Source organism: Paenibacillus sp. F024, from assembly GCF_057814255.1.
Genome location: NZ_JBVASZ010000018.1, coordinates 1 through 57,671 on the forward strand (window position 1 = coordinate 1; position 57,671 = coordinate 57,671).

At 50.0% G+C, this 57,671-nt stretch carries 52 protein-coding genes and 2 pseudogenes; 48 read left to right on the top strand and 6 right to left on the bottom strand.

The window, feature by feature from the left end:
• Window positions 1–116 precede the first annotated feature (116 nt).
• From ACZYR9_RS17835 to ACZYR9_RS17885, 11 genes and pseudogenes are all read left to right on the top strand, one after another.
• On the top strand, window positions 117–332 hold the full coding sequence (locus ACZYR9_RS17835; protein WP_488979847.1) for a hypothetical protein: 216 nt from the start codon (window positions 117–119) through the stop codon (window positions 330–332).
• A pseudogene (locus ACZYR9_RS17840) lies at window positions 332–436 on the top strand (integrase); the annotation flags it as partial. The gene ACZYR9_RS17835 and the pseudogene ACZYR9_RS17840, both read left to right, overlap by 1 nt.
• 175 nt (window positions 437–611) lie before the next feature.
• A complete protein-coding gene (locus ACZYR9_RS17845) occupies window positions 612–1,262 on the top strand; it encodes a hypothetical protein (RefSeq protein WP_488979848.1) in 651 nt (216 codons plus the stop codon).
• Window positions 1,263–1,455: 193 nt separating this feature from the next.
• Window positions 1,456–2,151 (top strand): DUF4085 family protein, encoded by a 696-nt coding sequence (locus tag ACZYR9_RS17850; protein WP_488979849.1) that lies wholly within the window; start codon window positions 1,456–1,458, stop codon window positions 2,149–2,151.
• A 199-nt stretch (window positions 2,152–2,350) separates the two neighbouring features.
• Window positions 2,351–3,322: a sigma-70 family RNA polymerase sigma factor gene (locus ACZYR9_RS17855; RefSeq protein WP_488979850.1), complete on the top strand. Its 972-nt coding sequence runs from the start codon at window positions 2,351–2,353 to the stop codon at window positions 3,320–3,322.
• A 63-nt stretch (window positions 3,323–3,385) separates the two neighbouring features.
• Entirely contained in the window at window positions 3,386–3,814 is a 429-nt protein-coding gene (locus ACZYR9_RS17860; protein WP_488979851.1) for an SRPBCC family protein, read from the top strand.
• Between the two features lie 456 nt (window positions 3,815–4,270).
• Window positions 4,271–4,825, top strand: a complete 555-nt coding sequence (locus ACZYR9_RS17865) for an SDR family NAD(P)-dependent oxidoreductase (RefSeq protein ID WP_488979852.1) — start codon at window positions 4,271–4,273, stop codon at window positions 4,823–4,825.
• A 17-nt stretch (window positions 4,826–4,842) separates the two neighbouring features.
• Window positions 4,843–5,055 carry a hypothetical protein gene (locus ACZYR9_RS17870; protein WP_488979853.1) on the top strand — a complete coding sequence of 71 codons (213 nt, stop codon included), beginning with the start codon at window positions 4,843–4,845 and terminating at the stop codon, window positions 5,053–5,055.
• A 1,114-nt stretch (window positions 5,056–6,169) separates the two neighbouring features.
• Window positions 6,170–7,066 (top strand): sulfite exporter TauE/SafE family protein, encoded by an 897-nt coding sequence (locus ACZYR9_RS17875; RefSeq protein WP_488979854.1) that lies wholly within the window; start codon window positions 6,170–6,172, stop codon window positions 7,064–7,066.
• A gap of 378 nt (window positions 7,067–7,444) precedes the next feature.
• Window positions 7,445–7,666: a DUF1540 domain-containing protein gene (locus ACZYR9_RS17880; protein ID WP_488979855.1), complete on the top strand. Its 222-nt coding sequence runs from the start codon at window positions 7,445–7,447 to the stop codon at window positions 7,664–7,666.
• Window positions 7,667–7,898: 232 nt separating this feature from the next.
• Window positions 7,899–9,149: a copper amine oxidase N-terminal domain-containing protein gene (locus ACZYR9_RS17885; RefSeq protein WP_488979856.1), complete on the top strand. Its 1,251-nt coding sequence runs from the start codon at window positions 7,899–7,901 to the stop codon at window positions 9,147–9,149.
• Between the two features lie 169 nt (window positions 9,150–9,318).
• Here the strand turns inward: ACZYR9_RS17885 and ACZYR9_RS17890 are convergent, their stop codons facing one another.
• Complete coding sequence (locus tag ACZYR9_RS17890) at window positions 9,319–9,717, bottom strand: VOC family protein (protein ID WP_488979857.1); 399 nt, start codon at window positions 9,715–9,717, stop codon at window positions 9,319–9,321.
• 1,160 nt (window positions 9,718–10,877) lie between these two features.
• Between ACZYR9_RS17890 and ahpC the strand changes: the two genes are divergently transcribed.
• The 4 genes from ahpC (at window position 10,878) to ACZYR9_RS17910 (ending at window position 15,609) form a co-directional block, all read left to right on the top strand.
• Window positions 10,878–11,441, top strand: coding sequence for an alkyl hydroperoxide reductase subunit C (ahpC, locus tag ACZYR9_RS17895; RefSeq protein WP_488979858.1), 564 nt, complete (start codon window positions 10,878–10,880; stop codon window positions 11,439–11,441).
• A gap of 13 nt (window positions 11,442–11,454) precedes the next feature.
• A complete protein-coding gene (gene ahpF / locus ACZYR9_RS17900) occupies window positions 11,455–12,984 on the top strand; it encodes an alkyl hydroperoxide reductase subunit F (RefSeq protein WP_488979859.1) in 1,530 nt (509 codons plus the stop codon).
• Window positions 12,985–13,339: 355 nt separating this feature from the next.
• Complete coding sequence (locus ACZYR9_RS17905) at window positions 13,340–14,413, top strand: CocE/NonD family hydrolase (protein ID WP_488979860.1); 1,074 nt, start codon at window positions 13,340–13,342, stop codon at window positions 14,411–14,413.
• Window positions 14,341–15,609 (top strand): CocE/NonD family hydrolase, encoded by a 1,269-nt coding sequence (locus ACZYR9_RS17910; protein WP_488979861.1) that lies wholly within the window; start codon window positions 14,341–14,343, stop codon window positions 15,607–15,609. The genes ACZYR9_RS17905 and ACZYR9_RS17910 overlap by 73 nt, the downstream gene beginning before the upstream one ends.
• Window positions 15,610–15,759: 150 nt before the next feature.
• Here the strand turns inward: ACZYR9_RS17910 and ACZYR9_RS17915 are convergent.
• The 3 genes and pseudogenes from ACZYR9_RS17915 to ACZYR9_RS17925 form a co-directional block, all read right to left on the bottom strand.
• Window positions 15,760–16,075: pseudogene (locus ACZYR9_RS17915) on the bottom strand (cupin domain-containing protein); the annotation flags it as partial.
• 120 nt (window positions 16,076–16,195) lie between these two features.
• Window positions 16,196–17,080: a nitrilase-related carbon-nitrogen hydrolase gene (locus ACZYR9_RS17920; RefSeq protein ID WP_488979862.1), complete on the bottom strand. Its 885-nt coding sequence runs from the start codon at window positions 17,078–17,080 to the stop codon at window positions 16,196–16,198.
• A gap of 23 nt (window positions 17,081–17,103) precedes the next feature.
• On the bottom strand, window positions 17,104–17,952 hold the full coding sequence (locus ACZYR9_RS17925) for a polysaccharide deacetylase family protein (RefSeq protein ID WP_488979863.1): 849 nt from the start codon (window positions 17,950–17,952) through the stop codon (window positions 17,104–17,106).
• 241 nt (window positions 17,953–18,193) lie between these two features.
• On the opposite strand from ACZYR9_RS17925, the gene ACZYR9_RS17930 reads away from it, so the two are divergent.
• From ACZYR9_RS17930 to ACZYR9_RS17940, 3 genes are read left to right on the top strand one after another with little or no spacing between them, the layout of a single operon-like run.
• Window positions 18,194–19,561, top strand: coding sequence for a sensor histidine kinase (locus ACZYR9_RS17930; RefSeq protein ID WP_488979864.1), 1,368 nt, complete (start codon window positions 18,194–18,196; stop codon window positions 19,559–19,561).
• 6 nt (window positions 19,562–19,567) lie between these two features.
• On the top strand, window positions 19,568–21,007 hold the full coding sequence (locus ACZYR9_RS17935) for a response regulator transcription factor (RefSeq protein WP_488979865.1): 1,440 nt from the start codon (window positions 19,568–19,570) through the stop codon (window positions 21,005–21,007).
• A gap of 25 nt (window positions 21,008–21,032) precedes the next feature.
• Window positions 21,033–22,331: an MFS transporter gene (locus ACZYR9_RS17940; RefSeq protein WP_488979866.1), complete on the top strand. Its 1,299-nt coding sequence runs from the start codon at window positions 21,033–21,035 to the stop codon at window positions 22,329–22,331.
• Between the two features lie 202 nt (window positions 22,332–22,533).
• On the opposite strand, the gene ACZYR9_RS17945 is transcribed toward ACZYR9_RS17940, so the two are convergent.
• Window positions 22,534–24,624 carry a response regulator transcription factor gene (locus ACZYR9_RS17945; RefSeq protein WP_488979867.1) on the bottom strand — a complete coding sequence of 697 codons (2,091 nt, stop codon included), beginning with the start codon at window positions 24,622–24,624 and terminating at the stop codon, window positions 22,534–22,536.
• Window positions 24,625–24,878: 254 nt separating this feature from the next.
• Here ACZYR9_RS17945 and cynS point away from each other — a divergent pair, with 254 nt between their 5' ends.
• The 29 genes from cynS to ACZYR9_RS18090 all read left to right on the top strand — a co-directional run bounded on the left by cynS (window position 24,879) and on the right by ACZYR9_RS18090 (window position 55,862).
• On the top strand, window positions 24,879–25,322 hold the full coding sequence (gene cynS / locus ACZYR9_RS17950; protein WP_488979868.1) for a cyanase: 444 nt from the start codon (window positions 24,879–24,881) through the stop codon (window positions 25,320–25,322).
• Window positions 25,323–25,389: 67 nt separating this feature from the next.
• Window positions 25,390–25,566 carry a twin-arginine translocase TatA/TatE family subunit gene (locus tag ACZYR9_RS17955; protein ID WP_488979869.1) on the top strand — a complete coding sequence of 59 codons (177 nt, stop codon included), beginning with the start codon at window positions 25,390–25,392 and terminating at the stop codon, window positions 25,564–25,566.
• A gap of 18 nt (window positions 25,567–25,584) precedes the next feature.
• Window positions 25,585–26,928 carry an ABC transporter substrate-binding protein gene (locus ACZYR9_RS17960; RefSeq protein WP_488979870.1) on the top strand — a complete coding sequence of 448 codons (1,344 nt, stop codon included), beginning with the start codon at window positions 25,585–25,587 and terminating at the stop codon, window positions 26,926–26,928.
• A gap of 23 nt (window positions 26,929–26,951) precedes the next feature.
• Window positions 26,952–27,800 carry a nitrate ABC transporter permease gene (gene ntrB / locus ACZYR9_RS17965; protein ID WP_488979871.1) on the top strand — a complete coding sequence of 283 codons (849 nt, stop codon included), beginning with the start codon at window positions 26,952–26,954 and terminating at the stop codon, window positions 27,798–27,800.
• The gene (locus tag ACZYR9_RS17970; RefSeq protein ID WP_488979872.1) at window positions 27,790–28,557 is read left to right on the top strand and encodes an ABC transporter ATP-binding protein; all 768 of its coding nucleotides are present in this window, start codon (window positions 27,790–27,792) and stop codon (window positions 28,555–28,557) included. The genes ntrB and ACZYR9_RS17970 overlap by 11 nt, the downstream gene beginning before the upstream one ends.
• Before the next feature lie 115 nt (window positions 28,558–28,672).
• On the top strand, window positions 28,673–30,160 hold the full coding sequence (locus ACZYR9_RS17975) for a methyl-accepting chemotaxis protein (RefSeq protein WP_488979873.1): 1,488 nt from the start codon (window positions 28,673–28,675) through the stop codon (window positions 30,158–30,160).
• A 213-nt stretch (window positions 30,161–30,373) separates the two neighbouring features.
• A complete protein-coding gene (locus ACZYR9_RS17980; RefSeq protein ID WP_488979874.1) occupies window positions 30,374–30,733 on the top strand; it encodes a Lin0512 family protein in 360 nt (119 codons plus the stop codon).
• Between the two features lie 965 nt (window positions 30,734–31,698).
• A complete protein-coding gene (gene rlmD / locus ACZYR9_RS17985) occupies window positions 31,699–33,267 on the top strand; it encodes a 23S rRNA (uracil(1939)-C(5))-methyltransferase RlmD (RefSeq protein WP_488979875.1) in 1,569 nt (522 codons plus the stop codon).
• 554 nt (window positions 33,268–33,821) lie between these two features.
• The gene (locus tag ACZYR9_RS17990; protein ID WP_488979876.1) at window positions 33,822–35,282 is read left to right on the top strand and encodes a hypothetical protein; all 1,461 of its coding nucleotides are present in this window, start codon (window positions 33,822–33,824) and stop codon (window positions 35,280–35,282) included.
• 283 nt (window positions 35,283–35,565) lie between these two features.
• Window positions 35,566–36,393 (top strand): ParA family protein, encoded by an 828-nt coding sequence (locus ACZYR9_RS17995; RefSeq protein ID WP_488979877.1) that lies wholly within the window; start codon window positions 35,566–35,568, stop codon window positions 36,391–36,393.
• Entirely contained in the window at window positions 36,341–37,285 is a 945-nt protein-coding gene (locus tag ACZYR9_RS18000; RefSeq protein ID WP_488979878.1) for a ParB/RepB/Spo0J family partition protein, read from the top strand. Before ACZYR9_RS17995 ends, ACZYR9_RS18000 begins: the two co-directional genes overlap by 53 nt.
• Window positions 37,286–37,373: 88 nt before the next feature.
• The gene (locus ACZYR9_RS18005; protein WP_144028046.1) at window positions 37,374–37,586 is read left to right on the top strand and encodes a hypothetical protein; all 213 of its coding nucleotides are present in this window, start codon (window positions 37,374–37,376) and stop codon (window positions 37,584–37,586) included.
• The gene (locus ACZYR9_RS18010) at window positions 37,574–38,182 is read left to right on the top strand and encodes a hypothetical protein (protein ID WP_079913972.1); all 609 of its coding nucleotides are present in this window, start codon (window positions 37,574–37,576) and stop codon (window positions 38,180–38,182) included. The genes ACZYR9_RS18005 and ACZYR9_RS18010 overlap by 13 nt, the downstream gene beginning before the upstream one ends.
• A gap of 47 nt (window positions 38,183–38,229) precedes the next feature.
• Window positions 38,230–39,351: an SAF domain-containing protein gene (locus tag ACZYR9_RS18015; protein ID WP_488979879.1), complete on the top strand. Its 1,122-nt coding sequence runs from the start codon at window positions 38,230–38,232 to the stop codon at window positions 39,349–39,351.
• Window positions 39,352–39,362: 11 nt separating this feature from the next.
• Entirely contained in the window at window positions 39,363–40,070 is a 708-nt protein-coding gene (locus ACZYR9_RS18020; protein ID WP_488979880.1) for a hypothetical protein, read from the top strand.
• Between the two features lie 34 nt (window positions 40,071–40,104).
• The gene (locus tag ACZYR9_RS18025) at window positions 40,105–40,950 is read left to right on the top strand and encodes a hypothetical protein (protein ID WP_488979881.1); all 846 of its coding nucleotides are present in this window, start codon (window positions 40,105–40,107) and stop codon (window positions 40,948–40,950) included.
• The gene (locus ACZYR9_RS18030; RefSeq protein WP_488979882.1) at window positions 40,947–42,818 is read left to right on the top strand and encodes a pilus assembly protein CpaF; all 1,872 of its coding nucleotides are present in this window, start codon (window positions 40,947–40,949) and stop codon (window positions 42,816–42,818) included. The genes ACZYR9_RS18025 and ACZYR9_RS18030 overlap by 4 nt, the downstream gene beginning before the upstream one ends.
• Window positions 42,808–44,877, top strand: a complete 2,070-nt coding sequence (locus tag ACZYR9_RS18035; RefSeq protein ID WP_488979883.1) for a hypothetical protein — start codon at window positions 42,808–42,810, stop codon at window positions 44,875–44,877. Before ACZYR9_RS18030 ends, ACZYR9_RS18035 begins: the two co-directional genes overlap by 11 nt.
• A gap of 77 nt (window positions 44,878–44,954) precedes the next feature.
• Window positions 44,955–45,434 (top strand): ABC transporter permease, encoded by a 480-nt coding sequence (locus ACZYR9_RS18040; protein WP_488979884.1) that lies wholly within the window; start codon window positions 44,955–44,957, stop codon window positions 45,432–45,434.
• Between the two features lie 82 nt (window positions 45,435–45,516).
• Window positions 45,517–45,906 carry a hypothetical protein gene (locus tag ACZYR9_RS18045; protein WP_488979885.1) on the top strand — a complete coding sequence of 130 codons (390 nt, stop codon included), beginning with the start codon at window positions 45,517–45,519 and terminating at the stop codon, window positions 45,904–45,906.
• Between the two features lie 10 nt (window positions 45,907–45,916).
• Entirely contained in the window at window positions 45,917–46,465 is a 549-nt protein-coding gene (locus ACZYR9_RS18050; protein ID WP_488979886.1) for a hypothetical protein, read from the top strand.
• Entirely contained in the window at window positions 46,452–47,435 is a 984-nt protein-coding gene (locus ACZYR9_RS18055; RefSeq protein ID WP_488979887.1) for a hypothetical protein, read from the top strand. Before ACZYR9_RS18050 ends, ACZYR9_RS18055 begins: the two co-directional genes overlap by 14 nt.
• Before the next feature lie 114 nt (window positions 47,436–47,549).
• Window positions 47,550–48,662, top strand: a complete 1,113-nt coding sequence (locus tag ACZYR9_RS18060; RefSeq protein WP_488979888.1) for a copper amine oxidase N-terminal domain-containing protein — start codon at window positions 47,550–47,552, stop codon at window positions 48,660–48,662.
• A complete protein-coding gene (locus ACZYR9_RS18065) occupies window positions 48,663–52,487 on the top strand; it encodes a DUF5704 domain-containing protein (RefSeq protein ID WP_488979889.1) in 3,825 nt (1,274 codons plus the stop codon). It begins immediately after the preceding gene.
• 24 nt (window positions 52,488–52,511) lie between these two features.
• Window positions 52,512–52,997: a hypothetical protein gene (locus ACZYR9_RS18070; protein WP_062410483.1), complete on the top strand. Its 486-nt coding sequence runs from the start codon at window positions 52,512–52,514 to the stop codon at window positions 52,995–52,997.
• A gap of 9 nt (window positions 52,998–53,006) precedes the next feature.
• Window positions 53,007–53,183 carry a hypothetical protein gene (locus ACZYR9_RS18075; RefSeq protein WP_186311127.1) on the top strand — a complete coding sequence of 59 codons (177 nt, stop codon included), beginning with the start codon at window positions 53,007–53,009 and terminating at the stop codon, window positions 53,181–53,183.
• A 611-nt stretch (window positions 53,184–53,794) separates the two neighbouring features.
• Window positions 53,795–55,087: a group II intron reverse transcriptase/maturase gene (ltrA, locus tag ACZYR9_RS18080; RefSeq protein WP_488979890.1), complete on the top strand. Its 1,293-nt coding sequence runs from the start codon at window positions 53,795–53,797 to the stop codon at window positions 55,085–55,087.
• 79 nt (window positions 55,088–55,166) lie between these two features.
• Window positions 55,167–55,574, top strand: a complete 408-nt coding sequence (locus ACZYR9_RS18085) for a hypothetical protein (RefSeq protein WP_488979891.1) — start codon at window positions 55,167–55,169, stop codon at window positions 55,572–55,574.
• A gap of 21 nt (window positions 55,575–55,595) precedes the next feature.
• Complete coding sequence (locus ACZYR9_RS18090) at window positions 55,596–55,862, top strand: helix-turn-helix domain-containing protein (RefSeq protein ID WP_080835131.1); 267 nt, start codon at window positions 55,596–55,598, stop codon at window positions 55,860–55,862.
• On the opposite strand, the gene ACZYR9_RS18095 is transcribed toward ACZYR9_RS18090, so the two are convergent.
• On the bottom strand, window positions 55,849–56,412 hold the full coding sequence (locus ACZYR9_RS18095) for a hypothetical protein (protein ID WP_488979892.1): 564 nt from the start codon (window positions 56,410–56,412) through the stop codon (window positions 55,849–55,851). The genes ACZYR9_RS18090 and ACZYR9_RS18095 overlap by 14 nt on opposite strands.
• A gap of 319 nt (window positions 56,413–56,731) precedes the next feature.
• On the opposite strand from ACZYR9_RS18095, the gene ACZYR9_RS18100 reads away from it, so the two are divergent.
• Window positions 56,732–57,073 carry a TnpV protein gene (locus ACZYR9_RS18100; protein ID WP_488979910.1) on the top strand — a complete coding sequence of 114 codons (342 nt, stop codon included), beginning with the start codon at window positions 56,732–56,734 and terminating at the stop codon, window positions 57,071–57,073.
• Window positions 57,074–57,671 lie beyond the last annotated feature (598 nt).

Consider the following 57,671-nt stretch of genomic DNA (forward strand, 5'->3'; position numbering starts at 1 on the left):
GCCCAGGCATTAGAACCCTTTATGCCGTGGTCACCGTCACTTCCGGACTCTTGCCGCGTCACGTAATCTTCATCCATCATACACTTGCTCCCATCTGACTGCTAGGTGGGGGCTATTTGACGCTCACGCTGAAAAAGTATTTGGCGATCCGTGAGGACTCCTGCAAAGCACTATTCGTTACGGATACACACCCTACGCGGCGTATGGCCATCCCAACAATCAGGTGGGCTCTGAAACGTCTCGCCGATCGGGGAGAAATTGAAGTAAACGTGTACCGCATCGGTTTCGGCATACTTACGCCTGTCAGTTACTTGATAATGGTGCTCCTTTAGATTTTATTCAAGGTATGTTGGGACATGAGAAAGCATCAACTACTCAAATTTATGCCCAACTCCGGGGAGAACGACGACGAGAACTATACCGCCGTTATTTCTAAGTGTTGATGGGTTAAAGAACCGTACTCAACTAAAGGGCAGTTATGCGGAATAAGTGAGTGAGTTGTCTTGCACTTTGTTCCACTTTAAAATAATCCTATATTGGGTGAAACTTTAATCTTTGTATTGTCGTCTTTAGTATTAGAAATCCTGGTGAAATAAGGATGGTGATGATTTTTGACTAAGCTTCCTGTTGTATTTCTTATCGCCTTTATTTTCTTAGCTGGCTGTACGAATAAAGAAGAAGTCAAATCTCAATTTCAACCCACTCAAGCCACTCTGAATCCAGTTACAACAAGTCAACCAACAAAAACGCCCAATGAAAGTAGTAGTTCGAGAAGTGAATTAGAGCCGTCTACATCTCCAATTGTAACACCGAGTCCGACCCAAACGACGTCATCTTCGTCCGCCGATTCTAACTCCATCGTGTATATGAATACACAATACGGTTTTCAGTTTTCTTTACCCGAAAGGTGGAAAGGGTATTCGATTATAAACAGTAAATGGGAGGGCCTTGCTATGGACGGAGAATCCGGTGAAAAAGTTGTAGAAACCGGTCCATTGATTTCTATTAGAGATTCTCAATGGACAGCACAAACGCCAAGGCAGGATATACCCATTATGGTATTTACACTTAGTCAATGGAACTCTCTTCTACAAGAGGTATTTCATATTGGAGCAGCACCTATCAGGCCAAGCGAATTGGGGCGAAACGATACCTATGTTTTTGCACTTCCCGCACGTTACAACTATTCCTTCCCGCCTGGATACGAAGAAGTGGAAAATATCTTAAAAAGCAAGCCACTTAAAGCTTTAGAATCAAAATAATTCTAATAATTCAGTTACAAATAATCCATCGTTACGAGTTTGTCTTATTTAAAAGCAACAACGTCATTTAAAATCAAATGGGACATATAGATAAGCGGGCTGCAGTACAACGGCAGCTTGTTCAACTAACGAGATACGTTAGTGTAATGGGGTTATGACTGGATCAGGCGCCGCGGCGACATGCTCCTGCTCGTTGAAGGAAGAAAAACAAGCGGAAACATTCTCAGAAGCATATTTCCAACAACTCTACAGTGCCGAATTAAACAAATGGCTTCATCTCCAAGAAGAAGTGGCTTCCATTATGCAAGCGAACGGAACAAATGAGCCTTTCAATAAAGATAAAGAAACGAAACAATTTTATGAATCGATCATTTATAATCAAGAGCATTTAAAAAAGTCATTACCAGAAACTATTTTGAATCAGATAGCTGATCTAAGGGTTTTTGCCTTAAATAAAGCAACACGTGATGTTATAAATACTGTATCTCAATTTTGTGAGGATAATAAAAGGTCTGTAGATACAACAATTGATAATTACAGAAAATATCATACAGAAGCCTCATTATCCATGGATAGAGAAATTGTTTATAATTTCAGATTTCATGATTGTAGGATTATCAAATCAATTCTGAATGATAAATCCATTACATTACTTCTTGACAACACTGGTGGTTTTACAGACATCAACGAAGTTATCTTTGAGAATGTTACGATAATAAAGCAAGACGCTGGATTGGAAAATTCATGGTGGTTATATGAGGAAGTATATAAATTGAATGATAGATACGAGTTTCACATGTTGCTTCAGAATCAGGATATGGGGCTAATTGACTTTATCATCTCAGCTGAGCAAGCCTTCTTTAGAAGGAATGGTTCCGATGTTGGTTAAGTTAACGGGAAACGATAGCGCGCGATGGAACCGATCCATCGCTTGTTTTCGATTCTGCACGCTCCGATCAACAAACGGGCGATAGTTGCAAATGATGAAGGATATTTCAGAAAAATGTGGAATCTCTTCTCTTAATCTATCATTTTACATCTTTTTGGTGGTGTGTGAAAAGGGTTTCGCACCTTAGAAGGAGGCCCAAATGAACGAAACTGCACTGGAGCATGCTCTAGAACTTCAGCTATTTGACCGATTGAAGCCGGAGTTAACATCGTTCTGTTATAGAATGCTAGGATCGATTGATGACGCAGACGATGCCGTTCAGGAAACCTTTATTCGTGTTTGGCAAAGCTGGAACTCATTCAGACAGGAATCCTCTTACAAAACATGGGTCTATCGGATTGCCTCAAATATATGCCTGGACAAGCTAAGACAAGCTAAACGCCGCCGCACTCGTCCCGTTGACTTTTCCGACCCCGCGGCATCGATTATCGCACCCAGCGAAACGTTGCCTGACTCATCCTGGATCTGGCCTGCCCCCGCATTTTCGGAAAATCCGGAAGATATACTCATTCGCAAAGATACCCTTCAACTCTGTTTTATTACACTCTTGCAAATCTTGCCTCCACGTCAACGTGCAGTTCTCATTTTGAAGGACGTATTTGAGTGGTCCTCCAAACAGATTGCAGAAACGTTAGGATTGTCGCCAGCAGCAGTTAACAGCGCCTTGCAAAGAGCCAGAGAAACGATGGATCGAGCGAAACTCCGTTCTGAAGAATACAGCTTGATGGATGCCGAGCCTGATCAAGAACTGCTCTCACGGTATGTGGAAGCTTTTGAACGATTTGATATCCATGCACTGGTAGCCTTGTTTCATGAAGAAGGCCATATGTCTATGCCGCCTTTTCCTATGTGGGTACGCGGCAAGGACGATTTGTTCAAGTTTTTTTCGCTTACACGCTGGCATTGTGACGGGTCCCGGTTTTTGCCGACTACGGTGAATGGCGGTTACCCTGCTTTTGCACAATATGTGCCGAGCAGCGACAAAGCCTGCTTGGTCCCTTGGGGAATTCACGTCATTGTAATGAAAGACAAGAAGATATTCCACATCCAAAATTTTATCAACACAAAATTATTTTCCCGATTTGGACTTCCTGAACAATTAGACCGATGAATATTGCAATCGGATTTCGTCTAAATAAATGAGAAAAACAATAATCGAGTGAGGTGCTTCAAAATGGAAACAAGTAATCAAAAAAAGAGAGTAACCGTCCAGGCAGTTATTCAAGCGCCAGTAGAAAAAGTATGGAGGTATTGGTCTGAACCGGAACACATCACGAAGTGGAATCAGGCTTCAGAGACATGGCACTCGCCAAGATCGGAAAATGATTTGCGGGTTGGCGGCAAGTTTCTTACAAGAATGGAAGCGAAGGACGGCAGCATGGGCTTTGATTTCGGCGGGGTATACGATGTAGTGAAGCAGCATGAGCAAATTTCATACACACTGGGAGATGGGAGAAAAGTGGATATCACCTTCGTCAATCAAGGAAATGAAACGAAGGTCGTTGAAATTTTTGATGCCGAAAGCACCCATTCCATTGAAATGCAGCAGGCGGGCTGGCAAGCGATTATGGACAATTTCAAAAGATATTCAGAAGAATTTTAATTATCAATCCCAATTCTGAGATGATTGAAATGGTATTGACCTCCAAACACATTTTTGTGAACTTGCATGTAAAGAATGTAATACAATCAATGGCGTTTTTCACGGTGCTCGGCTTTGAGTTCAGTATGCAGTTCACAGATGAGGGAAAAGCGGCTTTCCTTGTGATTGGCGACATGAATGCGTTTTTCCGCAAACTTTATTCAGAAGTCCTTTAATAGGCTGCACGTTGTAGACAGGGGTAAACCCGGTTCATTTAATATGAAACTACAAACAATTAGAAAATTAAATTTCCATTTTCCGTATTATCTCATTACAGCAAGAACGGATATATTTAAAATTCCATTGTCATTTGCTCGAATTCATGGTTTTTCCGAATGAACAGACGGCATCGGGGCGAGAATGATAGTACAGCTGGGGTGAATAGATGCCAGATCGCTGGAAAGGCGGATGAATAAGATGACTCAGAAAACATTAAGCGGAGTGTGTGTCTTGGTTAGCGGAGCCTCAAGCGGGCTGGGCTATGCCATGTCGGAGGCGTTGCTGGAGGCCGGAGCTTCCGTTGCGTTAGCCTCCCGAAAAGGGCCGCTGCTGGAACAAGCGGCAGCCGGTTTTCAGAAGCGAGGCTTCGACGCACACGCCCTGCCGATGGATGTCCGTTCCGAGGAATCCGTGAATCAGGCCGTTGAATGGGTAGGCAGGGTATGGGGCTGGCTCGATGTATTGGTCAACAATGCCGGAATCGGGATGAGGACGGTGAACCCCGAATTTTTGACTGAGCCTCAGCCCTTTTACCAGGTTACGCCGGAAGGATTCCGTGAATTGATAGCTACCAATTTAACCGGATACTTTCTTGTGGCAAGAGGCTTCGCCCCCACGATGGTAGGTCGGGGCAAAGGAAGGATTATTAATATTTCGATGAACCACGAAACGATGAAACGAAAAGGATTCGTTCCGTACGGCCCGTCCCGTGCCGCACCGAGTCTCTCTCTTACATTATGGCCGAAGACCTGAAAGATCATGGAGTGACCGTGAATATGCTGCTCCCGGGCGGAGCGACCGTGACCGGAATGATTCCCGATGAGTTCAGGGAAAAAATCGAATCGATTGTATCCCTGCTGGACCCGCGGATCATGGCGGAACCGATTGTTTACCTTGCCTCGAAGGAGGCGGAAGGAATTACCGGTCAGCGCATTATTGCCGCCGAATTTCATAAATGGCTTGCCGCCCGTCGCGAATCATAAACGGGTCACAAGCAACAAAGGAGCAGACGATATTCGCCTGCTCTCGCTAACTTATTATCGAATCTCTCAAAATATCCCCGCGAGAGAAGACAGGCAATGGAATGATTTTGCCTCGCACGCGGATTAAGGTGTTTAAGTACTACATCATGGGTGGAGACCCTGGTGTAGAGATGCTGTCATCCGTTTACTAAGGGATAAATATGCTAGCACAAATCATGTGAAATAACGGTAAACAGCGGTAGTCTAGGACTTTATTTTCCTGTCCAAGGCTGCCGCTGTTTACTCGTATTCGAGTCAGTCTAATACTTATTGGACGGGATCTGACGCTTTATCACACTACGATCCGCGTAAGATCAACAATTCTTTTTCTTTGAGCACTTGTTCCTGTTCGAGAAAAATAAAGTCGGGAACTCGAATTTTTATGTCTTATCCACTTCGTATCAGAAAGGTAATTTAATTTGCTTTGATTATAAAGCCGTATTAAGGAAATGCAAAAGGTCATGTACCGCAACAAAGAAACGGGAGATAAAATCAGAGTATACATAAAAATAGTTTGAGAATAAGTTCAATAAAATGTCCGACGAAGAAATCCAAAATTTATGCGAAGATAACCGATCAACTTCATCGAATCGATAAGAAGGATGTATAGAGGGGATACATGATCCTCAAACGTACATTCTTCTTTTCGTTTCATCCAACAGCCACCTAGTTTGAAACCATTATATTTTAGATGGTTAATTTACAGCTAGTTGATTTCGTGGTCGCGGTATTATTTCTGCTAGTCTTGGGATGCCCACAAATTATGACAAGTTTTTCATGGAAATGAGCATATTAAGAAGGCTGGGAATGATGGTATGCCGCGTTATAAGAAAACAACTGCTTCAAATTATGAAAAACTCATTAAAGAAGGTCGGGGACAAGGAAGAGGAAAGGATCAGATTTCCTAAAAATAGCTTTATTTATACCATGAGCTTGTATATACCCTATAAAATACCGGCTACCAGCTGCAAAACATGTGGAGGACAAACCTTTATAAATAATCCTTTACATCCGTATCAGAAGTAATTATAATTAATCACATGAATTTACTCGGAATTTAAAGCGGGGTTATCCTATGAGAAAACTAATTATTTTCTCCATTATTGGTTTTTTTGCGCAATTGGTCGACGGGTCATTAGGCATGGGATTTGGAGCTACTTCCTCTTCGTTGCTTCTCTTCTTTGGTATCGCGCCCGCCATTGCTTCCGCATCCATTCACATGGCGGAAATCGGTACTACGGCCGCCTCGGGTGCCTCGCATTTGTATTTCAAAAATGTTGACCGCTCGATTTTGTTGAAACTCGTCGTGCCGGGTTCGATTAGCGCATTTGTCGGAGCAGCGTTTCTGAGCAGCATTCCTGGGGATACCGTTAAGCCGTTTATCGCCGTTATGTTAACGCTTCTAGGCGTGTATATTCTTTTTCGTTTTCTTGGAAATAAACAGACCTCCGAAAATGGCACTATGCCGAAATATGCCAATAAGTTTTTAATACCTCTAGGCTTGGTTGGAGGCTTTTTTGACGCCGTAGGCGGCGGAGGCTGGGGGCCGATTACAACGCCGGCACTTTTGGCCAAAAAAGGAGCGTCACCAAGAAAGGTTGTCGGGACGGTAGCAGCAAGCGAGTTTGCTATCGCCGTATCCGCTACGGTTGGATTCTTACTATTTTTGGGCTGGGAGCATTTCAATTTAATCTGGGTAGCAGCCTTTGTAATCGGCGGTGTAGCGGCTGCGCCTATCGCGGCTTATCTAGTCAAAGTGATTCCGTCTTATATGCTTGGGGTGTTAGTCGGTGGGCTTATCATCCTTACGAATTTAAGAACGCTGATCCAATCCACCGGACTTCAATTAAATACTTCCCTAGTATACGGAGTTTTTCTATTGTTGTGGGTAGTAGCAATAACTTATCAAATCCAGGTCAATAAATCACCAAAAGCAGTGAAGCAAAAGGTGGAAACGGAAGCGGCAAGCTAAGGCGAAGGTTAGCTGAAATATTTATTTTAAAGCCGCGAAATAATACGTCTCGTATGACGCGAATGGGAAAGAGTGCATCTATCTATTAGGTTGGAAAGCTGGAGCAGCTAATGGGGATCTATGAAATCATAGCAATATGTTTTCTTGCAATCATTTTAGTGATATGTATCCGAACTATCATCACATCCGCACAAAAGAAGATATCGTGTTTAATGACGAGAATAATTTGTACCTTAGAAAGAAGGACAGATGCCGTTCAGCTTAATGAATTCCTATGGATGGTCATTTTGAGGATAAATCAGAACGGCAGGGGAAGAGTGTGGGCAGCTCTCGTTTAATGCGAGCTCTTTTGGGGTAATGAGGCAAGAGGTGATAATTATGGAGAATCCAATGGTAAAATGCAGCATTGCCAACTGCGAATATTGGGAGCAGGGCAATAACTGCAGCGCTGATGTCATTATGATTGAAGTAAACGCCCATGCCGATAGGACCCAGCCCCAGCATAAAGGTGATGAAGGCTACGATTCCCGTCACCGCGACACGGCCTCAGGTATTGTTGATACCTGTTGTCAAACATTTGAAGAGAGAAATGCTCATTAACTAATTTGAATTATGGCAGAACAAACAGACTCTCTGCAATAGAGAGTCTGTTTGTTGTGGGAACATTTGGTTTATCAACCGGAAAAGCCGGGAAAAAGGGGAGGCTCCGTTAGGACATATTCCAGTTGAATGATCAGCTAGCACGTTAGTAATGATGACGAGAAGTTTCCGCTATGGTATAATTTGGACCCCTAAGTACAACAACAAAGATAGATAGGATGGAGATGTATTTGTGAGAAAGCTATTAACAACAGTACTTTTAACAACATCATTAGCTTTAGGGTTTCCAGAAACCAATGAGGTATCGGCAGAACCGGTAACAGTCGAATCGCATTTTACGGAAAATGGGAGTCATATGTACGGATTTCCTACAAAACAGTATATTCATACATATGCTGCACCAAGCGAAGACGCGGAAGTCACAGGGACGATCAAACGAAATGGAGCAACTTTTGTTGATGCTAAACTATCGAATGGCTGGTATCGACTGCATTATCATTCTACAGGCAGCACATTTGATTATGTTCGTCCGGCCGACATGATGATTGTAGCAGAGGAAGATACCGGGAATTACCCGGAGCCTGTATACCCATTTCCGGAGGTAAATTACTCGGCGCCAGAACCGGAAACGGCAGTCACTCCGATTACATCCAAAGCTACGGATGAACTGGTGGAAAATATTAAAACCATTTCAGAGGTTTTGGGTTTTCAGAAGAAAATAAGCCCTTCCGGGATTGAATATTATTATTATGCTCCAGATGGAAAAATAGTAAGAAATGGTGGCCGCGAAGTATTGGAATTTCATTATGTGCCGGAGGTTACGCCGCAAACCGGGGATACGATGAGGCTTCTTATTAAAGGGTGGGGTAAAAATGAATATACAACTGGACAAATTGAAAAAGTTCCGGCTGCCGTTCGGGAAATATTGAAATATTATTATCCAACCGGTTATCAATCGATTTACGATATGCTAAGCAAAGGGTTTAATACAGGTGTGGATATGGATGAGTTTTTAGATACGATGTTCGTTTTTGATAATCGACAATTACGAATAGAGGTATATCGTGAAGGTTCAGTAGGTATCTTTATCGGTAGAGAAGGAATGCGGTATACCAATTCGTTTACATTGCCCGATAATGTGGTCATTGTGAAGGTAAACGGTAAGCGCCTGATCACAGAGCAGCCTGCCATTATCGAAAAAGGCACAACGATTGCTCCGCTTCGGGGAATTTTTGAAGCACTTGGAGCGAAAGTTGAATGGGACCCGGATACACGGTCCATTACGGCAACAAAAGGGGATAAATCGATTTTCTTATCGATCGGCAATACAAACGCCGCAGCCAATGGAAATCCGGTTACACTGGATGTTGCGCCAAAAGTGGATAACGGAACAACATTAGTCCCGTTACGCTTTATCTCCCAAGCGCTAGGAGCAACAGTAGAATGGGATGCAGAAACCAGAACGGCACTAATAGGACAATAATACAATAAATGCAAAGGCTTATGGTCAGATACATAACTAACCTGACACCATCACACCACGAGGCAGCCTCGCTTAGTTAAACCGGCTAATAGCTGATCCAAATTTTTCAATCAAAACGGTCAGATTGGATGCCATACGCCCTTTTCCAGTTTTATTTCCAGACCTAAATTTATTTCGGAAGATTAAGCTGCCAGGAGACACCGAACCGATCATTTAGCCATCCGAATTTCTTGCTAAAACCATAATCACCTATCGGCATAAGGGCTTGTCCGTCCATGCTGAGCTGCTCATAAAGATGGTTAATCTCCTCCTCAGAATCACAAGTGACAAAAATCGAGAACGAAGGCGTAAAGGAGAACTGATGCTTCACATGACTGTCAATGCACATAAATTCTTGCCCTTTTAACGAAAAGGTCGCATTCATCACCGTTCCCTCTGCTCCACCTTCATTCGCTCCGTAACGAACAATACTTGTAATTTCAGAATCCTCAATGAGTGACGTGTAATAATTCATCGCCCTTTCAGCCTGGCCATCTTGAAACATTAAGAACGGTGTAATCTTTTTCATTATAATCCGACTCCTTATATTTAAATGGTGGCAACGCCATTTGACATGTCCCTAAGAGCCGGGGACTTATCTTGAGCTGATGGCGACCGACACCGATCACTATGAGGATGTAACTGGTACATCCTCATTGTAATTTTACTATCGCCTGCTTAACGGGTCATTAAAAAAATGTCCGGCAAGCCATTGGCAGATGCGACGAATTTATAAGATGAAATCGCGTAAGCGTCAGCACAAGAAGCAAAGAGCATCATGCAAGGAGACGGCCAGCAGTTGACGGCAAATTTACAAGAGCCGCGGTTGCAGTCATTGTACAACGATTGCTGCAAAAATCTTCTGATTGGATGCAGCAAAATCAGGACAGGCAACGGCATACAGGAACAGAGGTGAAGGATGACTGATTCCATTTGATCCCTACCCTGCATGTTTCCATGTCGTCCCCAGCAATTTTCATAGTTGACGTATTAACGAACAGGCACCGGTATCCTGCTCGTTTGATTGAACTAAGAGATGTAATAGTTATAGCTCTAAAAAGGCAGTTCTCCCCAATCATTCGATAAACCGCTTAGTCGGGCATGATTTGTATCGTCGACTGTGTTGACTCTTTTGGCTCATGAGAAGGCGATACATCTGTTCGGGGACTTACGGGTCCGTCAATGAGTTCATCCGTAGTCTGTTTGGTGCTGCCTTTTACTAATTTATGAAAATTCTTGCCTTTTTTTGACATGTACTCACCTCCCGCTAAAGGCTATTTTGTGATCGTAATGGTTGCTTTATACATTTACAATAGTATATAGAATTGAAATATTCTCTGCTGCAGCAGGCCGGGGACCGCGCTCATCGCATCGAACAAAGAAGGTCGTGCAGGTCATCGGTCTCGTCGCCCAAGGTACTGTGGAGCTGTGGAGGAAAGGTCGATGGGCTGCAGGAAAGGCCTGTATTCAAATGCATAACTATGGCAATAATGAAGATTGTCGCGTCTATGACGGGGGTGCTGCGGATGGCGAGGGATCTGGTGGATTCATCGTCTTCACAAAAGTTTCATTTTGTCTTCATCGTTCCTTCATGATTGGAGCGGCTGTTAATGTTACTATCGTTATGTAACTTAATAAGAATTATTCTAAACAACACTATAACAAACCATATTTAGGAGGAAATTCACCATGTCTCTTATCGGAACTGAAGTAAAACCGTTTAAAGCTCAAGCTTATCACAATGGCAAGTTTATCGAAGTATCTGAGGCTGATCTGAAAGGGAAGTGGAGCGTAGTTTGCTTCTACCCTGCAGACTTTACATTCGTTTGCCCTACCGAGCTGGAGGATCTTCAAAACGAATACGAGAACCTGAAGGCACTCGGCGTTGAAGTATATTCCGTTTCCACCGATACTCATTTCACTCATAAAGCATGGCACGACACTTCTGAAACGATTGGCAAAATCACTTACATTATGATCGGAGATCCTTCCCATACGATTTCCCGTAACTTTGATGTACTGATCGAGTCCGCTGGTCTTGCTGATCGTGGTACTTTCATCATCGATCCGGACGGTGTGATCCAAACCGTTGAAATTAACGCTGGCGGTATCGGCCGCGATGCAAGCACTTTGGTTAACAAGGTCAAGGCAGCACAATATGTTCGCAACAATCCGGGTGAAGTTTGCCCAGCGAAATGGCAGGAAGGTTCCCAAACACTGAAGCCAAGCCTTGATCTCGTAGGAAAAATTTAAGGAGATCAAACCTATGCTACTGGACGCAGATATTAAAGCTCAATTAAACCAATACCTTCAGCTTTTGGAAGGCGACGTGCTAATCAAAGTTAGCGCAGACTCCGATGCCGTATCTACGGACATGCTGGCTTTAGTGGATGAACTGGCCGGCATGTCGTCCAGAATCACGGTAGAAAGAGTAAAGCTGCCAAGAACTCCGAGCTTTAGTGTGAATCGTGTGGGCGAAGATACCGGGGTAACCTTTGCCGGTATCCCTCTTGGACACGAATTTACTTCTTTAGTGTTAGCTCTGCTGCAGGTTAGCGGAAGAGCTCCAAAGGTTGAACAGAGCGTCATCGACCAGATCAAAAACATTAAGGGCGAATATCATTTTGAATCTTATATCAGCCTGAGCTGCCACAACTGTCCCGATGTTGTTCAGGCGCTGAACCTGATGAGCGTCCTCAATCCGGGCATCACGCATACCATGATTGACGGTGCCGCATTTAAAGCAGAGGCAGAAAGCAAAAACATCATGGCCGTGCCGTCTGTATTCTTAAACGGTGAATCCTTCGGTAGCGGTCGTATGACACTTGAAGAAATTCTTGCCAAGTTGGGTACTGCACCGGATGCTTCAGAATTTGCTGACAAGGCTCCGTACGATGTGCTTGTTGTTGGGGGCGGCCCGTCCGGCGCCAGTGCAGCGATCTATGCAGCGCGTAAAGGCATTCGCACAGGTATTGTTGCCGAGCGCTTTGGCGGTCAGGTCATGGACACCTTGGGAATCGAGAACTTTATTAGTGTTAAATATACCGAAGGGCCTAAGCTTGCAGCGAGTCTTGAAGAGCATGTGAAAGAGTACAACATTGACGTAATGAAATTACAGCGCGCCAAGCGTTTAGAGAAAAAGGACTTCATCGAAATTGAACTCGAAAACGGCGCTGTTTTAAAGAGCAAGACCGTAATCCTTTCAACGGGCGCCCGTTGGCGCAATGTCGGCGTACCTGGCGAAGCAGAGTTCAAGAACAAAGGTGTAGCCTACTGCCCTCATTGTGACGGTCCTTTGTTTGCAGGTAAACACGTAGCGGTTATCGGCGGCGGTAATTCCGGTATTGAAGCGGCCATTGATCTCGCAGGCATTGTGAGCCATGTAACTGTTCTTGAGTTTATGCCGGAGCTGAAAGCTGATAGTGTATTACAAGATCGTCTTTACAGCCTGCCTAATGTAACTGTTCTAAAGAACGTTCAAACCAAGGAAATTACCGGTACGGATAAGGTAAACGGAATCTCCTACATTGAGCGCGAAACAGGAGAAGTTAAGCATGTTGAATTGCAGGGTGTGTTTGTTCAGATCGGTCTCGTGCCAAATACCGATTGGTTGGGCGATACGCTCGAACGCACTCGCATCGGGGAAATCGTAGTCGATAAGCATGGCGCTACGAACGTACCTGGAGTGTTCGCTGCTGGCGATTGTACAAATAGTCCTTATAAGCAGATTATTATTTCTATGGGTTCGGGTGCTAATGCGGCATTAGGCGCATTCGATTATCTCATCCGAAATTAAAATAAGAACCTGACTTGTATATAGATTTTCTAAAGAAAACGTCCCTCTAAGGGGCGTTTTTCCTTTTAGAGTTCTGAGATTTGAAAACACCAGATCCAAAGAAAAAAGTAAATAATGACCAAAATAACCAAAAAGACCAATATGATCAAATTAAAATTTTGAAAGCGCTTTACTGTATAGTAAATACATATTTATCTATATTTATTATAAATATGGTTCATTTCTTATCTAAGGAAGGCTTCTTGATGAAGAAAGGAGGGTAGAAGTCTAGGATACAAGAAAGTGCCTCCGACCATTCTTCAATGGCGGTTTGCGGCGGAACAAAAATACTTAAAAGCGAGGTTCGAGGTTATCTATGTTGAAGAAAAAGAAATATTTGCATGTTTTTTTAGCTTTGGCATTAGGTCTTTCGGTATCTACAGGATGCGTTCCCGCAGCGTTTGCCGAACCAGCCTTAAAAGAGCAAGCCGTCGCTTCTAAGGGACGGGGAACGGAAGACCGGCAATGGGTCACCGGGGCGAGTACGCCACAGATTTCAACTGAACGATACCCTGTTACCGTCCAAGAAGATGTTTCAATCGCAATGAGTGATGGGATATTGCTGAAGGGCCGCCTATTCCTCCCGGAAGTACCGGGCGGACGTCTTCCAAGCATTCTGCTCGCCAATGGTTACGGACACATTAACCAAAAGGCAGAGGATGATCTTTCACGTTACTTGGCCGAGCGGGGGTACGCGGTTTTACATGTCGGCTTACGCGGCTCGGGTACTTCAGAAGGTGTAAACAATCTCTACAACATGTATGGACAAGATAGTTACGAGCTTGTGGAGTGGATGGCAAAGCAGTCTTGGTCTGACGGCAAAGTGGGGATGGTAGGGCAATCCCTCCGGGGGATTACCCAGTGGCTGACTGCAAAGCAGCTGCCGCCGAGCTTAAAAGCTATAAGCCCGGAAATCGCCTGTGCCGATTGCTATAATTACTTATGGTATCCGGGAGGAATGCTGCCTGGGCCGGGGCGCGTTGGCCGCGGAGAGCCTGAGTACTCCTCTGCCAAGGAGCACCGAAATTTTGATGACTGGTGGCGTGAGCGCACGGTGTCGACAGAGGATATGAAAGCCATAATCGATCATGGGATATCAGCACTCCTATCTGGCGGCTGGAATGACTATATCACCCCAGGGAATGTGCAAGCCTTTAAGGAATTCAGTGCCTTGGGCGGCAATAGCAAGCTCATCATAGGACCGGAGGCACATAGCTCTATTAAGGCTCTTCTGCCTTATGATTTTAAAGACTATCAGGTGCTTGGTTCGATCATTACCTCCGGGGCAAGGATAACGGGATCGACAAAGAGGATCGAGTGCTTATCTATGTACAAGGACCAAACCAGTGGCGATATGAGAAAGCCTGGCCGATTCCTGACGCTCGTATAGAAAAATTATATCTTAGTGACCGGCAAAGCGGGTCCATTCAAAGTGTGAACGACGGTTCGCTTAGCAGCGACTTACCTGCAGAGCTTCAAGCCAGCGAAACCTATGATTATTCTCCGACGTTGGGTCCTTTCCTTCCTACGATGTTGAGCAATAGAGACGGTCGTTTGAAAATCGACCAGAGTCCTTTTGAAGAAAAGACGCTCACATGGACGACCGATGCCCTGGCAGCCCCAACCGAAGTTACGGGCACAATAAACTTTAGTTTCTGGGCTGAGACGAATGCGGAGGATACGGATTTTGTCGTAGAGATTACAGATGTTTCGCCGGACGGCACATCCACTCAGGTGACAACCGGTTACCTGAATGCTTCACGTGCCAAATCACGTTCCAACCCGACACCGCTCACACCGGGGAAAATAGAACAGTTCTCCCTTGAAACCTTGCCTACATCGTACGTATTCGAGGCAGGCCATCGCATTCGATTGAGCCTTGCCGGCGGAAGTCAGGCGCTTAAGGAGCAGGCTGGACCTCAAGGACCGGGTCTTCATCCGATTGCAGCTTCCGTTAAGATCTATCAGGATGTTCGACATCCGTCCAGCCTGGAGATTCCTGTAATAGGGACTGCGCAGCTGTCAAGCGAACTCCGGTTTAAAGACGTGCCTGTATCCCATATTCATTTCCGGGCTATTCAGATATTAGCCGAGAAGGGATTGCTTAACGGGCGTGATAACGATAGCTTCCATCCCGCAGATCACCTTACTCGCGCAGAGCTTGCGACATTAGTGGTTCGAGCGTTGGGACTCCAGGAAAAGCTGTCGCCGCCTGCGTTCACCGATGTAAAAGAAAACGACTGGTTTGCTCAGGCGATAAGCGCCGTTTACGGGGCAGGATTGATGACTGGGATGGATTCCGACCGGTTCTCTCCGCGTTCGGAGGTTACCCGCGAGCAGGCTATGGAGATCACAGCCCGAGTGTATCAAGCCAAAAACGGCGGAGGCAAGCTGGAGACGGCGGAGGTAGATGCAGCTTTGAAGAATATTACAGATCAGGACAAACTCAGTGATGACGCCCGGTCAGCGGCAGCAGTTCTTGTAAGGGCGGGAGCACTTAGTGCGGAGCAAGGCCAGCTGCGCCCTCAGGATGTAATCACTCGTGCTGAAGCGGCTCAACTCCTTTACAACTTGCTGTATAAATAAGATCGTTGGATTCATGATGCAGCCCTGCGGAAGCGGGCTGCTTTTTTTGAAGCAGTACAGTTATTTTGGATCACTCTGTGACTCTTGTTCAGAGAAAATAAAGTCTTTGCATCGTGGAATCTAAAGCTGCCATTGCCTGCTGAAGTGATTTCAAACTAATCTGTGGAATTCCGCAGCAACCGCATATTTGACGACCGGCCATTTCTCCTTTCGTAGTACGTTCACCAGCACCGCGCCTGCATGCAAGTTAACCTGCACCAGCTTTTGCGGCGTCAAGGCCATCCACTGGTTTAGAGACACATCAGCGAACCGGTCAGTTTTGAACATCACGAGAAACCAGAGGCTTTGGTCACCGGTGTTTTGGATGTACTGCCCGAAGGCAAACGGTACGTATGCCACATCGCCCGCCCGGTAATTAAAAGTCCGTGCCGTTGGCTGCAAAGACCGTCATTCCTCCCATACCGGTATTGGAGGAGGGAGTAGACATTGGCTTGAATGAGAGGAATATCACAAGTGCCGCAGGTCCTCCGACCTGCGGCACTTGAATGGATACAGCTATGTTGCCATAGGCTGAAGAACTCCGTTATTACTTCTTGTTCAAGTTCTTAAAAGGCTCATATTGAGTATAGACGTTCTCCCTGCGCGTACGGTCCACGAAGGTCGTTGCCGCGCCGTTCTTGCGGTTGGTGTACAACTCGTCGATATCGACCACACCGGTTACGACGGTGTTTTGGTTTCTCTCGGCTTCGGCGACGACCCCGTTGGGCGACCATGGGGTGTCGCAAGGAGAAAGAATCGATGCGGATCCGAAGCCGTTGGGCAGGGGAGCTCCCGGTTCTCCTACTGTCGGGCAGTGGACAAAGTAGACCTGGTTTTCAATCGTGCGGGCCTGTGCGCAGTGCCGGACTCTCCAAAACCCGTATTCCGTAAAGGTATAGGAAGGACAGAAAATAATTTCGGCTCCGTTGACGCTCAGAATACGGGAAATCTCCGGAATCTCGGCTTCATAACATACGGCCAGCCCGATTTTGGCCGGACCAATGTCATAGACGGCGAGCTCGTCCCCTTCGGATGTTTGCCAATTGGCCTCTGCGGGGAAAATATGCGTTTTCTTATGCTCCACGTAAGAACCGTCTTGTTTGAAGATATAGGCGATATTAAAATATTTGTCCCCCCGGCGCTCAAGATGAGAGCCGCCGATGATGACCTGTTTGCGTTGTTTGGCAATCGAGCTGAATAGCTCTTTGTATTGCGCTGTATATTCGTCGATTCTGAATAAATCTTCCGCCTTCAGTTGGTCCGCATCCGGAAAGCTCATCAGCAGCCCGACGGTCAGCAGTTCAGGGAAAATAACATAGTCCGAATCTGCGGGCACCTGCTCCATCAAATGGTTGACTTGGTCCCGGAACGAGGCAAAGTCGGGGACCTTTTCAACCCGGAATTGACATGCCGTTATTTTCACGTTTTTCATGGTCTTCCCCCCATCTCTTTTGTTTAGTTATCCTCATAAGCATCGTAAATTTCGCCCAATGTGGCGAACCAGGCGCCGCGCTGCTCCATGTATTGAATCAACCTTTCCAGCATTTGAATGGTATGCGCGCGGCCGATGGTTTGCGGGTGAGTCGTGAGCACATAGCAGGCTCCCTCTTCATTGTTGCAGGCATAATCAAAGATCGATGCCCAACGGTCAAAAATATCGTTGGTCGACCGCTGTCCTTCCTGCCCTCCGGTCAAATATTCCATTTGCGGAAAATCGTCCAGATACCAGGAGACCGGAATTTCCAGAATGTTGTATTCCTTGCCGAACACGTTCGCCTTGTCCGCATTCACTTCTACAGGACGCGGCCAGTACGGGTGGAGGTCGTTGGCCATCAGGCTGCTGTCGTATTTGAAGCCGTACTTTTCCAGAATGCTAAAGGTGTTTGGACTGAAATCCCAGTAAGGGGACCGGTATCCTCTTGGCGTGACTCCGATTTTCGCCAGAGATTCGAGACCCATCTGCATCACTTTTTCTTCCTCTTCATAAGAAAGCGGTGTGGGATTCTCATGGACATAGCCATGATGAGCCACTTCGTGGCCCTGTGCCACGACTTCTTTGCAAACATCGGTAAACGTATCTACGGTATGCCCGGGGATCGCCCAAGTGGTCTTGATACCATATTTTTCAAAAAGCTTGAGCAGCCGGGGTGCTGCTACTTCAGCCCCGAATTCTCCCCGCGCCATATAAGCGGGTGAGGTAAGGTTAAAAGAACCGATCCAAATCGACTGGGCATCGAAATCACATCCGATATTTACAGCTACTCTTTTACCTTTAGGAAGTTTTACTTTACCGCTCTTTTGCATTGTACTTACCTCCTGAATATAGACTATTTGAAAACGATTTCATTATAGTTCAGGAAATCCCGGTTGCCTATTCCAAATATTTAATCAAGGTGGATTATTTTAAAGTGTACGCTTTGCTTTTAACTCCTTCTATGCTTTGTGATAAAATATTTGTAGAATCGCCACTTTCTTAAGCGGTTGGAAGCGGAACTCGAACGAGGGTGAGCAGGCGGCTTAGGAGCATCGATATGGAGGCGGGAGCTTGTATATCAGCATAAAATATAAATACATCGTTATTTACTCGATATTGATCATTCTCCCTATCATTATGTTCCATGTATGGATTTATCAAATCTGGTCCGGCAAGCTGTACGACCATATCGTGGATTCCAACGTGAAGCTGGTGAAGCAGCTAGGCAACGCTTTGGCCTTGTTCAGCGACGACAAGAAGCAGGTTGTCCTGAATGAGTTGATTGCGGGTTCGGGACTGGATAAGAATAGCGATATAGTGGTGACGGATCGTTCAGGCAGGCTGATTTATAGTTCCAATGCCATCTTCTCGGAAAGTCGTCTGACCGGCATGATTTCATCTGCATCGGATGTTAGCGGGAAATGGATTACACACGACTTTAAGCAAGAAATGCTGGTTGCTTATCATGATCATCCTGTTACCCGCTGGCATGTGATGGCGTTTACGCCTACGGAGATGATTTATGATCAAATGGCTCCCATGAAGTGGCTGATGTTTGCGCTCATTATGCTGAGCGTCATTCTAGGCGTATCTTCGGTTGTTCTTATCTCGTTTCATCTGACCTCGCCCATTCGTACCCTCAAAAAGAAATTGGAGGAGCTGGAGGACGGCAGGCTGGACCCTCTGGATGAGCCGGAGGTGATTTTGAAGGATGAGCTCTGGAAGATCGGCATCAGCTTTAACGGCATCGTCTCCAAATTAAGCGAACAAATGAATTTGCATTATCAGCTCCAAATGAAATCCAACCAGGCGAAATTACTCGCTTTGCAGTCCCAGATCAATCCGCATTTTCTTCATAATACGCTCGAGACGATTAATTCCATCGCTTTGGTAGAAAATGTCCCTGTAATAGCCCAATTATCGAGATCGCTTTCCAAGATGTTTCGTTATAATACCGTACAGGAAAGCCGGCTTGTTACGATAAAAGAGGAATTGGAGCATGTGGAAAATTATTTGAATGTTCAGCTGATCCGCTTTGACGGTATCATTTCGAGTGAAACGGATGTAAATGCCGCCATCATGGAAAAACCCACGATTAAATTTATTCTTCAGCCATTAATTGAAAATTGTTTTGTTCACGCTTTCAAGGATCTTGTCGAACAGGGAATGATTCGGATCAAGGGATGCATCGAAAATGAAAGCATTGTGATATGCATTGAAGATAACGGCAGAGGGATGGACAGCGAGCAGCTGATCCGGATCAACGGGATGCTGCAGCATTCCATGTTAGAGACAGAAGAAGACCCGGACGGCGGGGTAGGTTTGCTCAATGTGAATACCCGGATTAAAATGACGTTCGGACAAGAATACGGTCTTTCCTGCCATGCTCTTATGCCTAGAGGTTTATCCGTTAAAGTGACATTGCCTTTTGGCGTATAAAGAGGAGTGAGTACGATTTTTCGATTGCTTATTGTGGAAGATGAGCCGTGGATCAGAAAATCTTTGGAGAAGATCCTGCCTTGGGAGGACATGGGAATCGAATTCGCGGGGTGCGCCAGAAATGGGGAGGAGGCATTCGGTATGATTGCCAACTCCGGGGTCGATCTGGTGATCACGGATATTAAAATGCCGAAGATGGACGGCTTTGCACTGATGGATAAGCTTTCGGAGCATATCGATCCCGCGCCCAAATATTTGATCATCTCGGGTTATGATGATTTTCAATACGCGAAAAATGCGATCAAGCAGGGGGTTATGGATTATATCCTGAAGCCGATTGATCCCGATGAGCTCAAAGCCTCCGTTTTGAACATGATACAGAAGCTGAATATGGAAAAAACCGAACGCGACAGCCTATGGAAATGGAGATTAAAGGATTACATCCATGAACGCGTCCATCATCCGGCCGGTGAGGTCATCAACGGACTTTTGCCGGAATATGCTCAGTATTGCTTGATTTTTTCCATTCATCCGGTAGATCAGGAGCTGATGGAAAAATGGGATTCCGGGGATGTGGCATGCTTTTCCCTTCCCTTGGGGACCTTCTATGTCTATTTTATTCTGTCCTCTTCCGAAGAGGCCGTGATGCTCCAGGCGGTGGCGGAGATTCGCGCAAACGGCAATCCTACCGTCGGTATGAGCGGTATTCGAACCGGCAGAGATCATTCCTTTTATCAGGCCCTTAAAGAAGCCGAAAACGACTATCTAATGAATGTTCATAGCGGCGTGAGCTCCAAAAGTCATTTGCTGCAGGATATCCATTTATCCAATAAGGATGAAATTTATTTTTTGGAAGCCTTTCAGTCCAGAGATAAAGAAAAGATTAGGCAAAAAGTAGGGCAGCTGTTGAGTGCTTATACGTATTTTGAACAGCAATGGGTTGTGCATTTTCAGCTGTGTCTTTTTTTCGGCAAATATTTATCGCATTCCGGTTCCGGCATGCCTCAGCAGGTATTGTGGCTTCACGAGTTGAAGAATATGAAAACATTAAACGAATTGGAGCAGTGGCGGCATCAAGCGCTTGATCCGACTATAGACGAAATCTTAAACATCGGTCAGAAAAGCGCGCCCAATTATTATCTGCAGGCCGTCAAATATATCGAAGATCATTATTCGAACGCCTCCTTATCGCTTGAAGCGGTCGCGCGCCACCTCAATCTGTCGGCTCCGTACCTGAGCAACATCTTTAATAGCAGAGGAGGGACTTATACCTCTTACGTGACCGGAAAAAGGGTGGAAAAAGCGAAACAACTGCTGCTCGAGACCGAGCTGACTGTTTCTGAAGTTAGCGAAGCCGTCGGCTTTAACGATGTGAAGTATTTCATTCATGTGTTCAAAAAAGAAACGCTCTACACCCCAAACAACTTCCGTAAGCTGGCCAAATAAATATGCCTTAACAGGAGGCGGGTTAATGAAGCATGAACAGCAGTTAAACAGATATCACCTATTTCTGGCCGTTATGGCGTTTTTGGGCTGGTCGATCTCGGCCATCGACGCCTCCTTATTCTTTTTCGTCGGGCCTTATTTGATGGAGGAATTCAATTTTAGCCTGCAAAACTTCGGCATGATCGTGGCCGGAGGATTTTTGATTGCGATTGTGTTCAGCTTTTTTATCGGCCCCTTGATGGATTACTTTGGCCGCAAAATCGTTTTCCAGTGGATTCTTATTTTTATGACGATCGGAACTTTTCTCAGCGGCCTGTCCTGGAATGTCGAATCCTTGGTCATCTTCCGGCTGCTGGCCACCGGCAGCGCTTTTGCGGAATATGCGGTGGGAGCCACCATCCTGGTCGAATCGGTGCCTGCCAAGCACCGCGGATGGCTGGTGGGGATTATGGCGGCCGGATGGCCGGCCGGAACGGCCGTTTCGACGTTAATCTCCTTGTATGTGATCCCTGCTTTAGGCTGGCAAAGCGCATTTTTCATTGCATCTATTCCCGCGTTTATCGTGATCGTCATCCGCCTGTATGTGAAGGAGCCGAAACGCTTCAAGGAAGTGCGACGCATTCGTACCCAATCATCCGGTCATTTGCCCGATTCCGGCTCAGAGCCTTTAAAAATGAGCTTCAGAGTGAATCGTGAGGAAGCCGTCAAATATCCGCTGCGCCAATTATTCAGGGGGGAGCTGCTGAGAAATACGATTTTGATATGGATTTATATGAATGCCGTTGTCATATCGTACAGCCTGCTGATTTGGTTTGCGCCTTATTGGCTCAACCACGCGTTCGGCATCGATTCCGCACAGGCGACGTGGACTACTTGCATCGGCAGTCTTGTCAGCATTCTGGGCTTCATTGCCTGCGGATGGTTGAGCGGAAAGGTAGGCATACGCGAGGCCAATACGATCTTTATTCCGTTGGGGATTATCATCACCATCTGGATGACCCAATTCGCCAACAGCTATGCGGCGTTTTTTCCGGCCTATCTGTTGTGGAACTTTTTTGGCGCAGGAATTTGGGGAGTAATCCCGCGGCTGTTTACGGAAGCATTTCCGACACGGGCTAGAGGTACCGGCGCTTCGGTCAATTCGGCATCCTGCTGGCTAGGATGGGCCTTCACCAGCTATTTTTCGCCTTATATTCTCAATCATATCGGCTATAACAGCTCGATCTTTTTTGCCGGCGTATTCTTATTTCCCGTTGCTTTAATCAGCCTCTGGATGATCAGAAGAATACCTCCTTCGAGTGATCTCGAAGAGTATATTACATAAAGAACGGAGTGATGGGCCAAGCCCTGTTTTGCTGCACTAACGACCGCAGGAAATCTTAAGGTCCCAATGTTGAAGAATAGGGAGCTATGATGGGCATCTTGAGGGTGATCCGCAAACCGGCGTCAACGAATGCTCGGTCGAGAATCAGAAGGTTATAACGCATAAATCAGAGGACCTGACGGAAGCTTCATCCGTCAGGTCCTTATATTTTCCAGTAAAGCTCCATCAGCTTGGTTAAGAGCAGTGTGCGGTTTGTGACTTCAAATTTCTGAAACATGGCGTTCAGATGCTTCTTGATCGTAATCTCGCTGAGGTGCAGACGGCTTGCGATTTGGGCGTTCGTCAATCCTTCGCGCAGCAGCTCGGCAACGGTTTGCTCTCTTTCGGATAATACAATGGGTTGAATACCCGGGGCAGGCTTGAGATCGTCCTGCTGCGGTTCTTGCTGCGGTTTTTCCGACTCCCGATGGGTAATAAGTTCAATTCCGGCCAGCTTCATCATGTGATCCAGATAATCCACCAATTGATCTCCTCGGGTATCGAGGATGTAGGTTGGTGAGCGTGTCTGCCCGTCATAGTTCAAATGGAACCCGTGAGACGCCCTTTGAAAGAGCATGCTTTCCAGGGCTTCGGTGTAATAGGAGTTAGGCGGCGGTGAAACGACAATTCGTTCACCGGAAAATACAAGCGAAATGATGAGATGGGCGATCGAAAAGTGCAGCTCGGCATTTTCGAAATCTCCAATATCGATGGTATGAATGAACCATCCGGAGCGCGTGCTCTCGGGTACCGAGTAGGATGCAAGCTGAGCGGGCTCCAGACCTTGAAAGTAGGATGCCGACAGCGGATGCTGAAGCAGGTAATTCAACGTCTTTTCATTAATGGGAAGGATGACGGCCAGACCGACGATTTGCTCCCGGGCATCTTTAACGATACGGAAGCAGTCCATGCCGAAATCGTGAAGCTCGTTCAGGTTCACCCACATCAACGCATGACGGCTTTGCTTCTCGGTCTGCGCAAACTGAAAGCTCCGGTTGCTGTAAGGATCGAACAGCTGGATAACTGTATCGCGGGCCTCCTCATTTCTTTTTTGCAGGTAGTGCTTGATGGCCTCCGCGTCCCCGGCAGAGGCATGGTCGAAATAACGGGGGACCGTGTTCAGCCCTTGCAGGAAGGCGCGCGGAATGGGACCGCCGATGTAGTACATCAGCTCTCCGGCGAACCAGATCGTTTCGTTGTTCCTTTTGCCTGAGGTGAGCCTTTCATAATAATAAGATACGATGCGGATCAAGTAATGCTCGTATTGCATAGGAGATCTGGAGCTCAGGTCTTGAATGACGGCATTGCGCAAAAGGTCATGGATTCGCCAGCCGTGGCTGGTTTTGTAGACAAACGAGTAGCGTATTAATCTTCGAAAGTCGATCGTTTCGATCTCCCGGTCCAATACGTGGGAGAGAATGTCTTGGTTAAAATAACGCAGCGTGGAAGCGGCCTCCACAATCTTCCGATAGCTCTGCTCCGGGACCTCGCGAAGCCACCGTTCAACGATATAGGATAGAAAATCCATGTGATGTGCCCGCGGCGCTCCGTCTTCCACTGAATTCGTCGTCGTGTGAGCTGTAGCGATGACGGCGACGGCCATCATCAATGGATGACCCTTGGTCTCATTCCATAATTGGATGATAGACGGCTCATCATGAATGCCGTTTACATGGCAGAACTGCCTGACCGCAGTAAAATTAAGCTCGGATAAGGGAAGGGAGAGCAGCCGCTTCCTCCATTCCGCAGACAGATACCACGCTTCGGAGAGAGGGTGTCTGCCCGCGATGACCGTAATCATCCGCTTCGGCAGCCTAATCAGAAAATGCTCCCGCAGCCAGCTGTCAATGCTCTCCATACATTCGTAGGCATCGATCAGCAGGACGACCGGCTGCTCGTCGTTTAAACGGTTGAGCTGCTGAATACACGCATCCACCACATCCTGGGCAGGCTCGGACGCTTGTGCGGATGATCTTCCGATCATCTGCAAAACATGGGAACAGAACGCCGCAGGCGTTTGAATGGAGCTGTGACCTTCGATCGCGATAGGGCAGTAACCGGTCTGGCTGCAGTACTGCTGGAAGGCATTCAGCAGGCTGCTTTTTCCGATCCCTCCCGTACCGTACACATTAATGATGCTGGCTGCAATGGTGCTGCCCAGAACTTCCCTGAACAAGGCCAGCTCCTGCTGGCGGCCCGAAAACAAAGGATCTCCTTGAGGATGTGTCTCCTCGAAACAATGGTAATGAATCAAAAGGCCCCTCTCCCCTCACTTTACATCCTTTCGTATATCTTATTTGTATACTTTTAGATACTGTTTGATAGCCGAAAGAAGTGTTAGGATTTATAACATAAGTTGCAGATAGGGGTGTAAGAATTCATAACACAAGTTGTTGGTTGAGTTAATAATACACTGTGAAATCGAAAGTTTGCAACAATTCAGCATTAAAAAAGTTCAGAAAAGCACATTTACAAAAAAATCTACTACAACATGGAGGGTTTATGTCAATGGACAGAACAAACAGTACCTTGAAAATTTTAAAAGCTAAAGAAGAGAAGCAGCTTTCCTGGATGGCTATTGCCGAGCATGTCGGAGCGGCAGAGGTATGGGTGACAACGGCTTTACTGGGACAAGCAACGATGTCGGCTGAGCAAGCAAAGAAGGCCGGTGAGATTCTCGGATTAGATGAAGAGACGGTCACTTCGTTAACTGTACCGCCGTTTCGCGGGAATGCGATTCAAATGCCGCCAACCGAACCTGCATTATACCGTTTATACGAAATCATCATGGTATACGGTCCGGCGTTCAAAGAAATTCTGAATGAGAAGTTCGGCGACGGCATCATGAGCGCTATTGATTTTGAAATGCACATGGAGAAAAAAGAGGATCCGAAGGGAGACCGTGTTCTGATTACCTTGAATGGCAAGTTCTTGCCTTATCGCAAATTTTAAAGCTGTAACGATGAAGAAGCTCTGAAAGCTGGGGTTTGGAATTCGCGGTGAAGAGGAGGATGGTTGCATGTTAGCCAATTTAGGGCTGCCCGGGCTTTTTTTGATCATCTTTGTTGTATTAATCCTTTTCGGTCCCCGGAAGCTTCCCGAGCTGGGCCGATCCTTCGGTACCACACTGAGGGAATTTAAGGATTCAACAAGAGGCGTATTCGAAGAATCGGATAAAAATACGGTAGAGAAATAACCATCTGGGGGGTAAACCATGAGCGAACATAACAAGCATCAATGCGGACCTGAATGCACGCATGAGAGCCATCAATATCCGGACGCGCCGATTACCAATGAGCAAGAACTAAAAGCCTATCAAGGTCAAGTGAAGGATCTTGATCTCGTCATGACACGCAGAAGCTTTATGAGGTACTCGGCCGGCCTGGGTGCCGCCATCCTGGTGAGCGGCGGGCTCATGTCCTTCCTTGCCGGATGCTCCTCTCAGCCCTCAGGGGGTACGTCCACTAGTGAATCTTTGGTGAAAGCCAATGTAGAAAAGCCGGATTTGACGATTGGCTTCATTCCGATTACTTGCGCAACGCCGATCATTATGGCCGCTCCGATCGGGTTTTACAAGAAGCATGGCCTGAACGTTACCGTGAAAAAGTACGGCGGCTGGGCGGATATTCGTGACGCCTATATCGCCGGCGAGGTGGATGCCGCGCATTTATTGTCTCCCATGACGCTGTCGCTCAGTCTTGGTCTGGGCTCGGCCCAGGTGCCAACCCGTCTGGCGGCGATTGAGAATGTCAACGGTCAGGCGATTACCCTTGCCAATAAATATAAAGACACGGTGAAGAGCGCTGCGGATTTCAAAGGCATGGTATTGGGCGTACCTTTTGATTACTCGATGCACAACCTGCTGCTCCGGTATTATCTGGCCGATGCCGGATTAAATCCCGATACGGACGTGGAGATTCGCGTGGTGCGTCCGCCGGATATGGTGGCCCAGCTTGTGACCGGCAACATCGACGGGTACTTGGCACCGGATCCGTTCAACCAGCGGGCGGTGCATGAGAAGGCGGGCTATATTTTCAAATTAACGAAAGATCTCTGGCCGAATCATCCTTGCTGCGCCTTTGGCGTGAAGCAGGAATTCATCGATAAATATCCGCAAACCTACCATGCGTTGTTGAAATCGATCGTTGACGCGACGAATTACAGCAGTGACATGAACCACCGTGAGGAAATTGCCAAAGCCATCTCGACAAGAGAGTATTTGAATCAGCCGGAGGAAGTCGTTAAAAGCGTACTGACCGGTAAATTTGATACCGGGTTAGGCGGAACCATGGATGTGCCCGACCGGATCAACTTCGATCCGTTCCCGTGGAAAAGCTTTGCGGTGTGGATGCTGATTGAAATGCAGCGTTGGGGCTATCTGAAAAACCAGACAAACCTGGATTATCCGAAAATTGCCGATGAAGTGTTCCGTACGGCTGATGTTCGCAAGGCCCAGCAGGAGTTAGGCTTCAATTCGCCTGCCGACGACTACAAGATTGAAAAGATTTTGGGGAAAGACTTTGATGTAAGCAAAGTGACCCAAGTGCTGCTCAAATAAGCGGCTGAAGAGGAGGTATAGGTATGAGCACGTCGAAATCAATGACCGCATCGGCCGATTTGTCGAAAAAAACGGGTTCAGCATCATGGAGCTCGGTGTCTATTAATACGAAGGCATTCCTGCTGTTCCTGTTCATTCTCCTAAGCGGCGGCGTCATATGGGAGCTGGTTGTTTCGCTCAGCTTGCTGTCTCCGCTGATTCCTGCTCCGAGTCTCATTTTGACACAGGGCTTTGAGCTGATCCGTGATCCGTTCTACAGCAATGGCGTCAACGATGCCGGGATCGGCATTCATCTTCTGGCCAGTATCCAACGCGTCTTGACGGGTTTTCTATTAGCGGCTGCCATAGCCGTTCCGCTCGGATTCATGATCGGGATGTCCGCCGTATTATCTAAAGCGATCGATCCGTTCATTCAGGTCATGCGCCCGGTATCTCCATTAGCTTGGCTGCCGATCGGACTCGCGCTCTTTCAAAGCTCGCAAAGCACGGCTATTTTCGTCATCTTTATCTCGAGTATTTGGCCGATTTTGCTTAATGCCATTTTCGGCGTACGCAGCATTCCCAAAACATATCTGAATGTAGCCCGCACGCTGGAAGCGAACCGCTGGATGGTCGTGAGAAAGGTCTATCTTCCGGCAACGCTTCCTCAGATTGTAACCGGACTTCGCATCAGCCTTGGTGTAGCCTGGCTAGTTATCATCGCTGCTGAGATGCTGATCGGCGGCAGGGGCATCGGGTATTTTGTCTGGAACGAATGGAACAACCTCAATATTGCCAATATCATCGTCTGTATCGTGTTGATCGGCTTGGTCGGTATTGTATTGGATCGCCTATTATCCATGGTAGAAAAGAGGGTCAAATATGAGTACTGATACGCTGCTGCAAATCAATCGCGTGACCAAATCATATCAGACCCGCGGTAAAGCATTCGATGCGTTGGATGAAATCTCGATGAATATTAAAGAAGGGGAATTTATTTCGTTAATCGGTCCCAGCGGCTGCGGGAAGAGCACGCTGCTGAATATGGTCGCCGGATTGGAGAATTGCAGTACGGGCCATATCATGCTTGACGGAAGGAAGATTGACGGTCCGGGCATCGAGAGGGGCATGGTCTTTCAAAGTCACGCGCTGTATCCCTGGATGACCGTCTTTGACAACATTATGTTTGCATTGGATTGTGTCATGAAGACCGCTTCAAGGGCGGAAAAGGAGGAGCTGGCAAACAAATACCTGGATGTGGTGAAGCTGACGGCCGCCAAGGATAAGAAGCCCGGCGAGATTTCCGGCGGGATGAAGCAGAGGGTAGGGATTGCCAGAGCGTTCGCTATTAATCCCAAGGTACTGCTGCTGGATGAGCCGTTCGGGGCATTGGATGCGTTAACCCGCGGCGAATTGCAGGATGAGCTCGAACGGATATGGGAGAAGGACAGACGGACCGTCGTCATGGTGACGCATGATGTGGACGAAGCCATACTGCTGTCCGATCGCATCGTAGTTATGGGTCATGGGCCCAAAGCCAAGGTGTTGGACTGCATCGAAGTAGACATTCCAAGACCACGGCAGAAAGCGGAGCTGATGGAGGACCCCCGGTTTGTCTTATTGAGGAAGAAATTGGTCGGCATGCTGTGAGTTGGTAAGTTGAATTTGAAATATTAAACCGGCTGTACCATCTAGTCGATTGCGGCTAGGGGTACAGCCTTTTAACCAATGATTCCCGGATGATATGAAGGGTGAGTGAAAGAGTATGCTGCATAATTTATTCTCATTTCAACAAACCAAAGCGCTCCTCTCCAATCTCGCCGCAGGTGATTTAACGGAGGATGGTGTCGGTGAGCTAAGAAAAATGGGTCCGCTCGATCTTCTCGTATTGAAAACCGTCCGAGGACTGCGTCCGCTCATTCGTGTCGTGGAAAATTCGGCCTCGCGGCTGCATAAGAAAATGGAGGAGCTGGAGGCGCGTTCGGAGATTGTGACCGACCATGCCGCCGGAGTGAACGCCACCATCAGGGAGATGGCTGAAGCCATTCATGACTCAGCGGAGCGGACGCAGGGGGTTGCGGCGGAGATGTCGGACGTGAGCCGGCTGTTGATCAAGATTAAGGGAACGCATCAAGAGCTGTCGCAATCGGCCGAGACGCTCAATGGCCTTGTCCATGAAGGGCAGACTGAAATGACAAGCGCTTTGCAGCGGATGCGTAAGGTTACCGAAGAGAATGCCATGGTTCAGCAGAAAACGGAAGCCGTTCGCGAGACGGTAGCCCAAGTATCCGCAATTCTTAAATTGGTGCAGGAGGTCTCGAGCCAGACGCAGATGCTGTCATTAAATTCGAGCATTGAAGCGGCCCGGGCCGGGGAGCAAGGAGGCGGCTTCTCGGTGGTAGCCAAGGAGATCGGCAAGCTGTCCAAACAAACCAAGGATGCGGTCAAGGAAATAGAGCTCCTTCTGGCCGGCGTGAATGCAAGCACGAATGAGCTGCAGGAAGGTATGCGCCGAATGAATGATACGACAGAGGAAGGTATGCAGGTGATGACCAAAGCGCATGACCGCTATGACGTCATCGTATCGTATTTATCGCAAACGACCCGTACCATTCAGGAGACAGAACAGAGCATTCGCGGCATTGAACATGCATCCTCCCAAGTATCGGAGGCGATGCAGAATATCTCGGCCATGGTGGAAGAAACCGCAGCCGGAATCGAACAAATACTCGCTTCGGCTCAAACGCAGCAAGCGACGATAGAGGACATGAGAACACTCATTAAGGAGGCTCTGCGCAGCGGGCTCTCGCTTCGCTCGTCGGTTTCCCAATTCAAGCTTCCACAGCAAGGGCATGGAGGGAAGTTTCAGCAATTGGCCCATGATTGGATCGAATCGGCTCTGCAATGCCGGGTGATGATGATCAAGGTATTTGACATTACCGATAGAAGCAAGCTTGACGCCTGGTATCAGGAGCTTGGCCACCAGGACGCTTGGGTGAAAGGGAGCTTTGTGCGGCTTGGCGATGTGATGGCCGATTCGGAGGACCGGGCCGCTTACGAGTACCTCTATAAATGCTGGGATGATTACATAACGGCAAGAGATAAAAACGTAAGGCTGCTGTTCGCCGGCGAATTTGCCCGGGCCAAGGACGGGGTGATGAACGAGGCCAGAGAACGTTTCAAACAAGCGATGGATCATATGTATGAATGGTTGGAGGCTTCTTATAAAGACAGTCAATCCAAATTGGCTTAACCGCTGGAAAACTTCATGGAAGTATCAAAGCTCGCCCCGCGAATGAGTCAGGGTATAAAGACATATTGGGCCGTTCCTATTTTTCACGATAGGACGGCCCAAATTCATTTCGTGAGGTATAATGATGAGGAACCGTCATGGTCAGAATGAGCCGCACGCAAGCTTTGACAATGAAAATCATGAAACGGCATAGTAAAAGGAGCGGATAGAACAATGGATAAAGTCATGTTTATTGAAATCGGTATGGGGATTGATCTGCATGGACAAAACGTGACCAAGGCAGCCGTCAGGGCCGTTCAGAATGCCATACACCATAACTCCATGCCCGGTCTGCGGTCGGTGCTTCCTAATAACGACATAAACAACATGAAGGTGAATGTAAGACTGGCTGTTCCTGCCGATAAGGAGAAGCTGGACCTGGATGTCGTTAAAGCGGAATTGCCTTACGGCGAGGTAACCTTCGAGGTGGTTGATGGGGGTATGCTTACTACCAGCGGTGTTGTTCTTGCCGATAAAGAAGATATCAATGACTTGGTATATGTGGTCATTGCGTCGGTTGAAGTTGGATATTGATAGATGATCCGGGAGGGTCTGCGACAGCAGGCCCTCCTTTTTATTTTGTTGCCGCACGCGCCTTCTCCTTCACCTGATACAAAGGAATAATTAACCATGTAAATAGGACATAATATGAAGGAATTTCCATCCTGGCTGCTAGGGAAGAGCTTATGATTTACATTCAACTGCTTGCGGGGCTATTGTGCTGGTGGATTGTACACAAAAATAACCGAATTCCCCAACTGAGTAATATTATCATCTTTATTGGACGCCCAAATTGTTTTCAAAGCAAGTGATCCTCGGCATCATGCTGTTTCACTCTGTTTTTGGCCTTACCGTAGATTTGCTGATTAGGTATTTCCCCTCCTTGGGATTTCTATGACACGATGGATACGAAAGGATATGATTGGTTCGATTTTTTGATTTACACCATGAATTATCCTATATACGGTTATTTTTTCGCGCATTTTATGACGAAGTGGGTCAATCAAAAGAGGTCGTTGGTTGCTTTTATCGCGATGTGGGTTATTTTGACGGCATGTATGGAATGGGTGTCCGTCCAATTTCATGTGTTTCAATATAAATACGGCTGGAATCTAGGTTATTCCGTCATTTCCTATATTATTGTCTTTGGGTGCAGTGCTGGTTTTATTCGCTGGCTTAGCCATTGCTCACCAAAAAGGAGCACATCATACCGTTGATTCGAGACTTTGTTTGAACCGGGAAACCGGTATTTTTGCTGACCGCATATATTGTTTTCCTTGGAATGTTTTTGCATACCTCATTCGATGATCTTGCAGTGTCGAAAGTCACCGCCTCATCAGAAGACGGTCTCAAAACCGGAATAAAAATATGCTCAAGCAAAATGGCTTGCCGTGATCAGCTGCTTCAAAGCAGACTTTATAGCTGCCGCTCCATTGGGAAAAAAGTATACCCCTGTGGTATAGTGGAAGAAACGATAGCGGAAACGGAGCGAATACAGCATGACACAGGGGATGAATAGGCCGCAGGAGCGGGGGCGTAAGCAGGGCGGCGGGCCGGACAAGCGTTACGCCGCAGCGGCAGGAGCCAAAACGGCGGGGTCCAAATCTGACCGACCGAACAAATCGAACCGGCCGCAAGCAGCCCGTCAGCAGAAGAACACGACGCGGAAGCCATCCGGGCTCGCCGGAGCCCCTTCTTCTGCCGAAGAGGTCCGAGTGGGAGACCGTATTATTGTCACGATCAAACGAATCGGGATTAATGGAGAAGGGGTCGGTTATTACCGGCGCAAGGCTGTATTTGTCCAGGGGGCTTTGCCCAATGAAGTCGTCAAGGCGAAAATCACGAAGGTGGAGCCGGGTTACCTGAGCGCGGACATCATCGAGCTGGAGAAAATATCGCCTGACCGTCAGGAGCCGCCTTGTCCCGTCTATGAATCCTGCGGCGGGTGCCAGCTGCAGCATATGACCTATGAGGCACAGCTGAAGGCGAAGGAAGAGCTTGTGCGTGAATCGTTCCAGCGCTATGCCGGTCTTCAGGAGCTGCCGTTCCGGCCGATTCTTGGAATGACCGATCCATGGGGTTACCGGAACAAGGCCCAATTGCAAATAGGGCGCGAAGGGGAAGAGTTGATCACGGGTCTATATACGACAGGGACGCATCGTTTGGTCGATATCAGCGGGTGTGCCATTCAGCATCCTACTGTTAATCAAGTCATTGATCAGGTGAAGACGATCTTATCGGAGCTTCAGGTCCCAATCTACAATGAACGCACTCGCGAGGGAGCGGTCCGGACCGTCGTCGCCCGCGTCGGTCAAGCCACCGGGAATGTCCAGCTGACGCTGATCACCGCCACCGACCGGCTGCCGGATTCCAAACGGCTTGTGCAGCGAATCCGTGAGGCTCTGCCTATGGTCACCACGATTGCCCAAAATATCCATAAGGGCAAGTCGCCGCTTGTATTCGGGGAGAAAACCGTCGTGCTCTGGGGACGGGACCGGCTCGAGGAAACGCTTGGCGACGTCCGGTTTTCCTTATCTCCGCGGGCCTTCTTCCAGCTCAATCCGGAGCAGACGGTGAAGCTGTATAACGCCGTAAGTGAGGCAGCCTCGCTCAACGGCTCGGAGCTGGTCGTCGACGCCTACTGCGGTACAGGTACGATCGGCCTGTGGCTGGCCCCTCATGCCCGGGAGGTACGGGGCATCGAGGTTATTCCCGAGGCGGTACAGGACGCCCGGGACAATGCACGCTCAAGCGGCGTTGAGAACGCACGCTTCTTTGAGGGGCGCGCCGAGAAGCTGCTGCCCGAGTGGGTCAACGGCGGCGTCCGACCCGACGTCGTCGTCGTCGACCCGCCGCGCACCGGCTGCGAGCGCCCGCTGCTGCAGGCGCTCGTGCAAGCCCGGCCGAAGCGGCTGGTGTATGTGTCGTGTAACCCGGCCACCCTGGCCAAGGATTGCCAGGTGCTGCTCGACGGCGGCTTCCGTCTCGAATGGGTGCAGCCGGTCGATATGTTCCCGCATACGGGGCATGTGGAGTGCGTAATAGGAATGCAACGAATCGATACGTAGAAATCCTTTGTTTTCAACACTTTGCGCGTTTTATGACTTTCACGGCGGACGGCAACGACTTCAAAAATAAGGTGCTCAAAGACAAAATCGAGGTTTCGGTCGTTTTGGACCTAGATTTGGACGTCGGGTGTGTAGATATGTTAAATTCATGGGAATAAATTCATGAATCAGCTGAAAATGAAAGTTGCTGCAACATATGAATATACAAGGGAACACCCCTAATTGCGGTGTTCTCTTCTTATATATAAATATAATTTAAAAACCGGCCGTTATCTCAAAACCTAACGGTCATGACAAAATGTAAAGAGTCGTGTTACGAGCCGAGCGAGAAGCGGGTTTCCATTCCTATTTTTCACCATCAGAGCCTCGAAGGAAGGGGTTGGGAAGTCTTATGGCTGTATGAATTGGTGAAACGGTGCATGTGAGAGGATGTTAGGTGAACTTTTTGGCTTATAATTGTAGGGTATGCTTCTCCTTGTCGAGAGGCGAAAAATCAGGTATGTTGGCTATGAACAATCTCAGGATGCCGCATTATTACTAAAGGGGTTGGTTGTATGCATCGCCGGTTGGTTTCCGATTATTCCAACCAATTGCATCAATTATTGGTCTCCGTCTCAAGGCATTATTATTTTGGCAATGATGGATATTTGAGATACCAGAAAAAACCGTTGGACGTTGATCTGAAAAACGCACTTAAGTCACGCAAAGAACATCTCATTTACTATATATTGCGCGATCACTATAGCGGGACGTTTGCTTTTCGGATGGCTACGACGAGAAGGCCGCTTCCTCTCGCAGATTTTCTTTATTATGCCTGGAGCGAGGAGAAGAAGGAAGAAAAATTTATATTCGGATTGCCGGACGCATTATTTGTACCGAAGACGGTTACAACCGACGGCTTGTTTGCCGCGTTTGAAAGTCTGGATATTATGCCGTTGCACCCACAAAGCGGCTTTGCTTCGGGTGTCAGAATCTTTCGGGATATAGAACAGCTGCTATCCTATTATTTGAGTGAAACAGTGGATCATACACTGGAAGGAGTGGACAAACTTCGTCTGAAAGTATGTCAATATTTGATTGGTTCGAAGTTCAATACATGGAAAGAAAGCTTGCCAAAGGAGCATCATCCTCGGTCTGTTCCGGACTATGATGATTTTACCCAGCATTTTATTACAGTTGATACCGGTCTTTTCAAGATAGAGCAAGGTAAACATAGACGATACGACAAGACGGTGCTTGAATTGGAGCTTCCTTCGTTTGACAGAGAAAAGCTGGATCAGGCGCAGGAAATGATTTATGATGCATGGGACGAGATGAGTAGAAGCAAGCGTCTCTCGATGGCACGAAAAGCATTGTTTCTGTCGCCATACTGTGCGGATGCCTATAATTTGTTAGCGGAACATAGTGAATCTTCGGAAGAACGAATGGAACTGTACGAGCGGGGGGTGAAGGTGGGGCGTCTAGCTTTGGGGGAATCGTTTTTTGAAGAGAATGTAGGTGAATTTTGGTGGCTTACTGAGACCAGACCATATATGAGGGCACTGGCAGGACTGGCGGAATGCCTCTGGAATAATGGACACCGGCAAGATGCCATTGCGAACTGTCGTGAGTTGCTCCGATTGAATCCTAATGACAGTCTGGGAATTCGCTATATACTGGTAAATTATTTGCTGGCTGAGGAAATGAATAAAGAAGCTGACGAATTTCTGTCAGACCATAAAGAGGCTACATGCTTTATGCTGTATAGCGAAGCTTTGCTTTCTTTCCGTTGCAAGAGTGCTCGCAAAGCGGCCGTATCGTTGAGTAAAGCTCTCGAATCGAATTCTTTTGTTCCCGCTTATTTACTAGGTGAGAAGCATATTCCATATATTAAACCTGATGCTTACTCGCGGGGGAGTGAGGAGGAAGCGATTATTTACGCCTCATTCGCCCTCCATTCATGGAAAACAACACCCAGCGCGTTAGATTGGTTAGCTGACCGAGCGAATCGTGAGAAGATGGGATGCAATTTGTAATGTATTAGTTGATCCAAGACAGGTGCAGTGCAGCAGCAGCCTTTCAATGATTAGTTTGGAGTTTCCGTTTTTTTGATCCTGGATTTGGACGACGCGTATGCGAATTGTTGAAATTATTGGAATAAGCTCACGAGATAACTGAAAATGAGGTGACTTCAACATATGAATGTCCAAGAGAACGCCCTTTTTGCGGTGTTCTCTTTTTAGATAGATACTATTCAAAAAGCCGGTTGCCCTGAACTATCAGCGCAACCGGCTTTTTGCGTGAAAGGAGAAGTGTAAGATGGCCAAGGTGATCGCCCTCGCTAATCAGAAAGGCGGCGTAGGCAAGACCACAACGGCGGTCAATCTGGGGATCGGTTTGGCAGCCGAGGGGAAAAAGGTTTTACTGGTTGATGCGGACGCGCAAGGCAACCTGACGGATTCATTAGGTTTCCACGAACCGGATAATTTATCGGTATCTTTGGCGACATTGCTGGCGAAGACGATGCTGGAAGAATCCTATGAAGCGCGGGAAGGTATTTTGCATCACCATGAAGGCGTTGACCTGATGCCAGGCAATATTGAATTGTCTGCTGTTGAAGTATCGCTTGTCAATACGATGAGCAGAGAAACGATTTTGCGTTCGTACATCGATTCGGTTAAAGCCGATTACGATTACGTGCTGATCGATTGCATGCCGAGTTTGGGCATGTTGACCATCAACGCGTTGGCGGCAGCGGACAGCGTCATTATTCCCGTACAGGCGCATTATTTGCCCGCCAAGGGAATGACTCAACTGTTGCAGACTATTGCCCGTGTACGGAGGCAGATCAATCCGAAGCTGGTTTTGGACGGCGTGCTGCTCACGATGGTAGACAGCCGGACGAAATTCGCCAAGGATATTTCATTCATTCTTCGGCGCGACTACGGCGACAAGCTGCGCGTGTTCAACACCGAAATTCCCTTATCCGTTCGCGCGGCGGAAACGAGCGCCAAGGGAAAAAGCATTTATGCTCATGACCCCAATGGTCAAACGGCAAAAGCGTATGCCGCCTTTACGAAGGAGGTGCAGAGCATTGGCAGCGAAAGACGACATGCGCGCCAGCATCAAACTGACCACAGTCGCTGATTTATTCTCCACCGAGGAGAGCCGCGCCGATGAAAAGCGGGAAAAAGTGTTGGACATCCCTTTATCTGAAATCAGCGATTTTCCCGGCCACCCGTTCAAGGTGAAGGCGGATGAAGCGATGCTGGAAATGGCGGACAGCGTGAAGCAATACGGCGTTCTTGTTCCCGGCCTGGTACGTCCGAAGGCGGACGGCGGCTATGAACTGGTAGCCGGGCATCGGCGTAAAAAAGCGAGCGAACTGGCAGGCAGAGAAACGATGCCCTGCATCGTCCGCGAACTGGACGACGATCAGGCGACGATCATCATGGTGGACAGCAACCTGCAACGGGAAAATATCTTGCCTAGCGAGAAGGCTTTTGCTTATAAGATGAAACTGGAAGCAATAAAAAGGCAAGGAGCCAGAACGGATTTAACTTCTGCGCAAATTGCGCAGAAGTCGGCAAATAAAACATCAAGGCAAATTATCGCCGAGCAAGCTGGGGAAGGCCCGCATCAAATTTCACGCTATATCCGCCTTACCGAACTGACCCCCTCCATTCTCGAAATGGTGGACGATAAACGAATCGCCTTCAATCCGGCCGTAGAGCTTTCTTACTTGGCCGAAGAAGAACAGAAAGCCCTGTACGAAACGATGCAGTCCGAAGACTGCACGCCTTCGCTGGCGCAGGCGCAGCGCATGAAAAAACTGAGCCAGGACGGGCGGCTTAACGTGGATGTCATCTTCTCGATTCTCACGGAGGAGAAGCCGAACCAGAAAGAAAAGATGACCATTCGGCGCGAACGGATCGACCGTTTCTTCCCGAGGGACTTTACCGAAAAGCAAAAGGAAGACCTGATCGTACAACTGTTGGAAAGTTGGTATAAAAAACGGCAACGGGAGCAGGAACGTTAACCTGTTTCTGAAACATAACGATCCTGTCCGGCAGGCACTCTCCCCTAGGCGGAGAGCTTTTTTATGCCCATTTTTGGGGAGGCGATTCATGATGTATTTCACGAAAGGGAGGCGTCGTCAATATGAGCGCCTGATGCAAGAAAAGCCGGGTTTCAACCGCTTTGAAGTTTTGGAGGATGAGACCGAGCAGCCGCGCACGCGAAACGAGAAATCTCGTGAAGTCGGCCAATCAAAGCGAAGCCGGGGAACGAAGAATGACCGCAATTTTCCAGGAAATGAGGACGGACAATGGAAGAAATAAAGCGAATGGTGGACAACTATGAAGTCGTTCAGGCCATCTCCATCGGGAAGGTGGAAGTGCTGCTTGGCATAGACGAAACCAATGCCGAACGTCCGTACATGGTTTGTACCTGCACCCGAAACAATTCGTTGGGTGTCGAGCAATTTTACGCGTTTGCAGCCGGCGCGGATTATCTTGAGGCCGTGCATGACTTTGTTTCCCGCGTGCAATGGGAGCTGGAGGATCTCAAAGAAGAAAGGGCCAGTGTCAAGGTGCCCCTATCTCCCCTTACCCAAGTCCAATGCCAGCCGATTCGCGAAGACGTGTGCATTGACCACCAGGTTGTTGTCATCCGGCCGGAACGGTTGCGACCTGAATACCGCACCGCTGTTAACCAGCTTGTGCTGGCGCTAAGCGGTTTTGGCACCTCTGCCAATTCCCGAGGTCGCGCCGTCTACGTGTTAAATCTATATACCGGTGAAGAGGCTCGCTGGAATCGAGAGGATTTTATGGGTCTGATAAAACCGGAGCATATGCCTGCATGGGCGCAAGAAAAATTGGAGCAGCATCAGATTGGAACTCAGCAAAAACCGAAGCGCCGTGACGAAGCCCGGTAAAGTCAATCGACAGCACTTCAATTTTGGTTTGAAAGGAGACGTGAGCGATGTCGTGGACGTATCGGCACCGCAAGGCGCTTATCATCGCGGCGATTGCCGTAAGCGTTTGTTTACTGGCTGCTGCGGCCATTTATTCTCTGATCAAGCAATCAGAGCAAGAGCAGAAACAACAGCAAATGAAGGAACATTATGAAAGGCAAATCGAAGAATTGAAAACGATAGAGGAACAATCGCGCAGAAGCGTTTGGACTGTGGCGCACACTGTTCCGGCCGGCGGCATCGTGAAGGCGGAAGACCTCAAGTCTGTTCCGCTGCCTGCGAATCTGGTGCCGCAAGGAATGATTACTGATCAGAACGCGGTCATTGGCAAAAGCGCCAAAATCGAATTAGAGCCAGGCACGCCGTTGATGCCTTCCATGCTGTACGAGGGCGCGCCAATCCCGAAGGATTTGCGGGTGCAGGAGTTTCAAGTCATTCAGCTTCCCTCCAATCTGCAAAAGGGACAGTACATCGACGTGCGAATCAACTTCCCGACTGGCGAGGATTTTGTCTTGCTGGCGAAGAAGAAGGCGCGGGAGTTGTCCGGCAATGTCATCTGGCTGGAAATGAACGAGCTGGATCTATTACGGACTTCAAGCGCGATCATCGATGCCTACTTGCAAGGCGCGCGGCTGTATGCCCTGCCCTACATCGAGCCGGGCTTGCAGGAATCGGCAGTAGTCAATTATCCCGCCAATCCGAAGGTGCTCGACTTGATGGATCATGATCCGAACCTGCTAGAAAAAGCGACAACCGAGCTTGCCCGCCAACTGCGAACGACACTGGATGACAATCTGAAGGCGATGAGCGAGTCGGACAAACTGCGCGTAACGAGCGGAAGCGTAACGGTTCAGCAGCAATTGCAAAACGAACGGATTGTCACGCAGCAAGGCAATGCCATGCATGAGGCGACCCCATCGCCGCCACCGGCAGGCGCAACGGCTACGGTCGATCACGAACCGCCAGCTGCGCAGCCGCTGCCTACCTCTTCCGTTCCGACAACGATGAGTGAGAATCGACCGGAAACGCCAGAGGAGCCTACATCAACTGTTTCAACAGATCCGGCGCCAGCTTCGTCGCCTGGAGAGCCTGCAAAAGTGGATAAATTGGAGCAAATTTTTAATCAGTGAAGGAGGCCGTCATGAAAAAGGTCGTATTTTTCGGCGCGCCGGACAAAAGCCACCTGCTCCTTGTGCTTGGCAAGCTGCTCACGGCGATGGAGAGAAAGGTGCTGATCGTGGATTCCACCCTTGCCCAGTCCATGCAAGGCTATTTGCCGCGAACGGATTTTGGCTGTTCGCTGCGGGAGTTTGAAGGCATCGATGTGGCGACCGGGCTCATCACGCCAGCGCAATTGGAACGTTCTTTGTTTCAAGCCGGAGGCGAAACAGCATACGATGTCATGCTGCTCGACACCGATCACACTGAATTTGTGAAAGGACGAGAGTTGCCGGGATACGACAAGCGGGTTTGGTGCAGCAATTGGAGCCGACTCGGCATGCATAAAAACGCGGAACTGATGCAGCGGCTGTGCCTTCACGAAGCGGAAGGTCAGCCGCTTTCGTTTTACAAACTGATTGCTCCCACTCTGCCGATCGCCATACCCGAGTCGTATATCGATTCGCTGCTGCCGCAGCAGGCGATACGTTGGGAGGACACCGTGTTCCGCTTTCCGCTGGACGAACGGGATATGTCGGTCGAACTGGACAACCAGCATCATGGCCGCATCGACATCAGGCGGCTGTCCGGGGCGTATCGCCGGAACGTGCTGGACATGCTTCAACAGTTGTTTGAGTGCGATGTCAAAACTGCCCGGCGGGCATGGGCGCGGTCTCGAAGACGCGGGTGAATCCAGGAATGTTGCACGAAAGGAGATGAAGCAAATGGGTTATACCGTGGTGTTTTGGAGTCCGGTACCGGGACAGGCCGGTACGACGAGCAACCTGATTGCCGCCGCGGCGCTGCTCGGATTGGAATACTCCTCGCGCCTTTTGTTGCTTGGGCATTTGCAAAGCGAATATGCTGCCATTGAACGCGGCTTTTACCCGAGGCGATCCTGGATAAATAAAGCGGACGCCCCGCCTGACGCGGGCGTCGACGCGCTGCTGAGGCTTCTGCAAAACCGCAAGCTGGAACCGAAAATGCTGCGGGATTATACGTTGCCGTTGCTCGCCGAGCGCCTCGATATTCTGCGGGGATCGAACAAGCCGGACGTATCGTTTGTTTCATCCGCGCAGGATTGGCTCGGACCGCTCTTGGAACTGACAAAACGCGCTTACGATGTGGTGTTGCTGGACGGCGGAAGCGGCAACGTGTCGGAATGGACACGGACATTGCTGCGTCAGGCGGAATTGTTGGTCGTTTGTCTGCCACAAAATGCGCTCAAACTGGAGCAAGTTTTTCCGATGGTAGAGGCGCAGGTTCTATCAAACCGGAAGCTTTTGCTCGTATTCGGGCAATATGACCCTCGCTCGGCGTTTACCGTCAAAAACATCATGCGTCAGTTCCACCGACGGGAGCCTGCGTACCCGATTGTTCATAATACGGGATGGCTTGATGCCACCCAGCAAGGAGACGCAATACATTTTTTATTTCGTAACCGGAAAGTGCCGCGCAATCATAAAAACAGTCTCTTTATGCAACAAGTACGGGCATTGGCGCAGGCGATCATCCAGCACGCTGGATTAGACAAGCCTCTTTTCGGCGGGAGGGAGGACGATGGACGATGATGTTCGTGCTGAACGGTTTGCTTATCGGGGGCATCCTCGTCGCAGTCGGCATCATGCTTTATTTGCGCATGAGCCGCCGTTTGCCGGAGCGGCCGGACGAAAAGCCGGTTTACACACTGGATGCGATGACCGTATATGTGAAAGAAGCGCTGCATGAGATGACAAGCAGCAACTTGATCGACTACGGCTTGTCGGAAGAAGAATACCGTCGCCGCAAAAACAAACGCGCGGAGCTGAAAAAGGCACTGCGGGGCTGCACGTCTGGCGATTTGCGGGACAAGGCTTATGTGAAGCAGGTAATCGCCGATTTGCTCGAACAGCGCTACCATCTGGACGACAATAACCTGAATCGCCTCCTGCCGTTTGACGACCCGCAGGCGCTCTCGCCGCAAGATCAGTTTGACATCCTGCTCTATCTGTTTAAGAAACAACATCGTTTGAGAGCGCTGGACGAACTGATCCGCCAATACGAGCTGGATCGTCCCAAGCGAAGCATGGAAGACGAAGAGACCGAATCGTACCGGATTACCGCCGACGAAATCCGAGACATCTACAAGCGGGAAGTACGCAAGCTGTCTGCCGAAGACAAAACGCAGATCGTCGTGCAGCGGATCTACCAGCATTACAAAGGGTTTAGCGTCATCGACGAAATCCGCGACATGAAAATCGACGGCGTATCGGGCGGCGTATCCGGCATCCCGCCCTCGATGTGGGAAGGCGAATGGAGCCTGGAGGAAGAAGCGCAGCTTTCCGAGGTGCCAAGGTCGCATGACAGCGTGTGGCTGTTTTATAAAGGGAAATCCATTCATTTGAGCTTCCTGTCCTTCGGTTCGGAGCAAGAACTGAGGCGCGTGTGCCAGAACGTGTACAAACATAATTTTCCCGGCCAATTGTCCGAAGCCAACGGCTTTAAGGTGAACGAAATGGCGGATGGCTCCCGCGTTGTTGTGTTGCGCCCCCGGTTCAGTGAATCGTGGGCTTTTTTTGTGCGCAAATTCGACGTGCAAAACGCCACGCTGGAACAATTGATTCAGGACGACAACGCCGAGCTTCCCATCGGACTGATCAGATATCTCGTCATGGGCGAGCGCATTACGGCCATCACCGGCGCACAAGGCAGCGGCAAGACGACGCTCTTGATGGCCATGGTGCGCTACATTCCGGCCATCTTGCCGATCCGGGTGCAGGAAATGAGTTTTGAACTTCAGCTTCGGAAAATATATCGGGACCGCAACATTATAAGCCTGCGGGAAACCGAAACGATCTCCGGACAAGACGGGCTGGACATCCAGAAAAAAACGGACGGATCGGTCAATATTTTGGGAGAAGTGGCGACCGACCCGGTTGCCGCCTGGATGGTGCAGATGGCGCAGGTCGCGTCGCTGTTCACCCTGTTTACGCACCACGCCAAAACATTCCGCGATCTCGTCTACTCGCTGCGCAATTCGTTGCTGAAAACCAGAGTGTTTACGAACGAAAAAGTGGCCGAGCAGCAGGTCGTCAGCGTCATCAACTTCGACATTCACCTCAGGCGGGACGCGGACGGACATCGTTACATTGAACGCATCACCGAGTGCGTCCCGGTGGAGCAGGAGACGGCTTACCCGGATTCGTTCCGCCATAAATCAACGACCGAAGAGAAAATGGCGGCGTTTATGGAGACGATGCTGGAATATTTCCGCCGCACGACGGACCGACCGCTTTACGTCGCGCGGAACGTCATCGAATACCGCGACGGACGCTATGTCGCCGTTCATCCGCTGTCCGAGCGAAGCCGAAACGAAATCGCCGCTTGCCTCGCCGGGCCGGATCAGGCGGCGTTCGAGGCGTTTCTGGCGGTTCATTGGGGGGATGGCGATGAAACTTGAATGGTTGTCCCTTGTGCTCGGCGCGGCGACGGTGCTGTTCCTCGCGATGGCGGCCGCATTTCAATGGGTATCCCGCTATGGTTCGGATGTGGAGGCCGTTCGGCGGTATGAAGCGCTGCGCAAACCGGGCAAAGCCCGCAAAAAGCAAGCGCTGTATAGCGTCATGCAGCAGTTGTACCGTCTATGCGAGCGTGTGCCAATTCTGCGCGCTTATTTGCACCAACTTCGCAAACGAATGACCATCCTCCAGCTTGGCGACGAATGGAAGCTGCGGCTGGAGACGATGAAGACGGCTCTAATTATTTGGGGCATGCTGATTGCAGCGGCTGTTCCGCTGGCGCTGGGCGTGCGCGACCTGGCCACGCTTGGCATGATCGCCATCGGTTTCTGGGTTGGCCATGGCATTCTTTCGGACAATCTGGTTCATCGACTGGAGACGCGCCTGCTTCGGCAACTCCGGCATTTTTTTTCGGATGTGCGTCATCATTATCATCGTCATGGCATGGTGGAAGAAGCCATTTATGAAGCGGCGGACGGCGCGCCGTATGAGATGGCGCTGCACGGACACGAAATATACGAAGTGCTCACGGCAAGCGATGCCGAGCAGCGGCTGGCGCAGTATATCGAGAGCGCGCCGAACCGCTATTTGCAGGGCTTGGCCGGGCTGTCGCATCTGGTGAAGGAATACGGCGACAAACGAACCGCAGCCGGTTCCGTGTACTTGAAGGCGCTCGGGAAGCTTGCGACCGAACTGAATCTGGAACTGCTGCGCCGCGAGCGCCTCAGTTTCCTGTTGCAAGGACTGACCGCCATCGCGCTGTTGCCGCTGCTGTTTACCCGGCCGATTGAAGCATGGGCCAGCCATTACTTTCCGGCCATGGACGCCTTTTATGCGAGCACGACCGGCTGGATCGTGAAAATCGGCCTGATGGCGGTCGTATGGCTGTCCTACATCCTGCTGAGGAACATTCAGGAGCTGGACGCGAGTCCAAAACCAACCGGCCGAAAAAGATGGGAGAAACAGGTTTACGAATGGCCGTGGATGCGCTGGCTTGTGCATCGTTTCGGTCCCGCCCCCGGTTCCCGAGAAGCTGACCGCATGGTCAAGCTGCTTAAAGACACCGCGTCGCCGCTTCGGCTGGAATGGCTCTATGTGCAGCGCATCGTGGCGGGGAGCATGGCTTTTCTGGCTGTGCTCGGGATGTTTATGGCACTTCATGCCGCAAGCCGGCATCAAATCCTGTATGCGCCGGTAAAGCCGGGCATCCTGTTCGGCCAACTTTCGCCGGAGGAGGAAGCCAAGGCGCGCGGGGCGGCGGCGCTCGATCGCCGCATCATTCATCGCGCAAAGGAGGTGAAGCACCGCACCGAAGAAACGATCATGGGCCTGCTCCGCAGCGAATCGCCAGCAACAAACAAGGACGATCAGCTTCGCGCCGCGGCTCGGCGCATTATGGGCAAGCTCACGAAGCTGGACAATCAGTATGTGAAGTGGTGGGAAGCGCTCCTCGCCGCTCTCGCGGGATGGGGCGGCTACGCCATGCCGGTCGGCGTTCGGTTGTTCCAGCGGCACATGCGGCAGATGGAGATGAAGCATGAAGTGGATCAGCTGCATGCCGTCATCGCCATGCTGGCGGATCTGGACCGGATGTCGGTCGAGCATCTGCTCATCTGGATGGAACAGTTTGCCCGCGTGTTCAAGGAACCGCTGCAAACCTGCTTGCTCCATTTCGAACAGGGCGCGGATCAGGCGCTGGCGCAGCTGAAAGAGGATGCGCCGTTTGTGCCGTTCGTCCGCACGGTGGAAAAGCTGGAACTGGCGGCGCAAAGTTTGCCGATCCGGGAAGCGTTCGACGACCTGGAGTCGGAACAGGCTTACGCGCAGGAGCAGCGCAAACAGGAGTACGAGCAATTGATCGAGCAAAAGGCAGGCTGGGGAAAATGGATCGGTTTTGCGCCGATGATGGCCCTCATTTTCGGCTATCTGGTCATTCCGCTCGTCATTGTCAGCTTGCACCAGATGTCCGTTTACTACGAACAGCTTCAGCGCATTCAGTAAGCGGACATGTTGCGGCGCTTTCCAAACGGGAAGTGTCTTTTTTTATTCCTAATTTCATTTGAAGGAGAGATCGGTTCATGTCCAACGCGCAAAAAGCACTCGTGATGGCGGCAGGGATTTTTCTTGCCATCGCGCTCATTACCCTTGCCGTCGTATTGTTTATTTCCGCGCAAGACTCCACCAAGGCGGCGCAAAGCAATTTCAGCAATATCCAGACGGAACTTTCGCAAACGGCGTTTACGGTGTACGACAACACGATGTTGTCGGGCAGTCAGGTGGTCAACGCGCTGCGCAAGTTCAGCGATCAGGACCAGTTCGGCATCCAGATTGTCACCGGGAAAAATCCGGCGGGTCAGTGGTATGGCAAGGTTATCAACACGAGTGTTCCGATCGACAGCGTGACCTACGGCTCAGTGGTTGGTGATGCGCCGGGGCAACTGAGCCATGCGCTCGATGAAGCGAATGTCAACTACGTGAATCCGAGCGGCAAATTTCGGGCGCAACTGGTGCACGACAGCAGCAACGTCATTCGCGGCATTGTGTTTCGGCAGCAGTAAGCGCTCTTACTGACATCACAACGCTGATAGGGCGTCCTTTCGGATATAGACGGACGCCCCGGCGTTTTCAAGGAGGAAACCGATGGAACATGCCCCCAGAACGATGCTGGAAATGAGCGTGGCCTGTCTTCTCTTTCTGATGGCCGTAACGAGCGGACTGCTGCTCTTTCAAACCGGTGCCGCGCTGAATGCCACCGCCTATGTGTCGGGAAAGTCGCTGGACCGCAACATGCAGATGACGTTTTCGCCGATTGCCGGCGACGGCACCGTATCCGGCGCAGAGGTAGCGCAGTCCGTTGCCCGGCTGGAGACGGGAGACGCGGAAATTGTGGTGGACGGTGTTCGATACGCGCCGCCGCTCGATCGGGACCCGTTCGTCCCCGCCGGCATTCGCCTGAATGCCCGGTATACGGCAGTCGCCCAGCGGGATGCGTACGGACAACTGGTGCGTCTCATTTTCGCTTTACGCTAAGGAGAATGCCATGAACAGTTTCTCGAAAGTTTTCGCGATGCTCATTGCTGTTCTTTTGCTCTACCTTTATCCTATTTCCGCAGCCTTCGACCAGCAGGACGATATTTCGGAACTGGTCGTATTGAAGGCGACGACAACGTTTGTGGATGCGGTGCGGGACAAAGGCTTTGTGTCGCCGACCATGTATACGGACTTTATGGAGACGATTGCGGCAACGGGCAACACCTTCGATGTGCAAATGGAACACGGCAGCAAAAAGTACGTGCCGGTTTATGACGACCCGACAAGGCCGGATACGTTTCGGGGCAGCTACGAAGTGCACTACGACATGTTTTACAACGCGCAGATTTTGCCTGTTCTGTTCCCGAACAGCGCGGCCGCAAAAGACGATCCGGCGAGACGCTACAAGCTGCGGGTCGGCGACACATTTGCGGTCACGGTCAAAAATACGAACCGGACTCCCGGCACGATTCTGTTCGATTTTCTGAACCAGTCTATCAGTCCGAATGAAAAAATGTTCATTCCTTACGGCGGGGTGGTGCGCAATGAGGGTGATTGAATGGGCCATTGTCGGGGCGCTCATTTTCCTGCCGTTTGCGACCGTGAACCGGATCGAGGTCGAAACGCAGCGGAAGGCGCTACTCTCCGAGCTGCGCTATAATGTCGCGCTGGATGCGGCGGTGGATGACGCGGCGCAGATGTTGACCATTAATGCGAACCAGCAGCGGGAGACGCAATACGAATCGGCCAAGCGGGTGGCGCTGAACAAGGACGAGGCGATTGCCGCATTTTATCGGACGCTGTACGCAAGCTTTGGCATTGCCGACGATCCCGTTGCCCAAGGCGTGCTGGGTCGGTATATCCCGGCTATTGCGGTGATTGGTTACGACGGCTTCTACGTCTATGCCGAGGAGGAGTGGACGGGAGCCGACGGGAAAACGGAACGGAAACCGGTTTGGGGAGCGAAAAAGCCGTATGCCTACGCCGATTCATCGGGCAACAGCCTTTCGTTCACGCTGGACGATTTCGTCCTCGCTTACGATGCGGGCAGCCGGAGCTGGCATGAAGGCTTGCGGGATGACGTCGGGCAACAGACGAATATTGCGCTATTAAAGGATGCGGAGCGATTTGAGCAGGTGCGCCGAAGCACCATCGTCCGCGCAATTGAAGACGAACTCGCCTACCGGATCAACAAACACAACGAAGAGGTTTCCCGATTTGGTCTCTCTTACACGTTTACATTGCCAACGATTTCACAGGAAGAATGGAACAATACCGTGGATGACGTCGGGGTGCTTGCTTTTATCCAGGGCATTCCGATGGGAGGCAAGTTTTACAACCATTATGCGCTCGGCGGAAGCCGCGTGCTCAAGAAGCCGGAGATTGTCGGAGCCAGGAAAGGAAGCATGAAGGTGTATTATCGCAGTACATGCGGCTTTGCTTATCCGGTGGAAGAGACATTTTCCAGCGAACAAGCGGCCGCGCAAAAAGGCTATATGCCGCTGGACTGTCCTATCTCGCCATCTTAACGAGACGGCGATATTTCGGAAAGTGGACACGCCGTCAGATCGGTTTTATGATGAACGTGACAGCCGAAATCTTCCAAACTTGTTATGATCCCTATCAAGAGAGGAGCAAATGGCGTGAGAAATTGGATAATTGCAGGACTTGTCGCCGCGATGTTTTGCAGCTTGTTCACCGTAACGGCAAGCGCGGCGAGCCGACTTCCGTCTTTTGTCAGCGTCGTTATGGACGGACAAAAAATCTGGTTTCCCGATGCGCAAGCATTTGTCGATGAGAACAACCGGACGCTCGTGCCGATTCGATTCATCGCGGAAAAGATGGGCGCGAACGTAGGCTGGGAGCCCAAAACCATGACCGTACCGATTGAGCGGGACGACCTGCATATTGTGCTTACGATCGGCGAAAGCAAGGCGCTCGTCAACGGCAAAGAGGTGGCCTTCGATTCGAAGGCGATCACCAGCGGCGGCCGGACGTTTGTCCCGCTGCGTTTTGTCAGCGAAGCGCTGGGGGCGGAAGTGAATTGGGATAGCCCAACATCGACCGTCTTTATTTCCACACAAGAAGAAGCCATCGAGGAATATGATGAATGGGGCCGTCTGATTCGCACAACCAACCTGCCCAAGAATGCGCAAGATTATCCTTATATACTTGCCGATGTACCGAATGAAGCGTATGAGATGGCCTATCCCTACTCGCATCCTACGGACAGCAAGGTTTCATCGGTAATGTATTCAACCCTGCCGGAATTCAATAAGAAAAACGTGGATATATGGATGAACCGGCTGAAAACGTTTGGTGCACTTTGGCTGAACGTGGATTACAAAACGATTGACGATTCTTGGGCGCAGGCGGTATTCGCCACGAAAATGCAAAGCTCCAATGCGGAATTGAAATATATCCGGCGGTATGTGGAGTGGGTCAAAGAAAACAAGATTCAGACCGAAGGATACCTTGATCCCGAGCCTTCCATGATTTATAAAGACGGGTTTGGAAATAATTATGTACGTTCCAAGTTCAGAATCAAATTCAACTCATTCACGGAAAGTAAAAATTTGCTGTACGATGAGCGGTTCCCCAATGATCGCAAATTCGATAAGCAGGTTTGGTACGAAGGTTACGCGGATATTTCCCTTTCCACGAATGTTGGCGGCGATTGGGGCAGTACATTGAAAGTCGATCCGGGAGCCAGTTTATTCCGCAATTATTTCATCAGAAAGGCGGACTCGGAATAGATGAAGAGAAACAAATTCATAAAATCGGCGTTGAGCGTGCTTCTGGCATGCTCTTTTTTATTTTCGGGTTTTCCTTTCACAGCGAAAGCCGAAATCCCAAAAGTAAGAACCGAGGCAGGAAAAATCAGCTTTGAAATCACCAGTACGGCTGCAACGTCATCCATTAAATACAGAACTGTGGGTTGGACAGTGCGCCGTGACCAATTATGTTCGAATACAACGCCCAAGCAGTGCGGCGATCCGAGAAGCGGCCAACACGCCTCTTTTTTGGACCAGCAAGTACGGCAAGTAGGACAGGAACCGAATCCGCCCATCCCCGGCCAGCCTGTCACGACCTATTACGAAGTCAGCGAGGCGCTCGTCACGGAAGGTATGTGGAAAGCGGGCATGGGCGACATCAAAGACAACGACGACTTATATTTGTATGCCATCATGGTGTCTATCGACGGGAACGGCAACGTGCGCAAAGGGCCCTTTTATACGTTGGATGAGATCAAGAGGGCCGAACCTTGGGCGCATCCGGACGATTTGGACGATTATTTCGGCATTCATGTACCCTATCGAAGCGCGGAATTTCCCGTCGATGTCATTGCAAAAACCGTAAACGGCATAGTCATTCAAAGAACGGAAATTACATTTCTAAAGGGCAAGTACAAAGTCGGGGAAACGATCGATCATGAATTTCCAGAAACGATTGAGGACAACGGAAAAACGTATACGATCGTTCGCTCCTATTTATCGCCAAAGCAGGACCCGACGCGGAAAGACTGGCTGCAAGAAAATCCCGAAACGAATCCGAAGGTGCGAACGCGAAGCTTTACGGTGCATCTGGGCGGAACGGACGCGGTTGCCGAATATGCGGAGAACAATCCGGTGAAGGCCATCTATCAAAAAGAAGACGGCACCAAACTCAAAGAAGTGGACAAAGGCGTTTTCGCTACCGGGGATGAGGCGAATCATACGTTCGAAGAGCAAGTCACATATGGCGGTCAGACGTATGAGATCATCCGATCTTACATTACGAACAATAACAAACCGGACGAGAAGCTGTTCATTCAGGAAAAAGGCGACCCCAAGCTCAAAGAGCGCTCCATTCTGGTGGGATCGGGCGGCTCCAACTTTATCGGCATTTACAAAATTCCCTCCTCGGTAACGGTCACGTCCCGGATTGAAGCGCCGGAAACGGTCGATCAAAACGTGACTGAAGTGGACGGGGATTTTGTTTTTGAAGTCGAGTCGCAGAAGAATTTGAAGTCATACGAAATCACGGATATTCGAAATGCCAGGCTCGTTCAAACGGGCGACAAAACCGGAACCCTCTCCGGCACGTCAACGAGTAAAACGATTCCGATCAAAATCCCGTTCACGTCCGGCGACAAAGTGAGCGTGCAAATCACTGTCGTCGTACAGGATGTGGACGGCAATACGGGGGATTCGACATCCGATCATACGGTGCGTAAAGGCGACGGTGGCGGGGAACCGCAACCTGGCGCTTCCCAGCAGACCGAAGTGATGGAGCCAAGCGTTTCTGCCGTCATTCAGGCGGATGCGCGCGGCGCAGAAAAATTTGATGTGCTGCAAGGCATTCCGACTTCAGAGAGCCTGTATGTGAACGCCTTAGCCAAATCGTACTTGTATCGCAACACGTTCACGGAATCGAGCGGCACGAAGCAATACCCGATTCAAGTGAGCAAAACGTACACCCTCACCTGGACGGAGACGCGATCCGGCCCGCCTGATGCGGACGGGAATCCGACCACCATTACCGTTCCGCGTTCAGATACACAGACGGTCACCAAAAACTATTCAATTGAACGCGAGTACAGCTTCTGGACGATTCAAAATCTCGAGGTGTACGGCATTCAAAAGGCGACGGTCTCCAATTATGCGCTTCCTTCGGGAACGGTTACGCTGGAGCCGAATGGTTATGCGCCGCCAACCGTTTCCGCCGCGCATGATGCATCGCTCAGCGCGCATATCATCGATCCGGTCTATTCGAATGTGACGCTTCCCGGACAAACGATTTCCGGCGGTTCCAGCCGGCCTTCCGTACCGAACGAGGACTGGAAGTCAACTGCAGAAAGCGCCATCGGCAAGATCAAGGTGAAAAACGACTCGTTCGTTTTTAACGGAAATACGATTATGGACAACCGAATCGTTGAGGAAAAAGCGCCGACGCCGGGGGCGATACCGGCCCCTCCGATGATTGGGCAAGAGGTGCTGTACGGCAAAGGTTATTTCATTGATGCTTCCAAAACAAACAAAGCGAATCAACCGAGCACCGGCACCATCTTTTATACGCTGGTCAAGGGCATTGGCGGCGGGGAAAACAAGAGCTTTCCGATCGGCGGCATCAACCCGGTAACCGTGCATACGCCGGTGGTGAACTACGCCTCGGTGTCGGACGATCAGGCCCACAACCAGAAAACGCAGCCGACTACCGGGCGGTCGGCGCTCATTCTGGACCGGCCCTTCAACGTGACGATTCCGACAAGCGGCCAGCACAAGGATATCAAGGGCTACGGCAATCGGAATTATGCTAAGTATGTGAGGGACAAGCAGGTACGCTTTCCGTTCGATGTGTACAAAGCGGATCGCACGACGTTCGTCCCCAAGGACACGTGGGTGTCCATCCCGGTCGGCCAGATGCAGACGACCTTCTACTTGCCCGTTTGGGTGGACGAGGGCCATTACGATGTGTTATTCCGAACGTTTGCCGAGAACAGCCCGGCTTCCTTCACGTCCCAGATGAATGCCAATCTGGACTTATCCAACCATGTCGCTTCGCAGGTGGTTCCGGTGGAAGTGATTGGCCGTCTCTATGATTTCCGCATCACCGACATTGCCGATTTTGCCTGGGAATCGGTGTTCCGCACCCAAAAGGGCAGCGCGACGCCGACAGGAAACGCCTATTGGGTCGGAACGAAAGGCATTGACGGCGCACCGCGCGGCAATGCCCCACCCTACGTGCTGCCGGTACGGCAAGGCAGTCATCCCGAGAGCGGCAAGAAAAACGTAGCGGTCAAAACGGGTTACCATTTCAAATTCGAAGTCATGACGAAAGGCAACATGTTCGGTTCGGGCGACGGCATCCTCATTACACCGACGTTTTATTTTGTAGACAGCAAGGGGAAGAACAGGCAAGAAGTCGATCTTTACTATCATTCAGGCAGTCAGCGGTTTATTCGTATCGGCTCCAGCGACGATGTGGAGAAACGGTATGTGACGCTCGACGCTCGTCTGCGCAATGTGCCGAAACAGGAGTTGACCGACACCGCAGCAACGCTTTGGTCGCTGAACGGTTCGCCCGGAGCGAGGCAGACGTTTATCGATCAATATGTAAAGGATGCGCAGAAGCCGACCTATGTGGGCGGCTACGATATCATGCTGCTGCCGCCTCAGCTTCGGACGTTTGTCGGAAGCATGCAGGTGCCCTCCGGCATTGATGCGGCCCGCGCCAACGCTTCGGTTCAGCGGTGGCGGGGGGACTACAGCTTGCCCGCCGCGCCGTACGTGGTGCCGAAAGGCTTCAATCTGGCCGAGTACGGCCGCACGCACCGGCTGGACGATCATGCGCCCGTATTTCTGAAGGATGGGTACATCATCGTCAATTTCAACATCGAAACGATCCGCAATCAAGACTTGAACCATCCGCATCTGCAATACAAAAACGCGCCGCTGGACAATCAGTGGCGGATGGAAGGGTTTCAGCCCAGCTTCGTCGATCCATACGGGGCAACGTTCTCCCTGCTGGACGGCGACGTCGTCTTTTATCATGCCAATTTGTCCAGCTACGACGACTTTGGGACGGGAGGCACCCATTAAATTCACCAGACGGGAGGGATAAACATGTTGGAAAAGCTGCAAAGTGCCGCGCCAGAGGATACGGCTTATTTTTATTCCGCTTCTGCCGCAGAGGAGATCGAACGTGGCTGCATCGGCCACCTGCGCGGCGATTTTGGGCGGTCGGGCGAGGAGTTCTGGGTAACCTGGTTTCCCCGGCGCTCTCCCTTTGAAACGACTGCTTTTAAAGAAGAATTGGGTAAGGTCTTTCAAGCTATCGGCGATCAGAAGGTGTTGAAAAGCCGCCAGCATATGTTACGATTTTGCAGCGAGCATCCGGAGGCGCGCATCGGCGGTGCTTGGAGCACGGATGTGTACGGGTTTTGCATGCAAACGCAGGATCACCGCTACTATTTGCGCTGCTTTCCCTTTGCCGGGGATTACAACTTTTACTTGTACTGCTATGCCCGGCCGGAGCGCTTGGTGGAGCAGCAACAGCAAGCGCCTTCCACGCCTGCCGCACAGAAGAAAAAAACGGAAACGCAACGATAGGAGGACGCAATGAACGATCTCGCTCGTTATCGGCTGCTGGACGGAGCCTCGCTTCCGCTTGCGGCCAAGCTGGTGTACTGCTATTTACCGGATTTGGCGGGCGGAAAAAACAGCGCCGTGTGGCTTTCCTCCCGTCGGCTTGTGGCAGATATCGGACTTTCCCCTTCTATGTGTGTCGCAACCTAGAGCGAACACCTACCAGCCGGGAGGAAAAGAATATGCTGGAAAGACTGCAAACGGCCGTGTCGGAGGACGCGGCCTATTTTTATTCCGGCGTGCCCAGCTAAGCACGCATCTTCTAGCCGGTGGAAGTCCGGTCGTGGGAGGGGCCAAGCCCCCACGTAGCTAGGATACCTGCGTATGGCGGAATCTGTGCGTAGAAGCGTATCGACGAAAGTACCTGGCAGAGACAGGGCGAGCGACATACCAGGCCGTAACATGAAGTGAATCCTGCCGCGTCGTCAAAAAGGCCTCGCAAGAGGGAAGAGAGGAAGCCGAGTCCCGTGGATATGGACGAAGGCCATGGAAGTTGCTAAGAACTTGGAACGGCAACGATGAATCCTCCGGCGTAGAGGGGGCGGCATGGCATGAAAGAAGATGTTGTGAACTGGGGAGACCCTCCCCTGCACGGAATTTTATTTTTTCGTAGACTGGCGCTCTATAAGCCCGAAAGGTGAAGTGAGCGTCTGCAGGAAGGGAGTCCGAGGGGCTCATACTACCGAAGAACGCAGGACAACACAACCTGCGGGAGGGAAGGGGCCCTGCTTTGTTCATGTTTCTTAAGGAGGTACGAGTCAGTGAATGCCAAACGGCTAACGACACCAAAGGAAAACGTTCAACAACTCCAAGAGAAGCTAGGTCATGCGGCCAAGGAAAACAAGAAGCGAAGATTTCACGCGCTGTATGACAAGGTCTACCGGCTAGACATTCTATGGGAAGCATGGCGGAGGGTACGAGCGAATAAGGGATCGGCTGGAATTGACGGAAAGACGTTAGCGGACATTGAGAAGCAAGGAGAAGTGTTCTTCGTGAACGAATGCCATCGATTCCTTAAAGCAGGCGACTACCATCCACAGCCCGTGAAGCGCCAATACATCCCCAAGAAGGATGGAAAGCAACGGCCGTTGGGGATTCCCACGGTCAGAGACCGCGTCATTCAAATGGCAACCAAGCTAGTAATTGAACCCATCTTCGAGGCGGATTTTCAAGAAACATCTTACGGATTTCGACCAAAAAGAAGTGCGAAGCAAGCGCTGGAACGTATCCGGAAAACATGCAACCGCAAAGGGAATTGGGTGGTCGACGTCGACATCCAAGGCTACTTCGACAACATCAATCAAGAGAAACTCATGAAGCTAGTGGAGATGCGAATCAGCGATAGAAGAATCTTGAAGTTGGTGAGGAAGTGGTTAGGCGCGGGAGTCATGGAGGAAGGAAAGGTCAGACGCTCAGATTTAGGTACACCGCAAGGTGGAGTTATCTCCCCCCTACTTGCGAACATCTATTTAAATTACTTCGACCTCCTGTGGGAGCGACATGGCAGTCAGGTTGGAGAACTGACGCGTTACGCAGATGACTTCGTGGTAATCTGCAAGACGAAGAAGGATGCGGATCGGGCATACGAGCTTATTCAAGCGATTATGGAACGCCTTGAACTAACGCTACATCCGACTAAAACACGCATTGTCGGACTATGGACAGGAGAGGAAGGCTTCGATTTTCTCGGCATGCATCATCGAAAAACGAAAGCGGAGACTTCTAAAGGAAAAGTGTACTACACAACTCAGCAATGGTTAGCCCGTAAAGCGGAAGAACGCATACGGGAGGTCGTAAAAGAACGTCTAGCCCCGCCGAATATGAGGCATAAAGCATTCCTCGAACACGTGGAATGGCTGAATCCAAAAATTCAGGGATGGAAGAACTATTACTACACAGCCTACAGCCAGCTAAAGCTGGCCAAGTTAGACTGGTACATTTTGCAAAGGCTCACAAGATGGTACGCCAAGAAGAGGCAACGTGCAAGGTGGATGAGCTCACTTCGTGAAGTTAGATTCCTCGCCAGTCAAAGTGGACTAAAAACGCTCTTGTGATCTGCATGCACATGAATGACGAACATCGGAAAGCCGTATGAGGGAAAACCTAACGTACGGTTTGATGAGGAGGGGCTGAATGGATCAGCCCTTTACTCTAGCTTCGATAAAGAAGGATACGGAACGGGGTTGCATCGGGCACCTGCGCGGTTATTTTGGCAGCAGCGGCGAGACATTCTGGGCAAACTGGTTCGAGCATTTGCCAGCGCTAAAAACGCTGGCTTTCCGGGCGGAACTGGATGCGGTTGTGCGGGCATTGACGGAGCAGGGACTTCTTCAAAGCCGCAGCCAGATGCACCGTTTTTGCCTGTCGCATCCGGAGGCCCGATTATCGGGGGCGTGGCATTCCGGCGTATACGGCTTTTGTTTTCAAACAGAGCGCCATCGGTACTACCTGCGTTGTTTCCCGCATGCGGGAGACTACAATTTCTATCTGTACTGCTACATCCGGCCGGATCGTTTGTCGGAACGGTCGCCGGAGCGTTAGCGTCTGCTGAGGAGGAAGCCTATGAACGATCTCACCAGGTATAAACTGCTGGCCGGAGCGAAGGTCCCTCCTGCAGCAAAGCTATTGTACAGCTATCTGATGGACCGCGCGGGCGGGCGGCATGGCTGCGTCTTGTTGTCCGGCAAAAAGCTGGCTTCGGAGGTGGGTCTCTCTCCTTCCACTGTCCGCCGAAATCTGCATCGACTGCAACTTATTGGACTCATTCGGATTACGGCTCGTTATTCCGAGGAAGGCATTCGCCTGACCAATCAAATCACGTTTCGGTAAGGGAGGTGCTCTCATGACAGCCAAGTTGCAGCGCATCGTCGAACTGGCTGCCAGCACGGCTCGCACGGTGACGAATCACCCTGACCGCTGGGCGGATTTTTTGCGGACGGCGGCCTGGAACTATAAATATCCGTTTCAGGATCAACTGTTGATCTACGCACAACGTCCTGACGCAACGGCCTGCGCGCCGATTGACGTCTGGAACAAACGGCTGGATCGCTGGGTGAAGCGCGGCGCGAAAGGGATTGCCCTGATTGAAGATCGGGGCAACCACTTGGGCCTGCGCCATGTGTTTGACGTATCGGATACTCAGAGCAGACGCCAGCCGCAGGTGTCGCTTTGGCGATTGCAGGACAGCGATACGGCTCATGTCATCGAAACGCTGGAAAATGCGTTCGGCGCGTCGGATGAGATGGAACCACGTGCGGATCTGCCTGCTGCGTTGCTCGCTGCTGCGCGGAATGCGGTGGATGACAACAGCGCCGATTATGTGGCGGAGTTGATGAAAGAGCGGGAACACAGTTTGCTGGAAGACCTGGACATACCACATGTGGAATTACTGTTCAAGCAAATGGCCGAAACGGCCGTCGCTTACATGGCGATGACCCGTTGCGGACTCGATCCCGCACATTACATCAGCATCGAGGATTTGTCCGGCATCGGGTATTTCAACACGCTTCCTGCGCTGTCTCACTTGGGCGCAGCGATTAGCGATGTGTCCGAGATGATGCTGCGGGAAGTGGAATCGACCGTCCGAGCGCTGCGCCGGGAGGCACAACGTGCAAATGAGGGGCAATCGTTTCATACCCTTGCAAGACCCGATTCCTTGCCGCACAATGAAGCTACTCGACAAGAAAGGAAGGATGAACATGGAACTGACGTACTCGCCGCAAGGGGATTATCTGCTGCCCAACCTGACGCTGAGCGAAGCGGAGACGACCATCGGGAAGTACGGGATGATGCGCAAGACGTTCCTGAAAACCGAGCGGAAGGGCATGTACGCCCATCTGATGTTGTCGGAGCAGTTGAACCGGCATCTGGCGGACATCGACCGGACAGCGCGGGAGCAGATCGACCGGACCATAAAGGAACTGCTCGCGTCTCACCCGGCACCGGACAAGGAGAGCGATCCGCTGGGCTGGACGGGACACATGAACAACCTGAAGCAGCAGGCGGAGGAACTGATTCTCGCGGAACTGATTTATCATTAAAATGGTTTGATCGGGAAACGGAGGACCGAAGTCTTCCGTTTTTTCATGACCATGCCATCATCAATGACATGCTCCGAGCCGCGCCGCTGCGGGAGAGCAAGTCGGACATTGCAGCGTTTTTCCTTGCTCATGAGGATGAGTTCGAGCGTGTGTTGTATGTGCGCGGTTTGTTTCCGGCAGGCATCACCGAACTGACGCTTGATGAAGGTGTGCAGGCCGGGTTTGAACCGTATCGCAACGTTTTGCATCTGTGGACGGGGACGGCGGAGGAACGCACGGCGCAAGGCTTTTACGATTGGGGTGTCATCGCCGGGCATATCGCCAGCATGATGCTGTTAAACGAATTTGACTTGTCGCGAAAGATAGAACCATCCATCGAGCAACAGACGCTGTGGATGGAACAAGCGGAGGACGCAAAAGCCTCCGCTTTTTTCATACCGCAAGCGGTCATTGACGCCATTTTGCAAAACGGCAGCGGTTTTGAGAACGGCAAGTATCGCATTGCGCTGCATTTCCAGCAGTCGCTGTCCGCACAGGAGAACGCCGATTTCCTGAAACGGGAATACGGAACCGGCGGGCGCCTTCCCGCGCTGATCGG

Bases quoted from the DNA above. Each gene is read 5' to 3' on its own strand.
- ACZYR9_RS17855 (WP_488979850.1), top strand. From the start codon at position 2,351: ATGAACGAAACTGCACTGGAGCATGCTCTAGAACTTCAGCTATTTGAC.
- ACZYR9_RS17860 (WP_488979851.1), top strand. From the start codon at position 3,386: ATGGAAACAAGTAATCAAAAAAAGAGAGTAACCGTCCAGGCAGTTATT.
- ACZYR9_RS17865 (WP_488979852.1), top strand. From the start codon at position 4,271: ATGACTCAGAAAACATTAAGCGGAGTGTGTGTCTTGGTTAGCGGAGCC.
- ACZYR9_RS17875 (WP_488979854.1), top strand. From the start codon at position 6,170: ATGAGAAAACTAATTATTTTCTCCATTATTGGTTTTTTTGCGCAATTG.
- ACZYR9_RS17880 (WP_488979855.1), top strand. From the start codon at position 7,445: ATGGAGAATCCAATGGTAAAATGCAGCATTGCCAACTGCGAATATTGG.
- ACZYR9_RS17890 (WP_488979857.1), bottom strand. From the start codon at position 9,717: ATGAAAAAGATTACACCGTTCTTAATGTTTCAAGATGGCCAGGCTGAA.
- ahpC (WP_488979858.1), top strand. From the start codon at position 10,878: ATGTCTCTTATCGGAACTGAAGTAAAACCGTTTAAAGCTCAAGCTTAT.
- ahpF (WP_488979859.1), top strand. From the start codon at position 11,455: ATGCTACTGGACGCAGATATTAAAGCTCAATTAAACCAATACCTTCAG.
- ACZYR9_RS17905 (WP_488979860.1), top strand. From the start codon at position 13,340: ATGTTGAAGAAAAAGAAATATTTGCATGTTTTTTTAGCTTTGGCATTA.
- ACZYR9_RS17920 (WP_488979862.1), bottom strand. From the start codon at position 17,080: ATGAAAAACGTGAAAATAACGGCATGTCAATTCCGGGTTGAAAAGGTC.
- ACZYR9_RS17925 (WP_488979863.1), bottom strand. From the start codon at position 17,952: ATGCAAAAGAGCGGTAAAGTAAAACTTCCTAAAGGTAAAAGAGTAGCT.
- ACZYR9_RS17940 (WP_488979866.1), top strand. From the start codon at position 21,033: ATGAAGCATGAACAGCAGTTAAACAGATATCACCTATTTCTGGCCGTT.
- cynS (WP_488979868.1), top strand. From the start codon at position 24,879: ATGGACAGAACAAACAGTACCTTGAAAATTTTAAAAGCTAAAGAAGAG.
- ACZYR9_RS17955 (WP_488979869.1), top strand. From the start codon at position 25,390: ATGTTAGCCAATTTAGGGCTGCCCGGGCTTTTTTTGATCATCTTTGTT.
- ACZYR9_RS17960 (WP_488979870.1), top strand. From the start codon at position 25,585: ATGAGCGAACATAACAAGCATCAATGCGGACCTGAATGCACGCATGAG.
- ntrB (WP_488979871.1), top strand. From the start codon at position 26,952: ATGAGCACGTCGAAATCAATGACCGCATCGGCCGATTTGTCGAAAAAA.
- ACZYR9_RS17970 (WP_488979872.1), top strand. From the start codon at position 27,790: ATGAGTACTGATACGCTGCTGCAAATCAATCGCGTGACCAAATCATAT.
- ACZYR9_RS17975 (WP_488979873.1), top strand. From the start codon at position 28,673: ATGCTGCATAATTTATTCTCATTTCAACAAACCAAAGCGCTCCTCTCC.
- ACZYR9_RS17980 (WP_488979874.1), top strand. From the start codon at position 30,374: ATGGATAAAGTCATGTTTATTGAAATCGGTATGGGGATTGATCTGCAT.
- rlmD (WP_488979875.1), top strand. From the start codon at position 31,699: ATGACACAGGGGATGAATAGGCCGCAGGAGCGGGGGCGTAAGCAGGGC.
- ACZYR9_RS17990 (WP_488979876.1), top strand. From the start codon at position 33,822: ATGCATCGCCGGTTGGTTTCCGATTATTCCAACCAATTGCATCAATTA.
- ACZYR9_RS17995 (WP_488979877.1), top strand. From the start codon at position 35,566: ATGGCCAAGGTGATCGCCCTCGCTAATCAGAAAGGCGGCGTAGGCAAG.
- ACZYR9_RS18005 (WP_144028046.1), top strand. From the start codon at position 37,374: ATGATGTATTTCACGAAAGGGAGGCGTCGTCAATATGAGCGCCTGATG.
- ACZYR9_RS18010 (WP_079913972.1), top strand. From the start codon at position 37,574: ATGGAAGAAATAAAGCGAATGGTGGACAACTATGAAGTCGTTCAGGCC.
- ACZYR9_RS18015 (WP_488979879.1), top strand. From the start codon at position 38,230: ATGTCGTGGACGTATCGGCACCGCAAGGCGCTTATCATCGCGGCGATT.
- ACZYR9_RS18020 (WP_488979880.1), top strand. From the start codon at position 39,363: ATGAAAAAGGTCGTATTTTTCGGCGCGCCGGACAAAAGCCACCTGCTC.
- ACZYR9_RS18025 (WP_488979881.1), top strand. From the start codon at position 40,105: ATGGGTTATACCGTGGTGTTTTGGAGTCCGGTACCGGGACAGGCCGGT.
- ACZYR9_RS18030 (WP_488979882.1), top strand. From the start codon at position 40,947: ATGATGTTCGTGCTGAACGGTTTGCTTATCGGGGGCATCCTCGTCGCA.
- ACZYR9_RS18035 (WP_488979883.1), top strand. From the start codon at position 42,808: ATGAAACTTGAATGGTTGTCCCTTGTGCTCGGCGCGGCGACGGTGCTG.
- ACZYR9_RS18040 (WP_488979884.1), top strand. From the start codon at position 44,955: ATGTCCAACGCGCAAAAAGCACTCGTGATGGCGGCAGGGATTTTTCTT.
- ACZYR9_RS18045 (WP_488979885.1), top strand. From the start codon at position 45,517: ATGGAACATGCCCCCAGAACGATGCTGGAAATGAGCGTGGCCTGTCTT.
- ACZYR9_RS18050 (WP_488979886.1), top strand. From the start codon at position 45,917: ATGAACAGTTTCTCGAAAGTTTTCGCGATGCTCATTGCTGTTCTTTTG.
- ACZYR9_RS18055 (WP_488979887.1), top strand. From the start codon at position 46,452: ATGAGGGTGATTGAATGGGCCATTGTCGGGGCGCTCATTTTCCTGCCG.
- ACZYR9_RS18065 (WP_488979889.1), top strand. From the start codon at position 48,663: ATGAAGAGAAACAAATTCATAAAATCGGCGTTGAGCGTGCTTCTGGCA.
- ACZYR9_RS18070 (WP_062410483.1), top strand. From the start codon at position 52,512: ATGTTGGAAAAGCTGCAAAGTGCCGCGCCAGAGGATACGGCTTATTTT.
- ACZYR9_RS18075 (WP_186311127.1), top strand. From the start codon at position 53,007: ATGAACGATCTCGCTCGTTATCGGCTGCTGGACGGAGCCTCGCTTCCG.
- ACZYR9_RS18085 (WP_488979891.1), top strand. From the start codon at position 55,167: ATGGATCAGCCCTTTACTCTAGCTTCGATAAAGAAGGATACGGAACGG.
- ACZYR9_RS18090 (WP_080835131.1), top strand. From the start codon at position 55,596: ATGAACGATCTCACCAGGTATAAACTGCTGGCCGGAGCGAAGGTCCCT.
- ACZYR9_RS18095 (WP_488979892.1), bottom strand. From the start codon at position 56,412: ATGTGGTATGTCCAGGTCTTCCAGCAAACTGTGTTCCCGCTCTTTCAT.
- ACZYR9_RS18100 (WP_488979910.1), top strand. From the start codon at position 56,732: ATGGAACTGACGTACTCGCCGCAAGGGGATTATCTGCTGCCCAACCTG.